The 55778-nt window shown below is 68.3% G+C and carries 56 protein-coding genes (2 of these 56 only partly in view); 29 read left to right on the forward strand and 27 right to left on the reverse strand.

The genetic code is table 11. From position 1 onward, the window contains the following. Nucleotides 1-260, reverse strand: partial view of a glycerophosphodiester phosphodiesterase family protein gene (locus tag E0H92_RS32295; protein ID WP_202873941.1) — the 5' end (the start) only. It extends 493 nt beyond the left edge of the window; the window shows 260 of its 753 coding nt (coding positions 1-260); its start codon is at nt 258-260; its stop codon lies beyond the left edge, outside the window. 25 nt (nt 261-285) lie between these two features. Between E0H92_RS32295 and E0H92_RS32300 the strand changes: the two genes are divergently transcribed. After that, complete coding sequence (locus E0H92_RS32300; RefSeq protein WP_238173690.1) at nt 286-1413, forward strand: aminotransferase class V-fold PLP-dependent enzyme; 1128 nt, start codon at nt 286-288, stop codon at nt 1411-1413. Continuing rightward, nucleotides 1410-2039, forward strand: coding sequence for a class I SAM-dependent methyltransferase (locus E0H92_RS32305; RefSeq protein ID WP_131498917.1), 630 nt, complete (start codon nt 1410-1412; stop codon nt 2037-2039). The genes E0H92_RS32300 and E0H92_RS32305 overlap by 4 nt, the downstream gene beginning before the upstream one ends. Here the strand turns inward: E0H92_RS32305 and E0H92_RS32310 are convergent. Genes E0H92_RS32310 through E0H92_RS32325 form a run of 4 tightly spaced genes read right to left on the reverse strand, consistent with a single transcriptional unit; the run spans nt 2029 to nt 7981 of the window. Continuing rightward, nucleotides 2029-2880, reverse strand: coding sequence for a carbohydrate ABC transporter permease (locus E0H92_RS32310; RefSeq protein ID WP_131461507.1), 852 nt, complete (start codon nt 2878-2880; stop codon nt 2029-2031). The two genes, E0H92_RS32305 and E0H92_RS32310, sit on opposite strands and share 11 nt — an antisense overlap. After that, nucleotides 2877-3803: a carbohydrate ABC transporter permease gene (locus E0H92_RS32315; RefSeq protein ID WP_131461508.1), complete on the reverse strand. Its 927-nt coding sequence runs from the start codon at nt 3801-3803 to the stop codon at nt 2877-2879. The genes E0H92_RS32310 and E0H92_RS32315 overlap by 4 nt, the downstream gene beginning before the upstream one ends. Before the next feature lie 4 nt (nt 3804-3807). Beyond that, nucleotides 3808-5139 (reverse strand): ABC transporter substrate-binding protein, encoded by a 1332-nt coding sequence (locus E0H92_RS32320; protein WP_131498918.1) that lies wholly within the window; start codon nt 5137-5139, stop codon nt 3808-3810. Nucleotides 5140-5191: 52 nt separating this feature from the next. Beyond that, the gene (locus E0H92_RS32325) at nt 5192-7981 is read right to left on the reverse strand and encodes a family 78 glycoside hydrolase catalytic domain (RefSeq protein WP_131498919.1); all 2790 of its coding nucleotides are present in this window, start codon (nt 7979-7981) and stop codon (nt 5192-5194) included. A gap of 216 nt (nt 7982-8197) precedes the next feature. Between E0H92_RS32325 and E0H92_RS32330 the strand changes: the two genes are divergently transcribed. Further along, the gene (locus E0H92_RS32330; RefSeq protein WP_238173691.1) at nt 8198-9058 is read left to right on the forward strand and encodes a helix-turn-helix transcriptional regulator; all 861 of its coding nucleotides are present in this window, start codon (nt 8198-8200) and stop codon (nt 9056-9058) included. Here the strand turns inward: E0H92_RS32330 and E0H92_RS32335 are convergent. Then, nucleotides 9039-9728 carry a TetR/AcrR family transcriptional regulator C-terminal domain-containing protein gene (locus tag E0H92_RS32335; RefSeq protein WP_131498921.1) on the reverse strand — a complete coding sequence of 230 codons (690 nt, stop codon included), beginning with the start codon at nt 9726-9728 and terminating at the stop codon, nt 9039-9041. The two genes, E0H92_RS32330 and E0H92_RS32335, sit on opposite strands and share 20 nt — an antisense overlap. A gap of 84 nt (nt 9729-9812) precedes the next feature. Here E0H92_RS32335 and E0H92_RS32340 point away from each other — a divergent pair, with 84 nt between their 5' ends. Then, entirely contained in the window at nt 9813-10994 is a 1182-nt protein-coding gene (locus E0H92_RS32340) for an FAD-dependent monooxygenase (RefSeq protein ID WP_131498922.1), read from the forward strand. Here E0H92_RS32340 and E0H92_RS32345 read toward each other — a convergent pair. Both E0H92_RS32345 and E0H92_RS32350 read right to left on the reverse strand, forming a co-directional pair. Then, nucleotides 10962-11420, reverse strand: a complete 459-nt coding sequence (locus tag E0H92_RS32345; RefSeq protein ID WP_238152638.1) for a PGPGW domain-containing protein — start codon at nt 11418-11420, stop codon at nt 10962-10964. The genes E0H92_RS32340 and E0H92_RS32345 overlap by 33 nt on opposite strands. Before the next feature lie 20 nt (nt 11421-11440). Next, nucleotides 11441-13573, reverse strand: coding sequence for a peptidoglycan DD-metalloendopeptidase family protein (locus E0H92_RS32350; protein WP_131498923.1), 2133 nt, complete (start codon nt 13571-13573; stop codon nt 11441-11443). A 97-nt stretch (nt 13574-13670) separates the two neighbouring features. On the opposite strand from E0H92_RS32350, the gene lpdA reads away from it, so the two are divergent. Further along, the gene (gene lpdA / locus E0H92_RS32355) at nt 13671-15068 is read left to right on the forward strand and encodes a dihydrolipoyl dehydrogenase (RefSeq protein ID WP_131296241.1); all 1398 of its coding nucleotides are present in this window, start codon (nt 13671-13673) and stop codon (nt 15066-15068) included. Between the two features lie 40 nt (nt 15069-15108). Here the strand turns inward: lpdA and E0H92_RS32360 are convergent, their stop codons facing one another. Continuing rightward, nucleotides 15109-15504 (reverse strand): RidA family protein, encoded by a 396-nt coding sequence (locus tag E0H92_RS32360; RefSeq protein ID WP_131499188.1) that lies wholly within the window; start codon nt 15502-15504, stop codon nt 15109-15111. 59 nt (nt 15505-15563) lie between these two features. Here E0H92_RS32360 and E0H92_RS32365 point away from each other — a divergent pair, with 59 nt between their 5' ends. Continuing rightward, nucleotides 15564-16547 (forward strand): helix-turn-helix transcriptional regulator, encoded by a 984-nt coding sequence (locus E0H92_RS32365; protein WP_131498924.1) that lies wholly within the window; start codon nt 15564-15566, stop codon nt 16545-16547. Here the strand turns inward: E0H92_RS32365 and tsaA are convergent. Beyond that, nucleotides 16524-16934: a tRNA (N6-threonylcarbamoyladenosine(37)-N6)-methyltransferase TrmO gene (tsaA, locus tag E0H92_RS32370; RefSeq protein ID WP_131461515.1), complete on the reverse strand. Its 411-nt coding sequence runs from the start codon at nt 16932-16934 to the stop codon at nt 16524-16526. The genes E0H92_RS32365 and tsaA overlap by 24 nt on opposite strands. A gap of 104 nt (nt 16935-17038) precedes the next feature. Here tsaA and E0H92_RS32375 point away from each other — a divergent pair, with 104 nt between their 5' ends. Both E0H92_RS32375 and E0H92_RS32380 read left to right on the forward strand, forming a co-directional pair. Continuing rightward, nucleotides 17039-18778, forward strand: a complete 1740-nt coding sequence (locus E0H92_RS32375; RefSeq protein ID WP_131498925.1) for an HNH endonuclease signature motif containing protein — start codon at nt 17039-17041, stop codon at nt 18776-18778. 310 nt (nt 18779-19088) lie between these two features. Further along, nucleotides 19089-19634, forward strand: coding sequence for a GrpB family protein (locus E0H92_RS32380; RefSeq protein ID WP_165550130.1), 546 nt, complete (start codon nt 19089-19091; stop codon nt 19632-19634). On the opposite strand, the gene E0H92_RS32385 is transcribed toward E0H92_RS32380, so the two are convergent. After that, on the reverse strand, nt 19616-20359 hold the full coding sequence (locus E0H92_RS32385) for a metallophosphoesterase (RefSeq protein ID WP_131498927.1): 744 nt from the start codon (nt 20357-20359) through the stop codon (nt 19616-19618). The genes E0H92_RS32380 and E0H92_RS32385 overlap by 19 nt on opposite strands. Before the next feature lie 10 nt (nt 20360-20369). Further along, the gene (locus tag E0H92_RS32390; RefSeq protein WP_131498928.1) at nt 20370-21875 is read right to left on the reverse strand and encodes a PstS family phosphate ABC transporter substrate-binding protein; all 1506 of its coding nucleotides are present in this window, start codon (nt 21873-21875) and stop codon (nt 20370-20372) included. A 121-nt stretch (nt 21876-21996) separates the two neighbouring features. Here E0H92_RS32390 and E0H92_RS32395 point away from each other — a divergent pair, with 121 nt between their 5' ends. The 7 genes from E0H92_RS32395 to E0H92_RS32425 all read left to right on the forward strand — a co-directional run bounded on the left by E0H92_RS32395 (nt 21997) and on the right by E0H92_RS32425 (nt 29048). Beyond that, on the forward strand, nt 21997-23355 hold the full coding sequence (locus tag E0H92_RS32395; RefSeq protein ID WP_131498929.1) for a dihydrolipoyl dehydrogenase family protein: 1359 nt from the start codon (nt 21997-21999) through the stop codon (nt 23353-23355). Nucleotides 23356-23400: 45 nt separating this feature from the next. Then, nucleotides 23401-24420, forward strand: a complete 1020-nt coding sequence (locus E0H92_RS32400) for an energy-coupling factor ABC transporter permease (RefSeq protein ID WP_131498930.1) — start codon at nt 23401-23403, stop codon at nt 24418-24420. Continuing rightward, entirely contained in the window at nt 24417-25175 is a 759-nt protein-coding gene (gene cbiQ, locus E0H92_RS32405) for a cobalt ECF transporter T component CbiQ (protein WP_131498931.1), read from the forward strand. Before E0H92_RS32400 ends, cbiQ begins: the two co-directional genes overlap by 4 nt. Continuing rightward, on the forward strand, nt 25172-25945 hold the full coding sequence (locus E0H92_RS32410; RefSeq protein WP_131498932.1) for an energy-coupling factor ABC transporter ATP-binding protein: 774 nt from the start codon (nt 25172-25174) through the stop codon (nt 25943-25945). The genes cbiQ and E0H92_RS32410 overlap by 4 nt, the downstream gene beginning before the upstream one ends. Then, a complete protein-coding gene (locus E0H92_RS32415; RefSeq protein WP_131498933.1) occupies nt 25942-26976 on the forward strand; it encodes a mandelate racemase/muconate lactonizing enzyme family protein in 1035 nt (344 codons plus the stop codon). The genes E0H92_RS32410 and E0H92_RS32415 overlap by 4 nt, the downstream gene beginning before the upstream one ends. Nucleotides 26977-27098: 122 nt before the next feature. Then, nucleotides 27099-27884 (forward strand): SGNH/GDSL hydrolase family protein, encoded by a 786-nt coding sequence (locus E0H92_RS32420; protein ID WP_131498934.1) that lies wholly within the window; start codon nt 27099-27101, stop codon nt 27882-27884. A gap of 174 nt (nt 27885-28058) precedes the next feature. After that, complete coding sequence (locus tag E0H92_RS32425) at nt 28059-29048, forward strand: winged helix DNA-binding domain-containing protein (protein WP_131498935.1); 990 nt, start codon at nt 28059-28061, stop codon at nt 29046-29048. Here E0H92_RS32425 and E0H92_RS32430 read toward each other — a convergent pair. Next, a complete protein-coding gene (locus E0H92_RS32430) occupies nt 29037-31298 on the reverse strand; it encodes an ATP-binding cassette domain-containing protein (protein WP_131461527.1) in 2262 nt (753 codons plus the stop codon). The genes E0H92_RS32425 and E0H92_RS32430 overlap by 12 nt on opposite strands. Nucleotides 31299-31371: 73 nt before the next feature. Then, nucleotides 31372-31872, reverse strand: a complete 501-nt coding sequence (locus E0H92_RS32435) for a MarR family winged helix-turn-helix transcriptional regulator (protein WP_238173692.1) — start codon at nt 31870-31872, stop codon at nt 31372-31374. A 47-nt stretch (nt 31873-31919) separates the two neighbouring features. Between E0H92_RS32435 and E0H92_RS32440 the strand changes: the two genes are divergently transcribed. From E0H92_RS32440 to E0H92_RS32460, 5 genes are all read left to right on the forward strand, one after another. Then, nucleotides 31920-32627, forward strand: a complete 708-nt coding sequence (locus E0H92_RS32440; protein WP_202873942.1) for an SDR family NAD(P)-dependent oxidoreductase — start codon at nt 31920-31922, stop codon at nt 32625-32627. A 44-nt stretch (nt 32628-32671) separates the two neighbouring features. Further along, the gene (locus E0H92_RS32445) at nt 32672-33721 is read left to right on the forward strand and encodes a LacI family DNA-binding transcriptional regulator (protein ID WP_131461529.1); all 1050 of its coding nucleotides are present in this window, start codon (nt 32672-32674) and stop codon (nt 33719-33721) included. Nucleotides 33722-33810: 89 nt separating this feature from the next. Further along, nucleotides 33811-35097: an extracellular solute-binding protein gene (locus E0H92_RS32450; protein ID WP_202873943.1), complete on the forward strand. Its 1287-nt coding sequence runs from the start codon at nt 33811-33813 to the stop codon at nt 35095-35097. Nucleotides 35098-35111: 14 nt separating this feature from the next. After that, on the forward strand, nt 35112-36047 hold the full coding sequence (locus E0H92_RS32455) for a carbohydrate ABC transporter permease (RefSeq protein ID WP_131461530.1): 936 nt from the start codon (nt 35112-35114) through the stop codon (nt 36045-36047). 74 nt (nt 36048-36121) lie between these two features. Further along, nucleotides 36122-36937 (forward strand): carbohydrate ABC transporter permease, encoded by an 816-nt coding sequence (locus E0H92_RS32460; protein ID WP_238151498.1) that lies wholly within the window; start codon nt 36122-36124, stop codon nt 36935-36937. A 514-nt stretch (nt 36938-37451) separates the two neighbouring features. Here the strand turns inward: E0H92_RS32460 and E0H92_RS32465 are convergent. The 8 genes from E0H92_RS32465 to E0H92_RS32500 all read right to left on the reverse strand — a co-directional run bounded on the left by E0H92_RS32465 (nt 37452) and on the right by E0H92_RS32500 (nt 44450). Then, complete coding sequence (locus E0H92_RS32465) at nt 37452-37802, reverse strand: YciI family protein (RefSeq protein ID WP_131461531.1); 351 nt, start codon at nt 37800-37802, stop codon at nt 37452-37454. Nucleotides 37803-37909: 107 nt separating this feature from the next. After that, the gene (locus tag E0H92_RS32470) at nt 37910-38365 is read right to left on the reverse strand and encodes a carboxymuconolactone decarboxylase family protein (RefSeq protein WP_131498938.1); all 456 of its coding nucleotides are present in this window, start codon (nt 38363-38365) and stop codon (nt 37910-37912) included. Between the two features lie 30 nt (nt 38366-38395). Continuing rightward, nucleotides 38396-39169 carry a sugar phosphate isomerase/epimerase family protein gene (locus E0H92_RS32475; protein ID WP_202873944.1) on the reverse strand — a complete coding sequence of 258 codons (774 nt, stop codon included), beginning with the start codon at nt 39167-39169 and terminating at the stop codon, nt 38396-38398. Further along, nucleotides 39169-39993: a carbohydrate ABC transporter permease gene (locus E0H92_RS32480; protein ID WP_131461534.1), complete on the reverse strand. Its 825-nt coding sequence runs from the start codon at nt 39991-39993 to the stop codon at nt 39169-39171. The genes E0H92_RS32475 and E0H92_RS32480 overlap by 1 nt, the downstream gene beginning before the upstream one ends. Further along, entirely contained in the window at nt 39983-40930 is a 948-nt protein-coding gene (locus E0H92_RS32485; RefSeq protein WP_131461535.1) for a carbohydrate ABC transporter permease, read from the reverse strand. The genes E0H92_RS32480 and E0H92_RS32485 overlap by 11 nt, the downstream gene beginning before the upstream one ends. Nucleotides 40931-40935: 5 nt before the next feature. Beyond that, complete coding sequence (locus E0H92_RS32490) at nt 40936-42246, reverse strand: ABC transporter substrate-binding protein (protein ID WP_131498939.1); 1311 nt, start codon at nt 42244-42246, stop codon at nt 40936-40938. 8 nt (nt 42247-42254) lie between these two features. Next, nucleotides 42255-43397 (reverse strand): mandelate racemase/muconate lactonizing enzyme family protein, encoded by a 1143-nt coding sequence (locus E0H92_RS32495; protein ID WP_131498940.1) that lies wholly within the window; start codon nt 43395-43397, stop codon nt 42255-42257. A gap of 15 nt (nt 43398-43412) precedes the next feature. Continuing rightward, the gene (locus E0H92_RS32500) at nt 43413-44450 is read right to left on the reverse strand and encodes a hydroxyacid dehydrogenase (protein WP_131498941.1); all 1038 of its coding nucleotides are present in this window, start codon (nt 44448-44450) and stop codon (nt 43413-43415) included. Nucleotides 44451-44546: 96 nt separating this feature from the next. On the opposite strand from E0H92_RS32500, the gene E0H92_RS32505 reads away from it, so the two are divergent. The 3 genes from E0H92_RS32505 to E0H92_RS32515 are packed head-to-tail and all read left to right on the forward strand — an operon-like array spanning nt 44547 to nt 47229. Beyond that, the gene (locus tag E0H92_RS32505) at nt 44547-45446 is read left to right on the forward strand and encodes a LysR family transcriptional regulator (RefSeq protein WP_238173693.1); all 900 of its coding nucleotides are present in this window, start codon (nt 44547-44549) and stop codon (nt 45444-45446) included. Between the two features lie 34 nt (nt 45447-45480). After that, nucleotides 45481-46425 carry an SDR family NAD(P)-dependent oxidoreductase gene (locus E0H92_RS32510; RefSeq protein ID WP_131498942.1) on the forward strand — a complete coding sequence of 315 codons (945 nt, stop codon included), beginning with the start codon at nt 45481-45483 and terminating at the stop codon, nt 46423-46425. Nucleotides 46426-46437: 12 nt separating this feature from the next. After that, complete coding sequence (locus E0H92_RS32515) at nt 46438-47229, forward strand: putative protein N(5)-glutamine methyltransferase (protein ID WP_131498943.1); 792 nt, start codon at nt 46438-46440, stop codon at nt 47227-47229. Here E0H92_RS32515 and E0H92_RS32520 read toward each other — a convergent pair. Then, nucleotides 47194-47850, reverse strand: a complete 657-nt coding sequence (locus E0H92_RS32520) for a TetR/AcrR family transcriptional regulator (RefSeq protein ID WP_131498944.1) — start codon at nt 47848-47850, stop codon at nt 47194-47196. The genes E0H92_RS32515 and E0H92_RS32520 overlap by 36 nt on opposite strands. A gap of 100 nt (nt 47851-47950) precedes the next feature. On the opposite strand from E0H92_RS32520, the gene E0H92_RS44395 reads away from it, so the two are divergent. Beyond that, nucleotides 47951-48088: a hypothetical protein gene (locus E0H92_RS44395; protein WP_165550131.1), complete on the forward strand. Its 138-nt coding sequence runs from the start codon at nt 47951-47953 to the stop codon at nt 48086-48088. Nucleotides 48089-48129: 41 nt separating this feature from the next. Continuing rightward, nucleotides 48130-48513, forward strand: a complete 384-nt coding sequence (locus E0H92_RS32525; RefSeq protein WP_131498945.1) for a VOC family protein — start codon at nt 48130-48132, stop codon at nt 48511-48513. Here E0H92_RS32525 and E0H92_RS32530 read toward each other — a convergent pair. Next, the gene (locus E0H92_RS32530; protein WP_131461543.1) at nt 48510-50474 is read right to left on the reverse strand and encodes an elongation factor G; all 1965 of its coding nucleotides are present in this window, start codon (nt 50472-50474) and stop codon (nt 48510-48512) included. The two genes, E0H92_RS32525 and E0H92_RS32530, sit on opposite strands and share 4 nt — an antisense overlap. A gap of 173 nt (nt 50475-50647) precedes the next feature. Here E0H92_RS32530 and E0H92_RS32535 point away from each other — a divergent pair, with 173 nt between their 5' ends. Then, complete coding sequence (locus E0H92_RS32535) at nt 50648-51412, forward strand: phosphotransferase family protein (RefSeq protein ID WP_165550132.1); 765 nt, start codon at nt 50648-50650, stop codon at nt 51410-51412. On the opposite strand, the gene pyrH is transcribed toward E0H92_RS32535, so the two are convergent. After that, nucleotides 51405-52112, reverse strand: a complete 708-nt coding sequence (gene pyrH, locus E0H92_RS32540; protein ID WP_131461545.1) for a UMP kinase — start codon at nt 52110-52112, stop codon at nt 51405-51407. The two genes, E0H92_RS32535 and pyrH, sit on opposite strands and share 8 nt — an antisense overlap. 105 nt (nt 52113-52217) lie before the next feature. Here pyrH and E0H92_RS32545 point away from each other — a divergent pair, with 105 nt between their 5' ends. From E0H92_RS32545 to E0H92_RS32555, 3 genes are all read left to right on the forward strand, one after another. Beyond that, nucleotides 52218-53006, forward strand: coding sequence for a DinB family protein (locus E0H92_RS32545; protein ID WP_131461546.1), 789 nt, complete (start codon nt 52218-52220; stop codon nt 53004-53006). Nucleotides 53007-53015: 9 nt separating this feature from the next. After that, complete coding sequence (locus E0H92_RS32550) at nt 53016-53597, forward strand: VOC family protein (protein WP_131498947.1); 582 nt, start codon at nt 53016-53018, stop codon at nt 53595-53597. A 218-nt stretch (nt 53598-53815) separates the two neighbouring features. Next, the gene (locus E0H92_RS32555; RefSeq protein WP_131498948.1) at nt 53816-54760 is read left to right on the forward strand and encodes a small ribosomal subunit Rsm22 family protein; all 945 of its coding nucleotides are present in this window, start codon (nt 53816-53818) and stop codon (nt 54758-54760) included. On the opposite strand, the gene E0H92_RS32560 is transcribed toward E0H92_RS32555, so the two are convergent. Continuing rightward, complete coding sequence (locus E0H92_RS32560; protein WP_131498949.1) at nt 54748-55509, reverse strand: SDR family NAD(P)-dependent oxidoreductase; 762 nt, start codon at nt 55507-55509, stop codon at nt 54748-54750. The two genes, E0H92_RS32555 and E0H92_RS32560, sit on opposite strands and share 13 nt — an antisense overlap. Before the next feature lie 70 nt (nt 55510-55579). Next, nucleotides 55580-55778, reverse strand: partial view of an AraC family transcriptional regulator gene (locus tag E0H92_RS32565; protein WP_131498950.1) — the 3' portion only. The gene runs 668 nt beyond the window's last position; only the last 199 of its 867 coding nucleotides appear in the window; the start codon falls outside the window, past its right edge — the gene reads right to left on this strand; its stop codon occupies nt 55580-55582.

Genomic DNA, 55778 nt, shown 5'->3' on the forward strand with positions numbered 1-55778 from the left:
TTCGCCTGGCTGACCTCCGACCACGGCAGCTCCGCGATCACCCCGGTCCGGTCGGTGACCCGGTCGAGCTTGTCGTCGTGGAACGCGATCACGACACCGTCGCTGGTCGCGTGCAGGTCGGTCTCCAGGTACCGGTACCCAAGGTCGACCGCGTGCTGGAACGCGTGCAGCGAGTTCTCGTAGCCGATCAGGTCAGGGTGCTTCGCGCCGCCCCGATGGGCCATCGCGATCGGTCCGTCGTGGTCGAGGTAGGGGTACACACCCTGAAGTATGTACCGTTGCCTGGTGCTTAGCTCCCGCCCCGATCTCTGGACCCTCGATCCCGATGTCCTGCACCTCAACCATGGTTCGTACGGCGCCGTACCGCGCCGCACCCAGGAGGTGATGGCCGGTCTCCGCGCCGAGATGGACGCCAACCCGATGGTGTGGTTCCGGACCGTAGCCGGCCGCCTCACCGCGAGCCGCCTGGCGCTGGCGGCGTACCTGGAGACCGATCCGGACGGGTTCGCGCTGGTCCCGAACGCGAGCGCCGGCGTGACCGTCGCGCTCCAGACGCTGCCGATCCCGGCGGGCAGCCGGATCGTGCTGACCGACCACGCGTACGGCGCGGTGCGGTTCGCGGCCGAGCGGTTCGCGAAGGCACGCGGCGCCGAGGTGGTGATCGCCGAGATCCCTATCGAGGCGGACGACGAGACCGTGGTCGCGCTGATCGCGGACCGCCTGGACGGCGCGTCCGTCCTGATCGTGGACCAGATCACCTCCGGTACGGCGAAGGTGTTCCCGATCGATGCGCTGGTGGCGGCCGCCCACGACCGCGGTGTACCGATCGTCGTCGACGGCGCGCACGCCCCGGCCCTGATCGACGCTCCCGCGTCCGCGGGCGCCGACTTCTGGACCGGAAACTTCCACAAGTGGCCGGCCGCGCCGCGGGCGACCGCCGGGCTGGTCGTCGCCGAGCAGTGGCGGACGGCGTCGATGCCGCTGATCGTGTCCTGGTCGGAGTACGACGAGCGGATGCCTGAGCGGTTCGACATGCTCGGCACGTACGACTATGTGCCGTGGATCGCGGCGCCGGAGTCGCTGCGGGTCCTGGCGGAGCTGGACTGGCCGACCCGTCGCCCGCAGCTGACCACGCTGGTCGAGGAGGGCGCGAAGGTCCTGGCGAAGGCGCTCGGGACCGGCGTGGCCGAGGTGGCGCACCCGCCGGCGACGATGCGCCTGGTCGAGCTGCCGTCCTCGGTCGACCTCAGCGGCGGCGATGCGCTGAAGCTGCGGGTGTCCCGCGAACTGAAGGCCGAGATCACCTTCACCGGGTTCGACGAGCGCAAGTTCATCCGGCTGTCGGCGCACGCGTACAACTCGCTCGCGGACTACGAGAAACTGTCGGCGGGACTTCCTAAGCTCCTGGCGTGAACGATATCCAAGGGTCCTACACCGTTGCCGCCGCCGACTATCACGCGATTCTGAAGGACTACCACCGCGCGGATCCGTTCGAGACCGGTGCCCTCGACTACTTCGCGCAGACAGTGGCGGAGGGGCCGGTGGGGGATCTCGGATGCGGCACCGGGCGGATCACGTCGTACCTGGCCGGCCGGGGGATGGACGTGTTCGGCGTCGACCTGACGCCGGGGATGATCGAGGTCGCCCGCCGGGAGTACCCGGAGCTCCGATTCGAGGTCGGGTCGCTGTACGACCTGGACCTGAAGGACGGTGAACTGGCCGGGGCCCTCGCGTGGTACTCGCTCGTTCACACTCCACGCGAGGACCTTCCGGCCGTCTTCGCGGAACTCTTCCGCGTGCTGCGGCCCGGCGGCCACCTCGTGCACGGCTTCAAGGTCGGCTCCGGCAGCCGGGAGCTGCGGAACGCCTACGGCCACGACATCGACCTCGAGGTCTACATGTACGACGTCGCGGACGTCGCCGGGCTGCTCGCGAAGGCCGGGTTCACCGAGGTGGCGACCCTGACCCGCGCGGCGCTGCCCGGCGAGAAGGACGCGGGCCAGGCGGCCCACCTCGTCCGCAAACCCGCTACCCCTTGACCGCTCCGGACGTCATACCGGCCACGATCTGCCGGTTGAAGAACAGGAACATGATCAGCGGCGGGATCGTGATCAGCAGGATGTCCATGAACAGCAGGTTGTACTGGGTGCTGAACTGCCCGGAAAAGTTGTAGAGCGTCAGCTGGACGGTGGCGTTCTTGTCGCCGGGCAGGAAGTACAGCGGGTTCACGAAGTCGTTGAACACGTTGACCGACTGCACCACGACGACGGTGATGATGACGGATCTGAGCAGCGGGAAGATGACCCGGAAGAACAACCGCAACGGCCCGGCCCCGTCGATGATGGCCGCCTCGTCCAGCTCCCGGGGAATGGTCGCCACGAAGGCCCGGAACAACAGGATGCAGAACGACAGCCCGAACGCGATCTCGATCAGGATCAGCCCCGGCATCGTCTTGAACAGCCCGAGCTTCTGCAGCACCCAGATCGTCGGGACGACAGCTGGCGGGATGATCAGCCCGGACAGCACCAGGAAGTTGATGAAGCCGTTCCACTTGCTCTTCCGCCGCTGCAGCACGAACCCGGCCATCGCCGCCAGCACGACCATCCCGGCGACGCTGGCCACGGTCAGGATCGTGCTGTTGATGAAGGCGATCACCAGCATGTAGTCGCGGGCCTTGACCACGTCGACGAAGTTCTGCACGAAATGGAACTGATGCGGCCAGGAGAAGTCGAGGTCCGCGGACTGCTGCCGATCCTTCACGGCGGTCAGCACGATGAACGCGAACGGGATGATGAAGACCACGATCGAGGACACGATCGCGACCGCGCTGAGCAGGTAGCTCCGGCCAGGCCGGTGGTTGACGAGTTCGGCGGTACTCACATGTCCACCTCCTTCCGGTTCAGGAACCACGACAGCGGCAGGATGATCGCGGTGACGACCACGAACAGGATCACGTTGCCGGCCGTCGACAGGCCGTAGAACCCGGCCTGGTACTGCTTGTAGATCACCGACGAGATCACGTCCGAGGTGAACCCGGGTCCGCCGCGCGTCATCGCCCAGATCAGCTCGAACGACCGCAGGCCGCCGATCAGGGACAGGATGATCACGGTGACGGTGGCCGGCTTGCACAGCGGCAGCACGATCCGCCGGAACGACTCCCACGACCCGGCGCCGTCCACCCGGGCGGCCTCCATGTACTCCCGTGGGATCGACACGATGCCCGCGATGTAGATCAGGGTCGCCAGCCCGACGCCCTTCCACACGTCGACGGCCGCGATCGACATCAGCGCCCACTTCGGGTCCGTCAGCCACCCGGGCCCGTCGATGCCGAGGACGCCCAGGGCGCCGTTGATGATGCCGCGCTCGGGATTCATCAGTACCTGGAACAGCAGGCCGACGCCGACGGTGCTGACCAGCACCGGGAAGAACACGACCGACCGGAGATACCCGCGGCCGATGATCCGCGAGGTCAGCAGGACGGCGAGCAACAGGCCGAGCACGACCTTCGAGCCCGACGTCACCACGGCGTAGACCAGCGTGTTGGTGAAGCCCTTGACCAGCGCCGGTTCCTGGAAGAACGTGACGAAGTTGTCGAGGCCGATGAACTTCGACTCGAACAGGCTCCACCGGGTCAGGCTGTAGTAGAACGACGCGAACGTCGGGACCAGGAACAGCACGGTGTAGATCACCGCGGTCGGCAGGTAGAACCAGAACGAGTACGGCGTGTAGACCTTCCCCCCGGCCGCCTTCGCGGCCGGGGTCGAGTCAACGCGGTCCTGAGGACGGGCCGAGGTAACGGTCATAACCTCACCAGCCCGCCAGCCCGAGCTGCTGGGCCTGCTTCTTGACGTCCTCGTCGTACCGGGCCGCGCCGTCCTTCGCCTTCCGGATGCCGGACCCGACCTCGACGGTGATCTGCTCCAGCGACGGGCCCTTCACCGGGGACAGGAACTCCAGGGCCAGGCTGGACGAGCCCTCCTTGTCGAGGTACGGCTGCATGTCCTTGATCGACCGCGGTACGTCGTCCCCGAGCGTGCAGCCCTTGACCGCGTACGGGCCGGTCGGCGCGCCGGCCGTGTTCTGCGACTTGCAGCCGTCCGGGCTGGCGACGAACGCCTGGAACTTCTTGGCCGCGTCCAGCTTGGCGCCCTCGGTGGTCTTCGGGATGTACAGGCCGCCCGGCGTCCACAGCGTCAGGCCGTTCTTGCTCGCGTCGTCACCAGGCAGCGCGAACAGGCCGACGGTCTTGGCCGCGTCCGGGTAGGTGGCGACCATGTTCGCGACCACGCCGGACAGGATCGGGTAGTGCGCGCCCTTGCCGGTGGCAAGCATCTTCAGGCCGTCGGGCAGTTTGGCGGACGCGAAGTCCTTGTTCTCGTAGCCGGCGTCGTGGACGGCCTGGGTGTGCTCGAAACCCTTCAGCGCGGCCGGCGACGTCGCGTACTTCGCCTCGTTCTTGGTGTACTTGTCGGCGAAGTCCGGCTCGGCCGCGGAGACGTTGTGGAAGTCACCGAGCACGAACAGCTGGGAGGTCCAGGTCTCGCCGTACGTCTGGATGACGGGGGCGACACCGGGGTCGCCGGCCTTGATCTTGGCGTTGTTGGCCATGAACTCGGCCCAGGTCTTCGGGATCTGCAGCCCGAGCTTCTCGTAGACCGGGATGCTGTAGAGGACCGCACCGCCCTGGAAACCGCCGACGGGTGCGCCGTACACCTGTCCGTCGGCGGTCACGGTCTTCTTGAAGTTCTCGTCCAGGTCCTTGACCCAGGGCTCGTCGTTGACCGAGAGGAGGTTCTTCTGCGGCGCGATCGCGTTGAACAGCGACCCGGTGTTGTAGTTGAAGATGTCGACCATGTCGCCGGTGGACAGCCGGGTCTTGATGATGTTGTCGCCCTCGGTGCCACCCGGACGGGTCTCCACCTTCACGGTGATGTTCGAGTTCTTGGCGTGGAAGTCCTTGGCGAGCTGCTCGGCCTCCTTCACGTCCTGGTCCTGGTTCGTGGTCAGGTACGTGATCTCGACCGCGCCGCTGCCACCGGCGTCGTCGCTGGATCCGAGACTGCCCGCGCTGCACGCGGCAAGAGTTAGGGAACAGACAGCCAGCAGTGCGAGTCCGCTGGCTCCTGGGCGGAACCTCATCATGACCTCCAAGGGATGTACGTCACGGCAGCGGGGCGGTCGGTGAGTTGGGTTAGTGGGTGAGTCGCGCGTCGAGCTCGGCCTGCAGGGCCGGCGCGGTCGGGTTCTTCCGGAAGCGGCCGAGCACCGCGAGCAGTTCGGCGGCCGGCTTGTCGAGGTAGCGCTCCAGGCGGGTGGCGAGATCGGTGTCGGCGGCAACGACCTGGTCCTCGACGGCGGCCGCGACGATCGCGGTCCACGCCGGTGCGTTGTCGACGAGCTGGCGGATCGTGGCGTCGGCGGGCACGCCCGGCGTCTCGGCGTACGGGTCGGCGGCGGTCCACTCGTGGGTTCCATGACCGACCTCGACCGGCTCGTCCTGTCCAGGTACGGCGACGCTGGCCGTGGATCCGACCGGTACCGTCACCGAGAGGGTGACCTGACCGTTGTCGCGGGCCCACGCGACGGCTGCTTCGCCGTACGGCGTGAGATGTCTGGCAGAGGCCTTCGTCAGATGGTCGGTGACGAGTGGGCGCACCTCGAAGGTCCGGTAGCCGGGATCGACCGGGGCCAGTCCGGCCACCCGGCGGTGCATCCAGTCCGCGACCGCGCCGAGGGCGTAGTGGTTGAACGACGTCATCTCGCCGGGATTGATGCTGCCGTCGGGCAGCATGCTGTCGTAGCGTTCCCAGACCGTCGTGGCTCCCATCGTCACTGCGTACAGCCAAGACGGGCAACCTGTCTGTAGCAGGAGGCGGTATGCCAGGTCAGGATGTCCGGAATCGGCCAGCGCGTCCGAGATCAGCGGCGTTCCGACGAATCCGGTACTGATCCGGAAACTCGACGTCCGGACGAGATCGGCGAGCCGGTCGCCGGCGCCGCGCCGCTGGTCGTCGGTCGGCAGCAGCGCCCACTGCAGCGCGAGGGCGTAGGTCGTTGCCGCGTCGCTCAGTACCCGGCCGCCGGCGGTGACGTACTCGGAGGCGAACGCCTTCCGGACGCCGTCGGCCAGCGTGGCGTACTGCCGGGCGACGTCGGGCTGACCGACGATCTCGGCGGCCTGTGCGACGACCTCGGCCGACCGGGCCAGGTGCGCGGTCGCGACCACGTCCGCGTCGGCCTTGGCCTTGAACGCGTTCTCCGGAGGAGCCGTCGGGTCGAGCCAGTCGCCGAACTGGAAGCCGCCGGACCACAGCAGGTTGCTGCCGGCCAGGTCGGCCATCTTGTCGACCCAGGCGCGCATGCTCGGCAGCTGCCGAGCGAGCAGGCCGGCGTCGCCCGTGCGCTGGTAGATCACCCAGGGCACGATCGTTGCCGCGTCACCCCATGCAGCCGTCGCCGGGTGCTGGTCCCGCAGGACGTCCGGGATGACGTACGGCACGGAGCCGTCCTTCTGCTGCTCGGCGGACAGATCGGCGAGCCAGTTGGTGAGGAAGCCGGCGGTGTCGAACAGGAAGGTCGCGGTCGGCGAGAAGACCTGGATGTCGCCGGTCCAGCCGAGGCGCTCGTCACGCTGCGGGCAGTCGGTCGGTACGTCGACGAAGTTGCCGCGCATACCCCAGACCACGTTGTCGTGGAACTTGTTCAGCAGCTCGTCGGACGATTCGAACCAGCCGGTGCGGCGCAGGTCGGTACCGACGACGACCGCGACGAGGTCGTCCTTCGACAGCTCGTTCACGCCGGTGACCTCGGCGTACCGGAAGCCGTGGAAGGTGAGCGGCGAGTCGAGGGTCACCTCGTCGGGTCCGGCCAGGATGTAGGTGTCGGTCGCCTTCGCGGTGCGGAGCGGGCGGACGCCGAGTTCGCCGTTCTCCAGGACCTCCGCGTGCCGCAGGACGATCTCGTCGCCCGCGGCCTGACCGCGGACCGTGAGTTGGACCCGGCCGACGAGGTTCTGCCCGAAGTCGATGAGCGTCTTGCCGGTGGGCGACGTGGTGATCTCGAGCGCGGGCAGGACCTCGGTGATCCGGACCGGCGGGCCGTCGGGAGCGACGAGCAGGTTCAGGTCGGCGTCGAGAACGTCCACCGAAGAGCTCTCTCCGGGTTCTCTGCGCAGGTCCGTGGTCTGGCCGTCGTACAGGTCGTCGGCGACGACGTTGCTCTCCCGGGAGGTCCAGGTGCCGTCGCTCGCGAACGTGTGGATCTGCCCGTCCTCGGTGGTGACCTCGAGTTGCGCGAGGACGGCCAGACGCTCGCCGTACAGCTGCTTCTGGTCCTGGAAGCCGATCCGGCCGCGATACCAGGCGTTGCCGAGCAGGAACTCGAGTGTGTTCTCACCAGGTCGAACAAGCTCGGTCACGTCGTACGTCTGGTAGCGGAGCCGGAACTGGTACGACGTCCAGCCGGGCGCCAGCTCCTCGTCCCCGACCCGCTGCCCGTTGAGCTCGGGGATGTAGATGCCGTACGACGTCGCGTACAGGCGAGCCTTCACGACGCCGTCGGGGAGGTCCGCGGTGCCGCCGACGAGCGGAGCGGGGGAGCCGTGCGGGTTGTTCTGCGGACTGACGAACCGGGCGGTCCAGTCGTCCGGGCTCAGCAGACCGGTCTCGACCGACGCGGGCTCGCTCCACTCGCTCCAGTCGTCGTCACCGCGGACGCGGACCCGGACCTGCGCGGACTCACGCGACGTGAGCGCCGCGCCCGGCCAGGGCACCAGGACCTGGTCGGGGGACTGGACGGTGAAGACTTCGGTCGTTCCGGTGGTGATCTCGACCTCGTACGCCGTCTGCGCGTAGCCGGCGTCCGCGGCCGGGACCTGCCAGGAGATCCGCGGGCTCGCGGTGCCGAGGCCCACGACGGTGCCGGATTCTGGTGCCGGCTGATGCTCGAAGCGGAGGGCGGTGGGTGCGGCGAGTTGCGACATGAGACTCCAACCGAGAGTGAAACGATTCATTGGGTGCTCTGACAAAACGCTCGATCTTTGGCTGATGGACCGGCGAGGACGTTTCGCCTGTTCCCCGATCCTGCGACCGGCAGTCGCGAGTCACTAGCCCGATGTGCACTCGATCTAGCACGATCTGCACTTCGGCCCATATCGTGACCTATGGCCGACGAGCCGGTGAGGACCCGTGGAACCGTCTTGCACTTCGTCGAAGGGACGGTGGTGCACGCGGGTACACACCTGCACGAAAAGTCGCATCCGCTGCACACGCACAGCTTCTTCGAGCTCTTGCTCGTCACAGGCGGTGAAGGCGTCCACCACAGCCTCGCCGGGCGTCAGCGGCTCCGGGCCGGCGATGCGATCCTGCTCCGGCCGGGGGTCTGGCACGAGTACGTCGACTGCGATGGGCTCGAGGTCTACAACTGCTGTTTCTCCGCCGACCTGGTCCGGCGCGAGCTCGCGTGGGCGCGCGAGGATCCCTTGCTGGGTTACCTGTTGTGGACCGGACCGTTCTCGGCGCAGCGCCGCGGCATGATCGCCACCCATCTCGATCCGGCGACCGTGCACGAGGCCGTCGGTCACCTCGACGGATTGCGCCGGCTACGGAACCAGCCGCTGAGCCGGCATCGCGGCGAGCTGATCGGGTGGCTGTCGTTGTACCTGAGTTGCGTCGCGCGCACCGTGGCGGATACCGAGGAACGCGGCGAATACACCCACCCGGCCGTCGTCGACGCGATGCGAATGATGGAGGCCGACCCGGCCCGGCGCTGGACGCTGACCGATCTCGCGGGCGAACTGCACCTCGCGCCCGGGTACCTCGTCCGCCTGTTCAAGTCGGTGACCGGGATGCCGCCGATGGCGTACCTGTCGCGGCACCGCGTCGAACTCGCGGCCGACCGGCTGCTGCACACCGACCTGCCGATCAACCGGATCGGAGAGTCGGTCGGCTGGCCCGACCAGAACTACTTCGCCCGCCGATTCAAGTCCCACTACGGGCTGTCCGCTTCGGTCTATCGGCAACGTTTCAATGGAAGCCGGCTCAGCCCGTCCGGTCACTGATCAGCAGCTCCAGGCCGTCCAGGATCCGCGCCAGGCCGAACTCCAGACCCTGGTTCTCGCTGCCTGCCGAGGTGCGCATCGCGGTGGTCAGGTGCGGGAACCGGCCGGCCTCGGTGGCGAGGATTTCGCCGAGCGACCGCTGCCAGTCCTCCTCGGTCAGGCCGGTCGTGTGCCCGGGGAAGGTCGTGGACTGCTGCGCGATGCTCCGGACGTGGCTCGTGATCACCAGGATCGAGTCCAGTTGCTCGCCGCCGCTCAGTCCGGCGCCGGTCAGTGCCGCGACGCCGCGCTCCATCCAAGCCAGCTCGTTCGGGCCGAGAAGGCGGCGGCCGATGGTGGACTGCAGGAGCCACGGGTGCCGCGTGAATCCGTCGTACAGGTCGATCGCCCAGGTGTGTAGCGCCTCGCGCCACGGCAGGTCGGGACGGTCCGCTGGGCCGCCCATTGCCAGATCGCTCATCACCGCGACCAGTTCGGTCTTGCCGGGGACGTACCGGTAGAGCGCCATCTTCGTGACCGGCAGCTCGCCGGCGATGCGTTGCATCGAGACCGCGTCCAGGCCCTCGGCGTCCGCGATCGCGATCGCGGCCTCGGCGATGGCGGTCAGCGTGATCGCCGGCTTCGGGCCGCGCGTCCGCGCCGGTTCCTTGCCCCAGAGCAGTTCGGTCATCGCGGTCCTTCCCTCTCGACTTGAACTGTGTCTACCATACACATTACTGTGTCCGGCAGACACAGTTACTCGACGGAGGCGATGATGAAGGTTCTGGTTTCGGGTGCGAGCGTGGCGGGCCCCTCGGTGGCGCTCTGGCTGGGCCGTGCGGGACACGACGTGACAGTGGTCGAGATCGCGCCCGCGCTCAGGAAGGGCGGGTACGCGGTGGACTTCCGCGGGGAGGTGTTCAAGACCGTCCTGCGGCGGATGGGCGTGCTCGACGACCTGCGGTCGCTCCAGACCGGTGGGAGTGCGATGCGGTTCGTCGACGAGTCCGGGCGCCGGCTGATGCGGCTGCCCGCCGAGTTCGCCGGCGGGGAGCTGGAGGTACTGCGGGCAGACCTGTCGCGGGTGTTGTACGAGCACAGCCGAGAGCAGGCGACGTACCGCTTCGGCGACTCGATCGCGGCTCTGCGGGAGCACGCGGACGGCGTGGACGTGCGGTTCGAGAGCGGTGTCGAGGAGACGTACGACCTCGTGATCGGCGCGGACGGGATGCATTCCGTCGTACGGCGGCTGGCGTGGCCGGCGGACCAGGTCGTCGAGCGGCACCTCGACTACTACGTGGGCGGCTGGGAGGTGCCGAACACGCTGGGGATCACCGGCGACGCGCTGATGTACAACGTGCCCGGCAAGCTCGCGAGCGTCGGCGCGGACCGTCGCGATCCGGCGCTGGCGGGGACGCTGTTCGTGTTCAAGTCGCCGAAGCTGGAGTACAACCGGCGGGACCTGGACCAGCAGAAGGCGATCCTGCGGGAGCAGTTCAGCGGCCTCGGCTGGCACGTCCCGGAGCTGCTGGCCGGGTTGCCCGCGGCAACGGAGCTGTACTTCGACTCGATCAGCCGCGTCCACGTGAAGCGCTGGTCGACCGACCGGATCGTGCTGCTCGGCGACGCGGGGTACGGCGCGACGTTCGGTGCACTAGGCACCGGTACGGCGGTGGTCGGCGCCTACGTACTGGCGGGGGAGTTGGCGCAGGGCGACCTGCGGACCGCGTTCGACCGGTACGAGGAGCGGATGCGCAAGGCCGTGTCGAAGACCCAGGACGGCAGCCGCTCGGGTCAGTTCATGGCGCCGGCGACCCGGTTCGGGATCACGGCACGGAACAAGATCCTCGACCGGCCGTTCTTCCTCAAGCAGATGCTCAAGCTGGCGCAGAACATGAGCGAACTCGTCGAACTCCCCGACTACTCAGGGCAGCAGGGGCAGCTTGTAGAGGAATGACTCCCAGGAGTCGGGCAGCCAGCCCGGCACGCCCAGCACGGCCATGTACAGCCAGATCGCGACGAGTACGCAGAGGAACAGCGCGAGTGTCCCGAGCGCCTTCAGCCAGGCGGGCTGCTTACCGGTCCAGGCGGTGAGTGCCTTCACCCAGTCCTTGACCCGGTACAGCAGCCGCTGGGCCCACTCGAACTCGCTCGCCAGCACGGCCAGACCCGCGATGAACAACGGGATCCCGCCCGGCCCCGGCAGCCAGCCGGTGAGCGGCGCGGCGATGATCAGGATTCCACCGAGAACGCCCACGCCGATCCGGTAGAACAGCAACTTCTTGGGATTCTCGCGAATCCGCCTCCGCCATTCCCACCGGTCGTCCGCCGCGTCGAGCGTGATGTTGTGATCGGTGCGGTCGGGACTCTGTTTCTCGGCCACGGACCCAGCGTACCGGGCGACTAGGCAGCAGCCGGGTTGCCGAACTCCCAATGCCACGGCTCTTCCCGGTTACCGCCCTGGTCCGCCCAGGCCGGGTGCAGCCAGCCGTACGCCGATGCGTGCGACTTCATCCACTGGTACTGCGTGGTGCCGTACTTGTCGACGCCGCCGCAGAGGTCCACCGCGACGCCCCAGCCGTGGTTGGACGTGCCCGGCAGCGCGGCCAGGGACGGCTTGCGCTGGTACAGGCTGACCTGGGACGCGTACGAACGATAGGAGTCGGTGATGCACAGTGACTTACCGAACTGGCCGCGGTACGCGGCGGCCAGCTTCAGGTACGCCGCGGCGGCGTCGCACCTGAGCATGTGGCCGGACCCGATCGCGCACAGCTTGCCGGACGGGATCATGCCGTTGCTGTAGCCGCCCCACCCGGTGCTCGCGGACCCGGTGGCGAGGAACGGCATCGGGTTGACCGGGTCGCCGCCGAGGCGGACCTCGAAGTGCAGGTGTGGTCCGGTCGAGTTGCCTTCGGTGCCGACAGCACCGATCTGCTGCCCCGCGGTCACCTGCTGTCCGTCGGTGACGTCGACCCGGCTCAGGTGGGCGTAGAGCGTCTCCAGGCCGTTTCCGTGGTCGATCCGGACCAGGTTGCCGGCCCAAGCGGGGTGCTCGACGCGGACGACGCCCGAGGTCACCGCGCGGACCGTCGTACCGATCGCGGCCGGGAAGTCCTGGCCGGTGTGGGATCCGGTCGCCCACATGGATCCCGACTGACCGAACGGCGTACCGATCTCGTAGGTCCCGTCCGGCAGCGGCCAGGTCCAGGAGCCCGAGCCGACGTCGTACGACGTGGCCGTGTTACCGCACCGGAAGGCGACCGCCTCGGACGTGGACACCGGCGCGACCTGGGGCTTGACCGGGGCGCCGAGCGTCGGGCGGAGCGCGGTGTACAGGTTGTCGGGGACCGTCGTGACGACCACCGAGCCCTTCGACTCGTCGGCGGCGATCATCTCGCCGTTGTCGAGCGCGATACCGATGTGGACGAGGCCGAGGGACTTGCTGCCCATGACGAGCAGATCGCCGGGCTGGATCTGCGCGTTCGGGACGGCCTGGTAGCCCGGGTAGACCTTGCCGACCAGGTTCGGGAGGGTGGTGTACGGCTGCCAGGCGACGCGGGCCGCTCCGAGACAGCCGTACGTGTCGGGGCCGGTCGCGGCGACGCCGTACGGCTTGCCGACCATGCTGAAGGCCCGATTGACTGCCCGGATCGTCTCGGCCGACATGACCCGCACGGTGCGACCCGCGACGGAGACCGACGCCACACCGGGGACCGCCGCACCACGGCGGGTCAGAGGCGTCAGGCCGGTCGGCAGCGCAGCCGGGTTCTTGAGTACGGCGGCTGCCGGGGGAGTGACCTTCGTGGCCGCGAGCTCGGTCAGGTACGTCTGCCAGCGTGCGAGGGCCTGCTGGTTGCGCGCCAGTTGGAGCTGCTTCGAGAGTGCGGAGGCGACGTCGAGATCGGCGGTCTGGTCAGCCATCGCCGCGGCTGCGCTGGCGGCCTTGTGCTGGACCTGATTGCTGAGCTCCTGGGCCTTGGCAGCTGCATCGTTCGCGGCGGCGCGCTTGGTGGTCGCGTCGGCCTTGAGCCGGTTGGACTCGGCCTCGGCGGCCATGGCCTTGTTGTACTGCGAGACCTGGGTGCTGCCGAGCTGCGTGATCGCGGTCTGCCGGTCGGCGATCTCCTGGAGGTTCTCCGCGATCGGGGCGAGCGACCACAGCATCGACTCGGTGCCCATGACGGTCGGGATGCCCAGCTGGTAGGCCTGCGCGGTGATCACGCCGAGCCGGCGGCGCTCCTCGTCGGACAGACCCTTCGAGGCGGTCGCGCTGGCTTCCGCCTTCTTCGCGGCTGACTCGGCGGCCTGGGCCTCCTTCAGCGCCTTCGTGTAGGCGATGGTCGCCTTGGCGAAGTCGGCCTGAACGGCGGCGGCCTCGGCCTGGAGCTGCTCGAGCGAGCGGTTCACGTCGGTGACGGAGGCCGGCGGCGGCTCGGTCGCGGACGGCGAGGGATCGGCGTACGCAGGCACGGCAACCGCCGCCAGCAGCGTGCCGATTGCCGCCAGCCGCAGCCCACGGCGTCTGCCCAGATCCATCCGTCCCCCATGCCGCATTCGTCCGTACGGCGCCTCACGCGCCAGCCCAGCGTAGGCGGCGTACGGTCCTTACGGAACCCCGGCTAAAGTTCACACCATGGCCTCGCACTTTGACGTTGTTGTCCTCGGCGCTGGTCCGGGTGGGTACGTCGCGGCGATCCGCGCCGCCCAGCTCGGGCTCAAGACCGCCATCATCGAGAAGAAGTACTGGGGCGGTGTCTGCCTGAACGTGGGCTGTATCCCGTCCAAGGCGCTGCTGCGGAACGCCGAGCTGTCGCACATCTTCCGGACGGAGGCGAAGACCTTCGGTATCAGCGGCGAGGTGACCTTCGACTTCCCGACCGCTGTGCAGCGCAGCCGGAAGGTCGCGGACGGCCGGGTCAAGGGCGTCCACTTCCTGATGAAGAAGAACAACATCACCGAGTTCGACGGCTGGGGCTCGTTCACCGACGCCAACACCCTGGACGTGACGCTGAACGACGGCTCGTCGGAGACCGTCACGTTCGGCTCCTGCATCGTGGCGACCGGCGCGACCACCAAGCTGCTGCCGGGGACGCAGCTCAGCGAGCGCGTCGTGACCTACGAGGAGCAGATCCTCACCGAGGACCTGCCCGGGTCGATCGTGATCGCCGGCGCCGGTGCGATCGGCGTCGAGTTCGCGTACGTGCTGGCGAACTACGGCGTCAAGGTGACGATCGTCGAGTTCCTCGACCGGATGGTCCCGCTGGAGGACCCGGAGGTCTCCAAGGAGCTGGCGCGGGCGTACAAGAAGCTCGGCGTCGACGTCCTGACGTCCACCCGCGTCGACTCGATCGACGACTCCGGCGCCTCGGTCAAGGTGACCGTGACCGGCAAGGACGGCGTACAGAAGACCATCGAGGCCGACAAGGTCATGCAGGCGATCGGCTTCCAGCCGCGCGTCGACGGCTACGGCCTGGACAAGATCGGCGTCCAGCTCACCGAGCGCGGCGCGATCGGCGTCGACGGGTTCTGCCGGACGAACGTGCCGAACATCTTCGCGATCGGCGACGTGACCGCGAAGCTGATGCTCGCGCACGCGGCCGAGGCGATGGGCGTGATCGCGGCCGAGACGATCGCGGGTCACGAGACGATGGAGCTCGACTACGCGATGATCCCGCGGGCGACGTTCTGCCAGCCGCAGATCGCCAGCTTCGGGTACACCGAGGAAGAGGCCAAGAAGCTCGGCCACGACGTGAAGGTCGCCAAGTTCCCGTTCACCGCGAACGGCAAGGCGCACGGCCTCGGCGACCCGACCGGTTTCGTCAAGGTGATCAGCGACAGCAAGTACGGCGAACTTCTCGGCGCGCATCTGATCGGCCCCGAGGTCACCGAGCTGCTGCCCGAGCTGACCCTGGCCCAGAAGTGGGACCTGACCACCAAGGAACTGGCCCGCAACGTCCACGCCCACCCCACCCTGAGCGAAGCCCTCCAGGAAGCCTTCCACGGCCTCGAAGGCCACATGATCAACTTCTAGCCGGATGGGGAGGGGTTCCTGCAAACCCTCCCCAACTCGGTCAGGCGACGGCGGTTGCCTCTAGTTCTACGAGTTGGCCGGGGATGGCCAGGCGGGTGACGCCGAGCATCGTGGTCGTGGGTGCTGCTCCTGCGGTGGCGAGGCGGCCTGCCAGTACGCCGTAGTGCGGGAAGAGCTGGTCGACGTCTGTCGTGTAGACGTTGAGGCGGACGAGGTTCGTGAGCGACATACCGGCCTCGGTGAGTACTGCTTCCAGGTTGGCGAGGCTTAGCTCGAGTTGTGCGGGCAGGTCGCCGTCGTGCTGGGGTTTGCCGTCGGCGTCCATCGCGGTCTGGCCGGAGCAGTAGAGGGTTCGGGTCTGTCCGGTGACCAGCTCGCCCTGGTTGAAGCCGAGTGCTTGTGACCAGGGGACCGGGTTGACTGCGGTTCGTTCGATCGTCATGGCGGCGAGCTTTCCAAGAAATCACGACACCCTTCGTCACGTATTCTTTTCGGGTGCGTGCGGACCGGTTGGTGTCGCTGGTGTTGCTGCTGCGTCAGCGGGGACAGCTCACGGCGGATGTGCTGGCCGCGGAGCTGGAGGTGTCGACGCGGACCGTTCTGCGCGACATCGAGGCGCTGTCGGCGGCCGGCGTACCGGTTTATGCCGAGCGTGGGCGGCATGGCGGGTTCGCGTTGCTGCCTGGGTTCCGGACCGAGCTCACCGGGCTGAATCACGACGAGGCGCTGGCGTTGCTGACTGCCGGCTCGGCGCGCGGTGAGCAGGTTTTCGGCCTCAGTTCGGCGCTCGCCTCGGCCATGCGCAAGGTGGTCGACGCGCTCCCGGAGACCCATCGGACCACGGCGAGCGCAGCGGCCCAGCGAATCCTCGTCGACCCCGAGACCGACCTGCTGTCCCGCCGGCTCATCACCAAGGAAGTCTCGGACGCCACGATGCTCGAGGTCCGCCGCGCGGTACTCGCCGGCCACAAACTCCGCGTCCTGTACGCCGCCACTGGCCAGAAACCGCAGTGGCGAACGGTCGACCCGATCGGCCTGGTGACCGTCCGCGACCGCGGCTACTTGCTGGCTCGACGGTCCGGCGAGGACCGCACCTACCGCCTCTCGCGAATGCAGGCCGCTGAGGAACTCCCTGAACCGGCCGAGCGCCCGAACCAGGTCGACCTCGACCGCATCTGGCGCGACCGTTCCGCCCAGTTCCTCTCCGACGGCCACCTCACCGTGCACGTCCGCGTCAGCCCAGCGCGCCGCGAAGACCTCCTGAACGCAGCCGTCGCCGTACGTGCCGAAACCCCCGACCCCGACGGCTGGCTCCGCCTGGAGCTCACCTTCCAAGACGCCTGGCACGCCGAATGGTCCCTCTGGCAACTCGGCCCCAACGCCGAAGCCCTCGACCCCCAGTCCCTACGCACCGCCCTCCACAAACGCGCGACAGCGATGGCCGCCCGGTACGAGTCAACGGTCGGCGACGTCACCTAGTACCGGCTTGACGTCGACGATCGGCGTCCCGTCGAGAGCTTCCAGATTGCTGACCCGAACCCGGAGACCATCCACCGCGAGCACCGTCACCCGATGCAGCCCGAGCGGATTGGGCCGGTCGGGGGACCGCGTGCTGAACACCCCTGTCGGCGGGCGCGCCTGGTCTCCGCGCGGATGCACCTTCTGCACGTCCCGATCCGCCCGATCGAACCAGCTGACGAGAATCACCTCATCACCGGCCGCAACGTCAGCGAGCGCATCCCGCACGGACCCGTCGAAAACCACCCAAGCATCCGGCGCCCCTTCATCCCCCTGCCGCGGCGCGTCCGCCCGCTCCCGCAACTCCGACTCCACCCACCCAACCACCCGCAGTGCCAGCTCATCCATGCACCGGACAGTACGCTCCACGGAGACTGAAACCCTTTACAGGTAGGGATTTCCGGGCAAGCCTCGACTTGATCGAGATCAGCTCGCGATATACAATCAAACACATGTTCGAAGAAGATCTGGAAGCGCTCGGCACCGCGGACCTGCTGGCCGCGGCGTCGGAGTACGACCAGATCCAGACCCGTGCCGCGGTCCGCGTCCTGGAGATCGCGCTGGCCTACGCCGACCGGCATGCGGTCGTCGAGGGCTATCAGTGGCTGCCGGGTTACGAACAGCTCCGGGTGTACGGCGGTGACGGCTGTCCCGGTGTGGCGGAGTTCGCGCCGATCGAGTTCGGTGCGGTGCTGGGTATGTCCTCGGGTGCCGCCGCGGCGCTGATGGGCGAGGCGCTCGCGTTGCGGCACCGGCTGCCCAGGATCTGGGCCGCGGTGCTGGCCGGGAACGCGGTGCCGTGGCGGGCCCGCAAGGTCGCGCACGCCTGTTTGGGGTTGTCGCAGGAGGCGGCCGCGATCGTGGACCGGCGGGTGGTCGGGATCGTGAACACCGTGACGGCTGGCGCGCTGGAGCGGATCGTCAAGGCGGCGGTCTGGGAGGCCGACCCCGAGGCCGCGAAAGCCCAGGCCGAAGCGGCAGCCCGCACCCGCGGCGTGTTCGTCGCCCCGTCGGACGACCATGGCACCAAGCAGATCTGGGTCCGCGCCGCCGCCGGTGACGTGATCCGTTTCGACGCCAGCATCGACGGCCTCGCCCGCGCGCTGAAAACCCTCGGTGACCCCGACGACCTCAACCAGCGCCGCGCCAAAGCCCTCGGCTGGATCGCCGACCCCACCGCCGCCCACCACCTCCTCGAAGTAGCCCGCCACCTCGCCCGCACCCAACCCACCCACCCCGAGCAGGCCAGCCCTCAACCGTCGACCTCCGAGCCGCCCACCTCCGAGCCGCCCACCTCCGAGCCGCCCACCTCCGAGCCGCCCACCTCCGAGCCGCCCGCCACCGAGCCCGCCACCGAGCCGGTCGCCGAGCCGGTCCCCGCCCAGTCGCGCAGCGCTCGGTCGGACGGCTCGGGGGCCTCCGACGCCGAGCCGAGTGGCCCTCAGCGGCCGCGTGCCCAATGGATGTCTGTGCCCTCGGACGGTGCGGATTGCGGGCCCTCTGATGGTGGAGGTGCCGGGGATGCGTTCACGCGGTTGGCTTTGGCGGGGTCGTTGGCGGGTCGGCTTGCCGCGATTCGGCGGGATGCCTACATCAACGGGCTGGGGGCGGGGAGTGGGCGGGGGGAGCGGCATACGTTGTATGTGCATCTGACTGATCGGACGCTGGCGACCGGGGACGGTGTGCTGCGGGTTGAAGAGCTGGGGCCGTTGTTGGCTAGTCAGTTGGGTGAGTTGCTGGGGCATGGCCAGGTGGTCGTGAAGCCGGTGATTGATCTGCAGGATCAGGTCAGCGTGCATGGTTACGAGATCCCGGAGCGGATTCGTGAGCGGGTGCGGCTGAGGCATCCGGTCGACATGTTCCCGTACGGCGGGGCCGAGGCCACCAGGCGGATGGATCAGGACCACATCACGCCGTACGACCGCACCGGGCCACCCAGACAGGCAGGCCAAGCCGGGCAGACCGGCACGGACAACCTCATACCGTTGACCCGGATCCATCACCGTGCCAAGACGTTCGGTGGGTGGCGGAGCCGGCGTCTGCCCTCTGGAGCAGTCGACTGGGTCAGCCCGCACGGGTTCCGGTTCGTGGTCGACCACACCGGCACGCATCCGGTGTCGGCGCAAGCCGCCGCTCAGTGGCTCCGATGCGAATGGTCGCCGGCTGACCGAGGTACCGCTGCGGGCCTGTGATGAGCCAATTTGCAAGCCACCTCCCGGTGCGCCGGCTGCTCGGTCGAGTGCATGCGCTCCTTCCGGCGCGTCATGGTGCAGATCGTGCTGTACGACGTGCGGGCTGTTCGTGCGGATGCGTGGCCTCAGGCCGGCCTGGACTTGCTGCCGGCAAAGTCCTTGGCTTGAGTGATCGCCTCCGTCGCCCCTGATCCGCCCCGGGAGCCGGCGACGTTCGAGGCGGTGCATGCCCGGCTCGTGCCCGGCCGGAGGCGTCGAACATCCGGCACGTGCGCGACTCTTGCTCACGCGGCCAACTACGGTTCTTGCTGTGGAAGATGCCCTCGCTGGTTCGGGACTCGGCCTGGCGCGCGGCGAAGTGCGTCTGGTCCCGAGTACTTCTTCCTGGCAGGCGGCGTACGAGCGGCTGGCACCGACGCTCCGGGCTGCGCTCGGCGACCTGGCGATTGCGGTGGAGCACATCGGCTCGACCGCCGTACCCGGCCTGCCCGCGAAACCAATCCTCGACATCGCGGTCGGCCTTGCACCGAACGCGGCTGAGGCCGCCGTCGTCGAAGCGCTGGAGGGGCTCGGCTTCATCTATCGAGGTGCTGCCGAGGATGACGACGGGCTCAATCTGATGTTCGGGTGGGAGGATGCGCCGCGGCGGCGGGTGGCCAATCTTCACGTGGTGGCTCACGGTGGGCGGCGGTGGCGGGAGTGGGTGGGGTTCCGCGATCGGCTGCGGGCGGATGATCAGGTGCGGGACGAGTACGCCGCGCTGAAGGCTGACCTGGCCCGCAGGTTTCCCGACGATCGCCAGGCGTACATCGCGGGTAAGGACGCCTTCGTTAACGGTCAGCGGGGGTATCTGTAGATGGTTTGGAGGGGTTCGTTGGGGGCGTGGGCGTGGAAGGCGAGGCCGGGGTGGGCCTGGGGGTCTACTACCGAGTCGGTGGTGGGTTCGAAGGGGAGGGGGACGGTGGAGCGGATGCCGGGGGCTCCTAGGACGGGGTGGCCGGCGAAGTTCGTGACGATGGCGTTGTGGACGTGGCCGGTGAGGATGGCCGTGATGGGTTTGCCGGTGAGGACCTGGGCCAGCGGTTCGCGGTCCTCGAGTTTCCACTGGTCCATGACGGGGTGGTGCAGGTCGAGTGGCGGGTGATGCATCGCGACGAACACCGGCCCGTCGAACGGCTCCCGCAGTACGCCGTCGAGCCAGGCCAGCGACTCCGCCGACAGCAGACCGTGGTCCGCGCCGGGAACGGTGGTGTCGACGAGCACGAAGCGCGCGGCGCCGACCTCATGCACCTGGTGCACCGGGTGCGCATCACCGTCCGACGTCACGAAGGAGTCGAGCCCGGCCCGCAGCGGCGTACTGACGTCGTGGTTGCCGGGAAGCACGAGCACCGGTACGTCGAAGGACAGTTCGCCGGCGAGCTCGTCGTACTCGGCCGGCAGCCCGTGGTCGGCGAGATCGCCGCTGACCAGGACGACGTCGACCGACGACTCACGCACGTACGACGTGATCTTCCGGAGCCGCGACCGCGCCTCCTCGGAGCCGTCGAGATGCGGGTCACTGAGGTGCGCGATCACGTACATGTTCAGCACATTAGCCGCAGAACCCCGGTGGCAGCTCACCGCACGGCACGAGCCCGCCGCGCTCCAGCACGGGCCGCGCCTGCGTCGAGCGCATGTAGTCGAGAAATGCAGCGGTCAGCGACTTCGCGTCCGGCGCCTGGTACGTGTACGCGTGCTCGACCTCCCAGAACTTGTACGACCGGTCCGCCACCTTCGACGTGTCCGGTACGACGTTGTCGATCGTGACCGCGGCGAGTTCCGGGAACTTCCGTGCCGTACCGAGTTCGGCGTACCCGATCGCACCGTCGATGTCGTTCACCCGGGCGAGCAGCTCGTCCGTCGTACCGACCTCGCACCGGTGGTACTTCGCCGCGGCCGCGTCGTCGTCGCGACGGCAGTCGTCGGAGGTGATCCCCAGCTCCTGGACGCCACCGAGCACCTTCTCCCGGAACACCCGCCGCGAGCCGGAGTCGGGGCCGACCCGGCTGACCATCCGGATCGGCAGGTTCTCACCACCGAGCTGGTTCCAGTTGGTGACCTTGCCGGTGTAGATGTCGCGGAGTTCGGCCGCGGTCAGTCCGGTGACGCCGGCCGAGCGGTTGACGACGACGGCGAACACGACGACCGCGACCGCCTCGCCGTTGAGGCTCGGCGAATCCTGCGCGGGCCCGTCCGACATCGCGATCACCTTGCTCGCCGCGACCGGGTCCTTCGCCCCGAGGTTGGCGAGGTCCTGGACGCCGCGGAGGCTGCCGTTGGACGCGATCACGATGTCTGCCTGTGAGCACTCGCTCGCGTACGCGCTGCGCAGCTCGGTCATCGTCGGCTCCACCGCCGTCGACCCGCTGACCCGGAGCTGCCCCGACGAGCAGTTGTCCGGCGGCTGCAGGACATCGACGAGGAAGAACGCGACGAACGCGCCGACGAGCACCAGCGTCGTCGCGCCGAAGATGAGGGTCCGGCGACCCGGTCCGCGCGGCCGCGGCTCGTGGTAGACACCGCCGTTCGCCCCGCCGGCCAGGTAGCCGGAGTGCGTGACGTCCTTGCCCTTCCCGGACAGCACGAGCAGGAACTTGAAGTGGTCGCCGCGGTTGATCGCGAGTTTCGGCACCGTGATCGTGTCGGTGTCGACGTACTCGGCCGGCTTCAGGTCCTTCTCGATCAGGTCGCCGAGTTTGGGCGGATGCGACTCGACCACCTTCATCCGGACGATCTTGCGGCCCGGGAAGCTGAACTCGACCTCGCCCTGCATGTCGCGGGCGTCGATGTCGGTGCCGGCGTTGTCCACGCGGAGCAGCACGATGCTCGGCTCCTGGACCGCCTGGCCCTGGTGTACCACCTCGATGTCGACCATCTCGCGGGCGCGCTTCTGGCTCGGGTGGACGCCGATCTGCGCGTCCACCTGGACCCGGTACACGAGCCGTTTGCGGCGCCACAGGTACCGGTCGAGCAGCCACACGATCGACGTACCGAGGAGCGAGACGAGGGCGATGACGGTGCCGAGATCGATGGTGCCGAGCTCAGAGAAATCGAACAACTTTGTCCTCACTTCTACGAGAACGGAACGCTAGTGGCCGGTGGTGAACGGCTGCTTACGGTGCGATGACGCGCCGGGTGGAGACTTGGCCGGTCCGTGCTGCTCTGGGAGATTGGGCGGCATGGCTGAACAGGTGGATGTCGTCGTGGTGGGGCTCGGGGTCGGCGGGGAGGAGACGGCTGGGAGGCTGGCGCAGGCCGGGCTGCGCGTGGTCGGGATCGAATCCCGCCTGGTCGGCGGTGAGTGCCCGTACTACGGGTGCATCCCGAGCAAGATGATGATTCGCGCCGCGAACCTGATCGCGGAGACCCGTCGCGTCGACGGCATCGCCGGTACGGCGACCGTGCAGCCGGACTGGGCGCCGGTCGCGAAGCGGATCCGCGAGGAGGCGACCGACACCTGGAACGACCAGGTCGCCGTCGACCGCCTGGTGAACAAGGGCGCCACCGTCATCAAGGACGTCGCCACCATCACCGGCCCGAACACAGTCCGCGCCGGTGATACCGAGTACGAGGCGGCCCGCGGCATCGTGATCGCCACCGGGACGGTCCCGTCGGTGCCGCCGATCGACGGGCTGGCCGGTACGCCGTATTGGACGAACCGTGAGGCGATCGAGGCCGAGACGCTGCCCGCGTCCCTGGTGGTGCTGGGCGGCGGCGCGATCGGTATGGAGCTGGCGCAGGTGTTCGCGCGCTTCGGCGTCCAGGTCACCGTGGTCGAGGGTGCTCCTGAGGTGCTGTCGATGGAGGAGCCGGAGTCGGGCGAGCTCGCCCGTGAGGCGCTGGCGCGCGACGGCGTGACCTTCCGCCTCGGCGCGCACGCCCAGCAGGTCGGGTACGCCGACGGCACGTTCACCGTCACGCTCGCGGACGGGGCGACGGCGAGCGGCGAGAAGTTGCTGGTGGCAACCGGTCGGCGGGTCGCGACGGCGGAGCTCGGACTGGACAAGCTCGGTCTGGACCCGTCGGCGCGGCGGGTCGAGGTCGACGAGCACGTCCGCGCCGGCGACAAGGTCTGGGCGGTCGGCGACGTCACCGGGGTCGGTGCGTTCACCCACAACGCGATGTACCAGGCCGACATCGCGGTGCGCGACATCCTGCAGGAGGCGGATGCGCCGACCGCGAGCTACCACGCGATGCCGCGGGTCACGTTCACCGACCCGGAGATCGGGGCGGTCGGGCTGACCGAGAAGCAGGCCCGGGACGCGGGGCTGAACGTACGGACGGGGTCGACCCCGATTCCGGCCTCGACCCGCGGCTGGATCCACAAGGCCGGCAACGAGGGGTTCATCAAGGTCGTCATGGACGCCGACCGGGGCGTGCTGGTCGGGGCGACGAGCGCGGGCCCGACCGGCGGCGAGGTGCTCAGTGCGCTGGCGGTCGCGGTACACGCAGCGGTACCGGTGAGCACTCTGCGTCAGATGATCTACGCGTATCCGACGTTCCACCGCGCGATCGGTGAGGCTCTCCGGCCGTTGTAGGAGTTCCTTGTTGCGATCGGGTCGCAAGAAGATCAAGATATTCGCGTGCATGTTCCTGACGGCTTCTTCAACGCGCCCACCTCAGTCGCCACCGGCCTGATCGCGGCCGGGGCGGTCGGCTTCAGCCTGCAGCGGGCGAACCGTGAGCTCCGCGAGACCGGTCCGGCGCTGGCCGGGCTGACCGCGGCATTCGTGTTCGCGGTGCAGATGGTGAACTTCCCGGTCGGCGCGGGGACCAGCGGTCACCTGCTCGGAGGTGCGCTCGCGGCGGCACTGGTGGGGCCGTGGACCGCGGTCCTGGTGATGTCGACGGTGCTGCTGGTGCAAGGGCTGTTGTTCGCCGACGGCGGGTTGACGGCGCTGGGTACGAACATCACGTTGATGGGCCTCATCACCGTGCTCGTCGGGTACTTCCTGACGCGGGCGCTGCTGAAGGTCCTGCCGCGCCGGGTGGGCAGCGTGGTCCCTGCGGCGACTGTCGGCGCGCTGGTGTCGGTGCCGGTCGCGGCCCTGGCCTTCACCGGGCTGTACTCGATCGGCGGCGCGGTCGACATCCCGCTCGGGAAACTCGCGACCGCGATGGTCGGCTGGCACATCCTGGTCGGCATCGGCGAGGCCGTGATCACCGCGGCGGTGCTGAGCGCGGTCGTCGCGACCCGGCCGGATCTCGTGTACGCCGCTCGGCACCTGCAGCAGGACCTGGTCCTGGTCGATGCCGACGGCAACACTTCGACGGTGTCCCCGGACCGGCCGATTGCCGCCAAGCCGGCCGGCCGCTCGCTCGGTGTCGGGATCGCAGTGACGCTGCTCGTCGCGGGCGGGCTGAGTCTGTTCGCGAGCGCGCACCCCGACGGGCTGGAGTTCGTCGGCGCCAAGCTCGGGTTCGAGGGCGCCGCGAAGAGCTCGGCCGTCGCGGGCAGTCCGCTGGCCGATTACGGCGTACACGGCATCGGCAACGCCCAGGTGTCCGGCGCGCTGGCCGGGATCATCGGCGTCCTGGTGACGATCGTCGTCGGCCTCGCGATCGCCAAACTCGCCTCGCTCCGGACCAACAAAGCATCATGAGCGGGGACGGGCTGCTCGTTGCGGTCGACAGTCCGGTGCATCGCGTCCCGGCGCAGGTGAAGCTTGTCGCGCTGTTCGTGTTCGTGCTCGCCGTCGTCTCCACCCCGGCCGCGATCTTCTGGGCGTTCGGGGTGTACGCCGTGATGCTCGTCGCGGCTGTTGCCGTGGCGAAGTTGCCGGCGACCGTGGTGTCGCGACGGCTCGCGGTCGAGACCCCGTTCATCGTGTTCGCGTTGCTGCTGCCGTTCGTCGCGACCGGCCCGCAGGTCGACGTACTCGGGCTGCAGCTGTCCCAGTCGGGCGTGCTCGGCGCCTGGAACGTGCTGGCGAAGGGCACGCTCGGGGTGATCGCCGCGATCCTGCTGTCGGCGACGACCGCGCCGCGCGACCTGCTGGCCGGGCTCGAACGGCTGCGACTGCCGTCGACCCTGGTGGCGATCCTCTCGTTCATGGTTCGGTACCTGAGCGTGGTGTCGGACGACCTGCACCGGATGCGGGTCGCTCGGGAGTCCCGTGGGTACACCGGCGGGAAGGTCGGTCATCTGAAGGCGGTCGCCGGGGGAGTCGGCGCCCTGTTCGTCCGCAGCTTCGAGCGTGGTGAGCGCGTCCATCTGGCGATGCGCTCGCGCGGCTACACCGGACGGATGCCGCTGCTGAGCGTCTCGGGCGCGACCCGCGCGCAGTGGCTGGAGGGTCTGGCGATCTCCCTGGCCGCGGTGGCGATCGCGGTCGCGGCTAGGGTGGTGAGCTTGTGAGCGGTCCTGCGATTCAGGTCGAGCGGTTGGTGTTCGCCTACCCCGATGGGCGGCAGGCGTTGTTCGGCGTCGACTTCACCGTCGAGCGCGGCGAGCGGGTCGCGCTGCTCGGTCCGAACGGCGCCGGCAAGACCACACTCGTGCTGCATCTCAACGGCATTCTCGGCTCGGTCGCCGGTGGCACCGGCAGCGGCCGGATCCAGATCGGCGGCACCGCCGTCCATCGCGAACACCTCACGGCGATCCGGCGCAAGGTCGGTCTGGTGTTCCAGGACCCCGACGACCAGCTGTTCATGCCGACGGTTCGCGACGACGTGGCGTTCGGGCCCGCGAACCTCGGGTTGCGCGGCGCGGAGCTCGACGACCGCGTCCACGCGGCGCTGGTCCAGGTCGGCATGCAGGACCACGCCGACCTCGCCCCGCACCACCTGTCGTTCGGTCAGCGCCGCCGGGTCGCGGTCGCCACGGTCCTCGCGATGCGTCCCGAAGTACTGGTCCTCGACGAGCCGTCGAGCAACCTCGATCCCGCGGCCCGCCGCGAGCTCGCCGACATCCTGGCCGGGCTCGACGTCACGCTGCTGATGATCACCCACGACCTGCCGTACGCGCTGCAGCTGTGCGAGCGGAGCCTGCTGATGGACGGCGGCCGGATCGTCGCCGACGGCAAGACCCGTGACCTGCTCGGCGACGCCGACCTGATGGCCGGGCACCGTCTCGAGCTGCCGTACGGTTTCGATCCACTGTCCGTCCCCGGTCCGGAGCGTGCATGAAGATCACCGCGGTCACCGTCGAGGTCACGTCGGAACCCAAGGCCCATCCGGTGCGCGACGCGATCCAGTTGCTCGACCGCAACGGCGTCACCACGGTCCGGATCGACACCGACGAAGGCGTGAGCGGCGAGAGTACGACGTACTTCGGTCGCGTCGAGAGCTCACCGGCCGTGCTCGCGAAGATCGTCACCGACCAGCTGGCGCCCGCGATCATCGGCGAGGACCCGACCGTCATCCGCGGGATCCGGCAGCAGTTGCAGACGCTCACCGACTACCAGGGGACGGCGGGACTGTCGTCGTACGGGATCTCGGCGATCGACCAGGCGCTGTGGGATCTGCTCGGCAAGTCGCTGGGCGTGCCGGTGTGGAAGCTGCTCGGTGCGCAGCGGACCGCGATCCCGTCGTACGCGATGGTCGGCTGGCTCGAGCTCGACGTCGCGGGTCTGGAGCGGGTGTCGGCGCAGGCGATGGAGCAGGGCTTCCGGGGCGTGAAGATGAAGGTCGGCGGCGGGCCGCTGACCGTGGACGTGCAGCGGATCACGGCGGTCCGGAACGTGATCGGGCCGGATGCGCCGCTGATGGTCGACGCGAACCAGGCGTTCGGGTATGCCGAGGCGTTGCGGCGTGGCCGGGTGTATGAGGAGCTGGACTGCCGGTGGTTCGAGGAGCCGTTGCCGGCCGGGGACACCGAGGGTCATGTGCGGCTGGCGGAGAAGCTGGATATCCCGATCGCGACGGGGGAGAACCGGTACGGGCAGGCGGCGTTCCGGGATCTGATCGCGCGCGGCGGTGTCGGCGTCGTACAGCCTGATCTGCGACGGGCCGGCGGGGTGACGGACTGCCTGGAGATCGGGCTGATGGCGGCCGGGTTCGGGGTGCCGTACGCGTCGCATGGCGGCGGTGCGCACATTCATGTGCTGGCGGCGCTGCCGAACACGATCTATGTGGAGAGCGGGCTGCTACCCGCGGGCGTGCAACTGGTGGACGGTTGCTATCCGCTACCGACGGGACCGGGTTTGTCCAGTTGGTGACGGTCACCTGGAATCCACGGTGAATTTGTTACCAGGATCTTGTTTGTTACTCGCTGGTCGGGGAAGGTGACGTTGAGTACTTCAGTCGCTACCTCCCGCTCAGGCAAAGGCGGTCCGCCCCCATGAAGTCATTCGCCAGTTTGCTCTCCGCCGCGGCCCTCGGCGCCGCGATGCTCCTCAGCCCGGGTGTCGCGCACGCAGCGGCGCCCAACTACGTCGCCCTCGGCGACTCGTACGCCTCCGGTGTCGGGACCCGCACCTACATCGAGAGCAGCGGGTCCTGCCAGCGCTCGACGAAGGCGTACGCCTACATCGACGCCGGCCGGATCGGCGCGAACCTCACGTTCGTGGCCTGCTCCGGCGCCCGGGTCGCCGACGTCACCGCGAACCAGCTGTCGTCGGTGACGAGCTCGACCAACATCGTCTCCGTCCAGGTCGGCGGCAACGACGCCGGGTTCTCGTCGGTGATCACCGAGTGCGCGAAGCCCTCGTGGCTCGGCGACTGCTCGAGTGCCGTCGCGAACGCCAACGCGATCATCAACAACGCCCTGCCCGGCCGGCTGAACAGCCTGTACTCGTCGATCCGCAGCCGCGCGTCGTCGGCGAAGGTCGTCGTGGTCGGGTACCCGCGGCTGTTCAACGGCACCGACTGCAACGCCGGCACGTTCTTCAGCCCGGACGAGATGACCAAGCTGAACGCGACCGCCAACCTGCTGAACTCGAAGCTCTCGGCATCGGCGAGCGCGGCCGGCTTCACGTTCGTGGACCCGACGTCGAAGTTCATCGGCCACGCGGTCTGCGGCAGCCCGGAATGGATCAACGGCCTGTCCAACCCGGTCAGCGAGTCCTACCACCCCAACGTCACCGGCCAAGCGGCATACGCCGACCTGGTCCAACCCACCCTCTGACCGAACCCCATTTCCCTGGCTGACCCACCAAATGGGGGGTTCCTGACCCGCGTTCCGGGTGAGGAACCCCCCCATTTCGTGGGTGGGCCAGGCAAATTGGTGGGTCAGCCAGGCAAATTTGGAGATGCGGACGGGGCTGGTTCGTGGTGTCATGCTGGGGTGGCGCGGAGGTCTGTGGACTGGTTACTGGCGGCCAGGATGCAGGCCAACTGCCTTGCGCGTCCGGTGAACGAGGCCGGCCCCGGAGGGGTGGCCGACGTCGTGCGCCGGACGGGGGGACTCCAGGCGCAGACGTGGCGAGGAGCGGCGTACGCCGTTCGCGCCCGATCGACCGCGACCACGCTCGCCGACGTCGCGACCGCCCAGGAAACCGACCGCTCCGTGATCCGCGGCTGGTTCATGCGCGGCACCCTCCAACTCGTCGCGGCCGAGGACGCCGGTCCGCTGCTCGGCCTGCTCGGCCCGAAACTGATCAAGGACACCGAACGCCGGTACGGCGAACTCGGCCTGCCGGACCGCGTCCGCGCCGAGGCCGCCGACGTACTCGAGAATCACCTGCTCGCGCACGGACAGAGCAATCGCGCCGAGCTGGCCGACGTACTGGTCCGCGCCGGGCTGATCGCGGAGCCGAAAGGCCAGGCGGTGTACGCGCTCATCCGGCACACCGGGCTGCTCGGACGCCTCTGTTACGGACCCGGGGAAACCTGGGTCGCCGTCCGCGACTGGTTGGGCAAGCCGCTGGTCCTCGAAGGCGATCCCGAGGACCTGGCTCGCCGCTATCTCACCGCGTACGGCCCGGCCACCGCACGCGACTTCGCCACCTGGTCGGGCCTGCCAGTCCCAGTCGCCCGCCGGGCCGTGGAGGCGGTGGCCACGACCTCCTTCGAGATCGAGACCACCGACTTCCATGCCGTCGACGATCTACCCGGTTGCCCCGACGTACGACTGCTCGGCGAATTCGACACCTACCTCCTCGGCTACCAGAACCGGCGCTTCGATCTGCCGGCTTCGATCTTCCCGGGCGGTGGCATGATGCGGCCCGCCGTCGTGCGAGCGGGCCGGCCTGTCGGCAGCTGGACGCATGCGACGCTCGAAGTAGAGCTGTTCGAGGCAGCTGAGGTGGCCGGCGAAGTCGCCGACATCAACCGTTTCTCAGGCCACTGACACGTACTCGCGGAGATGTTCGGCGGTGATCGTCGGGCTGCTCTCGACCAGGTCGGCGGGCGTCCCGGTGAAGACGACCTGACCACCGTCGTGGCCGGCTCCCGGGCCGATGTCGATGAGCCAGTCGGCGTGCGCCATCACCGCCTGGTGATGTTCGATGACGATGACCGTGTTGCCCTGGTCGACGAGGGTGTCGAGCATGCCGAGCAACTTGTCGACGTCGGCCAGATGCAGCCCGGTCGTCGGCTCGTCGAGGATGTAGATCGACCCGGTCCGGCCCATGTTGATGGCCAGCTTGAGCCGCTGACGTTCACCGCCGGACAGGGTCGTCAGCGGTTGCCCGAGCCCGATGTACCCGAGCCCGACCGTCGCCAGCCGGTCCAGGATCGTCCGCGACGTACCGGTCGTGAAGAACTCCCGCGCCTCGGCCACCGTCATCCGCAGTACTTCGCTGATGTTCTTGCCGCGCAACCGGTACCCGAGCACCTCGGCCGTGAACCGGGCGCCGTTGCAGTCCTCGCACACCGACGCGACCTCGGCCATCATCGCGAGGTCGGTGTACACCAGCCCGATGCCCTTGCAGGTCGGACACGCACCGACCGAGTTTGCGCTGAACAACCCCGGCTTCACCTTGTTCGCCTTGGCGAACGCCGCGCGAATGGGATCCAGCACCCCGGTGTACGTCGCCGGATTGCTCCGCTTCGACCCGCGGATCGGCTCCTGACCGGCGATGATCACGCCGTCCCGTCCCGCCAGCGAGCCGTGGATCAGCGAACTCTTCCCGGATCCCGCGACCCCGGTGACGACTGTGAGTACGCCGAGCGGAACGTCGACACTCACATCCCGCAGGTTGTGCAGCGTCGCATGCTCGATCGAGATCTTCCCGGTCGGCCGCCGTACGTCGTCCCGGACGGTCACCCGGTGATCGAGGTACTGCCCGGTGAGTGTCCCGGACGTCTTCAGACCGGCCACGTCGCCGGCGTAGCAGAGCCGCCCGCCGGACAGCCCCGCGCCGGGACCGAGGTCGACGACGTGGTCGGCGATACGGATCGTCTCCGGCTTGTGCTCGACGACCAGGACCGTGTTGCCCTTGTCCCGCAGTTGCAGGAGCAGGTCGTTCATCTGCTGGATGTCGTGCGGATGCAGTCCGACCGTCGGCTCGTCGAAGACGTAGGTGACATCGCTCAGGCTGGACCCGAGGTGCCGCACCAGCTTCACCCGCTGCGCCTCGCCGCCGGACAGCGTCGACGATTCGCGATCCAGGCTCAGGTACCCGAGGCCGATGGTCACGAACGACTCGAGCAGCTGCCGGAGCCCGTCCAGCATCGGCCCGACGCCCGAATGCTTGACCCCGGCAACGAACTCGGCGAGATCGCTGATCTGCATCGCCGAACACTCACCGATCGTCCGCCCGTCCACCGTCACACTCCGGGCCTCGGCGTTGAGTCGTACGCCGCCGCACTCGGGGCACGTCTCCTGGCGGATCGCGCGCTCGGCGAACGCCCGTGCCTGGCTCTGCATGGACTGCGGATCCTTGCTCAGGTACTGCCGTTTCAGCTTGGTGACGAGGCCCTCGAAGGTCAGATTGCTCTTCCCGACCCGGATCTTGATCGGCTCCTGGTACAGGAACTGCTGCCAGGTCTCGGCCGGGTAGTCCTTCAGCGGCAGGTCCGGGTCGAACAGACCTGACTGCGCCATGAGTTGCCAGTGCCAGGTGTCGACCGAGTACCCGGGCGCCTTGATCGGCCCCTGGTTGAGGGTCTTCTCCCGATCCACGAGCTCGTCGAGGTTGAACTCGGTGGTGCGCCCGAGGCCTTCGCACACCGGGCACATGCCTTCGGCCCGGTTGAAGCTGAACACCGACGGCGGTCCGGCGTACGGCGTACCGGCGCGGCTGAAGAGCACGCGGAGCATGGTGTGGGCGTCCGTCGCCGTACCGACGGTGGAGCGGGCGTTGGCGCCGATCCGTTCCTGGTCGACGATGATCGCGGCGGACAGGTTGCGCAGCGCGTCCACGTCCGGCCGGCCGAGGCTCGGCATGAAGTTCTGCACGAACGCGGTGTAGGTCTCGTTGATGAGCCGCTGGGACTCGGCGGCGATGGTGTCGAAGACGAGGGAGGACTTGCCGGAGCCGGAGACTCCGGTGAAGACGGTGAGCCGGCGTTTGGGGATGTCGAGCGAGACGCCGCTGAGGTTGTTCTCGCGGGCGCCGCGCACCTGGATGACGTCGTGACTGTCAGCAGGAAGCATCCTTCAATGGTCTCATTGAACCGCTCATGGGAACTTTGCTCCGCGGGCGCCTCCTGGCCATGGGCGAAAACCTTCAACGTCCTGGGGAAGGTTGGCGGGCCACCCGCGCGACCTCGTCGAGCAGATCCTGGAGCTGTCCCGCGAGCTGGGTGCGCGCGGTGGGGGACAGGGATGCGACCAGTTCGGACTCCCGTGTGAGGACCTGGTCGACGGTCCGCTCGATCAGGTCGTGGCCGGCCTCGGTGAGCGTGACGACGACCGCGCGGCTCCCGTCGCCGGCGGAGCGCCGGGTGACCAGGCCGCTGTCCTCGGCGCGGGCGACCCGCTGCGAGATCGCCCCGGCGGTGACGAGCGTACGGCGGGACAGTTCGCGCGTACTGAGCTCGTACGGCGTGCCCGCGCGGCGCAGCACGCTGAGCAGATCGAGGGTCGCGGGGTCGACGCCGGCGTCCGCCAGCACCCGGCGCCGGTCGTCGGCGAACAGCTTCGCCAGCCGCCAGAGGGGAGTGACGATCTCGGCGGCGGGGTATGGACTCGGGGCATCGAGCGGGTAGTTGTCGGCCACGGGACCCATGGTACGTTTAGACCTAAACATTTAGAGCTAAACGTGAGGTGTGGCCAGTGAGGACGATCGTTGTGACCGGAGGGGCGACGGGGATCGGGCGGGCGACCGCGGAGCGGTTCCGTGCCGACGGAGACGAGGTGGTGATCACCGGGCGGCGCGCCGACGTACTCGCGAAGACCGCCGCGGATCTCGGAGCCAGGGGAGTGGTGTGCGACGCGACCGACCCGGCCCAGGTCGAGCGGCTGCTGGACGAACTGCCCGAGTGCGTCGATGTCCTGGTCAACAATGCCGGCGGCAACACCGACTTCGGCCGGCCGGACGGCGATCTCGCGCAACTGAAGGCGAACTGGCTGGCGAACCTCGACGCCAACCTGATCAGCGCGGTCCTCACGACGACAGCCCTGGCGCCACGTCTCACCACCGCTGTCGTGCATCTCGGCTCGATCGCGGGCGCCCGCGGAGCCGGTTCGTACGGCGCCTCGAAGGCCGCGCTGGCGATGTGGAACGTCGACGCGGCGGCCGAGCTCGGGAGGCAGGGTGTGACCTCGAACGTCGTCGCACCGGGCTTCACCGCCGACACCGAGTTCTTCCAGGGCCGTCTGACCGGCGAGCGTCGCGAGACTTTGCTCCAGGCGACGCTGACCAAGCGCGAAGGGCACGTCGACGACATCGCCGGCACCATCCACTTCCTGGCCTCACCCGCCGGCCGCCACCTGACCGGTCAGGTCCTGCACGTGAACGGCGGCGCGCTCGTCACGCGGTAGTCCACGCTGCGTGACAACGTGTGCCAGGTGTGACAATGGGCGGCATGCGTCCGACCGTCAAAGATGTCGCCAAGCTCGCCGGGGTGTCGCCGAAGACGGTGTCGAACGTGATCAACGGCGTCGTCTTCGTACGGCCCGAGACCCGCGCCCGGGTGGAGAGCGCGCTCGCCGAGCTCGACTACGTGCCGAACATGAGCGCCCGCGGCCTGCGCAACGGCCGCTCCGGCATGATCGCACTGGCCCTGCCCGACCTGCTCCGGCCGTACTCCGCGGAGATCGTCCACCTGGTCGTCGAGCTCGCCCACGAGCGCGGCTGGGGTGTGCAGATCGAGCAGACCGCGGCCGAGCCCAAGCGCGAGTTCGAGCTGCTCTCGAAGGCCCGCGCGTACCTCGTGGACGGCCTGATCCTGAACCCGGTGAACCTCGACGACAGCGCCGTGATGACGGCCGGGCCGCTGCCGCCGCTCGTGCTGATCGGTGACGTCGACCAGGACGTGGTGAGCCAGGTCGCGATCGACAACGTCGCGGCCGCCCGGGACCTGACGAAGCACCTGCTGGCACAGGGCTGCCGCCGGATCGCGGCCGTCGGTACGCCGGAGATCCCGCGCGGCTCGAGCGGCGCGGGAGTCCTCGGCGGATCGGCCGAATCCCCGGGTACGGCGGCGTCGCGGCTGCGCACCGCGGGATATCGCCAGGCGCTCGAGGAGGCCGGCGTACCGAACGATCCGAGCCTCGAGATCAGCCTCGACCGGTGGCGGCCCGAGGGCGCCGCGACCGTGGTGGGGAAGTACCTGGCCGAGCACGAGTTGCCGGACGCGTTCTTCTGCTTCACCGACACGTTGGCCTCCGGCGCCTTGTCCGCGCTGTGGAGCGCAGGCATCGACGTCCCGAAGCAGACGCTGGTGGCCGGGTTCGACAACATCCTCGACAGTCAGTTCATGATCCCGCCGCTGACCACGATCGCCTTCGACCGGCGCGAGTTCGTCGCCGCGGCCCTCGACCTGCTGGCCGAGCGGATGGCGGACAAGGACGCGCCGCCACGCAGGGTGATGATCCCGCACCGCGTCGTGATGCGCGCCAGCACCACACGTTAACAAGCGGTTTCCCACAAAACTCAACATCAAAGTCTTGTGTGCGCTGTTCCAACGATGTAATCATTCGGTCGATCCGCGAAGGAGACCGTATGACTGAACATTTCTCCCGGCGCACGCTGCTGAAATCCGCAGCAGCGCTCGCCGGTGGTGGGTTGCTCGCCGGGTGCGCGCCCGGTGGGTCGGCAGCGAACCTGAACTACTGGCATCTCTTGACCGGTGGCGACGGGACGGTGATGGCAGGCCTGGTGGACGCCGTCAACGCCGCGAACCTCGGCTTTCGCACGACCCAGACGGTGCTCGCCTGGGGCCCGCCGTACTACACGAAGCTCGCGATGGCGTCGGCCGGCGGCCGCGCTCCGGATGTGGCGATCATGCACGCCTCCCGGATCGCCGGCTACGCGCCGGGCGGCCTGCTCGAGCCGTGGGATCTCGACCTGCTCGCCGAGGCCGGCCTGCGCAAGGAGGACTTCCCGGCCCGCGTCTGGGAGAAGTGCCAGTACGACGGGAAGCTGTACGCGATCGCGCTCGACACGCACCCGTTCGTGCTCTACTACAACACCGATCACGCCGAGAAGGCCGGTGTCACGGAGGCTCTGCACTCGCTGAAGAGCCCGGAGGAGTTCACCGAGGTCGCGACCAAGCTGCAGAAGGTCACCGGGAAGCACGGCCTGTCGTACGGGTACCTCGGCGACGGCGCGCAGATGTGGCGACTCTGGTACACGCTCTACAAGCAGACCGGCGCCGAGATGACGCTGGTGCCCGGGCAGAAGGCCCAGGTGGACAAGGACGTCGCGGTGAAGACGCTGACCTTCGTCCAGTCGTTGCTCAACGACACGATCGCCTCGCGCAGCGGCGACGGCGGTACGGCGACCAGCGAGTTCCTGCACGGCGAGAGCGGCATGTTCTTCGGCGGCGTGTGGGAGCTCCCGGTGCTGAAGGAAGCGAAGCTGCCCGTCGACGCGGTGCCGATCCCGACCATGTTCGGGACCCAGGCGGCGTACGCCGACTCGCACACGTTCGTGCTGCCGCGGCAGTCGAAGGTGTCGCCGGAGCGCCGCAAGCACGTGTACACGATGGTGGCCGAGTTGCTGAAGCGGTCGGTGAAGTGGGCCGGCGGCGGCCACATCCCGGCGTACCAGCCGGTCGCGACGAGCGCGGAGTACCAGGCGCTGAAGCCGCAGTCGAACTACGCGGGGATCCCGGCGTACGTGAACTACGACCCGGACGTGTGGTTCAGCGGCGCGGGCAGCGACTTCCAGAACTACTTCGCCGAGAACGTGCAGAACGTGTTCCTCGGCAGTGGTGATCCAGCGGCCGGGTTCGACGGGTTCGTCGACCGGCTGAACAAGCTGCTCGACCGTCCGCAGCCGGTGTGAGAGAGGAGGCACAGATGTCTACTGCAATCGACACTCCGCCCGCGACGGCGGAGGAGGTCACCGCTCGGGGCAAGGTTCGCGCGAAACGTGGCGAGACCCTGGCGGGTTGGGCGTTCGCGGCGCCGTTCGCCGTACTGTTCGTGCTCTTTCTCGTGGTGCCGGCGATCTACGGCCTGTACCTCAGCTTCACCGGCGAGACGCTGACCGGCGCGGGGAGCGGACTGGTCGGTTTCTCGAACTACGTGGACGCGTTGCGCGACCCGGACATGTGGAAGTCGCTCGGGAACACGGTGTGGTTCACGGTGCTGAGCACGATCCCGCTCATCGTCTTGTCGCTCGCGTTCGCACTGCTCGTGAACCTCGGCCTGCCGGGGCGCTGGCTGTGGCGGCTGTCGTTCTTCCTGCCGTACCTGCTCGCGTCCACCGTCGTGGTGATGTTCTGGAGCTGGATGTACAACCCGAAGCTCGGGCTCATCAACGGCGTCCTCGCGGAGTTCGGGATCGCGCCCGTCGCCTGGCTGCAGGATCCGAACGTGGCGATGATCTCGGTCGTGGTCACCACGCTGTGGTGGACGATCGGGTTCAACTTCCTGCTCTACCTCGCGGCGCTGCAGAACATCCCCGAGCAGCAGTTCGAGGCCGCGGCGCTCGACGGTGCGGGCAAGTGGCGGCAGCTGTTCTCGATCGTGATCCCGCAGCTGGCGCCGACCACGGCGCTGCTGGTCACGTTGCAGATCCTCGCGTCGCTGAAGGTGTTCGACCAGATCTACATGCTGACCAACGGCGGTCCGGCAGGGACGACGCGGTCGATCGTGCAGTACATCTACGAGTCCGGCTTCACCGGTTACCGGTTCGGCTACTCGTCGGCCATCTCGTACCTGTTCTTCGCGCTCATCGTCCTGGTGTCGCTGGCGCAGTACAAGCTGATCAACCGCAGGAGCGCCGCATGAGCACGTACACCTTGAGCCGTGGAATCAGCCGGGGTATCAAACAAACGCACAAGCCAGGCGAAAACCCTTGGAGTGTGTCCAGAATTGCCGCGCTGCTCGTGCTTGCGGTCCTGGCCGTGACGTGGCTGGTTCCGTTCGCCTGGGCGGTGCTGACGTCCCTGAAGAGCGAGGCGGACGCCGGTGCATCGCAGATCACACTGAGCCCGCCGGACGGTCTGAGCTTCGAGGCTTACCGCAAGGTGCTGTCGGCGGGCGACATCCCGTCGTGGGCGTGGAACAGCCTGATCACGTCGGTGGCGATCACGTTCGTCACGGTGGCCACGTCGGCGCTGGCCGGGTACGCGTTCTCGCGGGTGAACTTCAAGGGCAAGCGGCTGCTGTACGCCGCGATCATCGCGGCGATCATCATCCCGCCGCAGTTGCTGATCGTGCCGTTGTTCCGGCAGATGCTGGCGTTCAACCTGGTCGACACGTACTGGGGCATCATCCTGCCGCAGGCGTTCGCGCCCGCGATGGTGCTGATTCTCAAGCGTTTCTTCGACCAGATCCCGGTCGAGCTGGAGGACGCGGCGCGGGTCGACGGCGCCGGGCGGCTGCGGGTGTTCTGGTCCGTCGTGCTCCCGTTGTCGCGGCCGATCCTCGCCGCGGTGGCGATCTTCGTGTTCATCGGGGCGTGGAACAACTTCCTGTGGCCGTTCATCGTGACCACGGATGCGGACCTGATGACGTTGCCGGTCGGCCTGCAGACGGTGAAGAGCGCCTACGGGCTGCAGTACGCGCAGAACATGGCGTCCGCGATCCTGGCCGCGCTGCCGCTGGTCGTGGTGTTCCTGTTCTTCCAGCGCCAGATCATCAAGGGCATTGCTACCACTGGCTTCGGTGGTCAGTAAGAAGGCGCGGTAACAAGTGCTGGACAGGGATTCCGGCACTCGGGATTCCGGTCACCATCCCTTGAAAACGTCGTCACTCTCAGCGAGGGTTGCCTGATCTATCACTCGGGGAGAGTAACGATGAGAAGGGGGAAGTGTGTCAGCGATGAGTAGGCTCGCCGAGCAGTGCCGTGATGTGAGGAGTCACGGCAACGCGGGACTCGGGCGGGCTTCGATCCAACCGGCGGTGTGTACCGGCATCCACGAGGTGAACTCGTCGATTCCGTCGGTGCGGCCGCGACGCGTGGCGTTGCTCAGACTGAGCAACGGACTGACCACCACGCTACGACTCGGCGACGGTGAAACCGCGCCGGCGCCCGGCACTACCGTCTACGTCCGAGGTGGCCGGGGCATGGGTGATGAACCCGCCTCAGGTGGGGTCACCCTCGCGTCAGCGGTCTGAGTCAGTGACTCGCCGGTCTCAGGTGTCCAACGCCCAGCTGAGGCCGGCAAGTCCCTGGACAGTTCCTTCCGGTCAGCTCTCCTCCGGATCCGTGAACTCCCGGATCTCGATGGGGGAGTACGGCGCCTCGGGCAGTCGCCCGGCGATCTCGGTCGCGCGCTCCAGACTGCAGTCGACGACGTAGTAACCGGCGAGCACTTCCTTCGCCTCGGTGAACGGTCCGTCCGTCACCGTCGGTACGCCGTCCCGCACCCGGACCACGCGCGAGTTCGCGACGGTCAGCGGCCTGTCGTCGACATGCTCACCGCGTGTCTTCAGTTCGTCGATGAGCTTGCCGTGCTGTTCCATCACCTGGTCGATGCCCGCGGCGTGCAGGGTGTCCCAGGTCTCTTGATTCCCGTAGATCAGCAGCATGTATTTCATGGGCTTGCCTCCATTCACCGGGGACGTCGGAGCCCCGGACGCCTTCTCGACATCTGTGTCGAAATCGGCCCCACCCCACCGCCCCGGTCAGGGGCTCACGATAGTTGTCACCAGGTGGCGCCGGCCGGAGCGCGCACCGTCGTGTTGAGGCGGTTGAACAGGTTGGTGAGGCCGATCATCAGGATGATCGCCGACAGTTCCTTCTCGTCGAAGTGGTCGGCGGCGGCGTTCCAGATCTCGTCGGTGACCGAGGTCGGGTTGTCGGCCAGCCGGGTCGCGGCCTCGGTCATCTCGAGGGCCGCGCGCTCGGCGTCGGTGAACAGGTCGGAGTCCCGCCACGCGGCGACCTGGTGCAGCCGCTCGTCGGTCTCGCCGTTCTTCAGCGCCGACTTGACGCCGCCGAACACACACGGCGAGCAGCCGTTGATCTGGCTGGCCCGCAGATGCACGAGTTCGAGCGTCGGACCGTCGGTGCCGGACTGCCCGATCGCCTTGTAGATGTTCTGGATGCCCTTCGTGGCGTCGGGCAGAACCATTGCGGGGTTGGTCATCCGTGCTTGCATGATCGCTTCTCCATCAGGGTTTGGTTGCTTTCACTCCCTTGACGGATGCTGCGCGGCGGATGTGACAGCGAACCGCAGATCTCTTTCCAGCCGTTCCTCGACAGGCCCCGTGGAGTACTGCGCGGTGAGACAGATCGGGCCGCTCCACTGCAGTTGCCGCAACGCGGCGAACACGGCGGACCAATCGGACAGCCCTTCCTCGGCCTCGACGAAGTTCGTCTTCCAGGCGCCGTCCGTCCGGAGGTAGTGCACGTTCTTCAGGTTCACGATGCCCAGCCGGTCCGCGCCGAGTTCCAACGTCACGGCGGGATGGTCCCCGGCAAGCGCGTCGTGCGCGGCGTCCCACACGAGCTTGAACCGATCGGGCAGCCCGTCGAGCAACTGCAGTACGCCGAGCGTCGACGACACGTACCGCCCGTGATGCGGTTGCACCCCGACCTGTACGTCGTACCGCTCGCTGAGTACTGCGGCGCTCTCGAGCAGCTCACGGTTGCGCCGTACGGAGGCGGCGTACCCGTCGGGACCGAGGTCGGCCATGATCCGGATCATCGGGACGCCGGACTCCGCGCAGGCGGCGAAGACCTGCTCGGACAGGTCGCTCGCGACGCTGATCGGTTCGATGCCCTCGGCCCGTAACTGGGCGGTGAACTTCGGCAGCTCGGCCTCGGCGCTCGCCGGTGTCACGTACGCCGTGTCGCGCACCGGGACCTCGGCGCCGGCGAACCCGAGTCCGGAGATCAGCCGGCCGAGTTCGTCGCCGGGCAACCCGAGCCAGGGTTTGGTGAAGACGGACCACAAATACATCAACGACCTCCCAGGCCACTCATGGTGATGCCACGGACGAACCAGCGTTGGGTGAGGAAGAACAGGACGATCAGGGGCACGGTCGTGACGGTGGCGGCCATCAGCAGCAGGTTCCACTGGGTGCCGTTGGTGTCCTGGAACACCTGCAGGCCGACCGATGCGGTCCGGGTGGCGTCGCTGTTGGAGATCACCAACGGCCACAGCAGGTTGTTCCACTGCCCGATGAACTTGAACACCGCGAGCGTCGCGATGGCCGGCACCGCGAGCGGCACGATGACGCGGACGAACGCCTGCCACCGGTTGGCGCCGTCCAGCCGGGCGGCCTCCTCGTAGTCGCGCGGGATGCCGAGGAAGAACTGCCGGAGCAGGAACACGCCGATCGCGGTGAACGCGTGCGGCAGGATCATGCCTGGCCAGGTGTCGATCCCGTGCAGCTTCGCGACCAGCACGAACTGCGGGATCAGCGTCACCTGCGACGGGATCATCAGGGTCGCGAGGTAGATACCGAACAGCCAGCTCCGGCCGGGGAAGTTCAGCCGCGCGAACGCGTACGCCGCGAGCGCCGCGGTGACCGTTTCGAGCAGCGTCGTACCGGCGGCGAAGTAGATCGTGTTCAGCAGGTACTTGCCGAGCGGGACGAGCTCGAACGCGCGGGTCAGGTTCTCGGGATGCCAGCTGCTCGGCCAGAACGACGGCTTCGCGGCCATCGACTCGCCGTCGGACTGGAACGCGACAAGCACCATCATGACGACCGGTATCAGCGTCACGCCGGTGACGAGGAAGCAGGTGAAGAGCACGAGCTTCCGGCGGATTTCAGTTGTCATAGTGCACCAGCCTCCGCTGGAAGAGGAACTGGCCCGCGGTGATGATCACGATGAACGCGAACAGGACCAGCGACTGCGCGGCGGCGTACCCCTGGTCGTAGTTCTCGAAGCCGGTCCGGTAGATGTACATGACCAGCGTGGTGGTGCGGGTGCCCGGGCCGCCGTTCGTCATGATCAGCGCCTGGTCGAAGACCTGGAACGATCCGATCACCGACGTGACGATCACGAAGAACAGCGCGGGGGACAGCATCGGCAGCGTGATGTGCCGGAAGCTCTTCCACGGCGACGTCCCGTCCACCCGGCCCGCTTCGTACAGCTGCTGCGGGATCGCCTGGAGACCGGCGAGGAAGACGACCATACCGAAGCCGAAGCTCTTCCAGACGCTCATCAGGATCAGCGCGGGCATCGCCCAGGTGTCGGAAATGAGCCAGGCCGGGCCAGTGATGCCGAACCATCCGAGCACGGCGTTCACCAGGCCGTCGTGCGGGATGTAGAGCCAGATCCAGACGAACGCGACCGCGACCGTGATGGTTGCGTACGGCAACAGCAGCAGGCTGCGGAAGACGGCGATCCGCTTCAGGCCGGAGTTGAGCAGGAGCGCGAGCAGCAGGCTGACGAGGATGGTCAGCGGGACGCTCACGAGCGTGAAGTACGCCGTACTGCCGAGCGCCGACCAGAATGTCGGGTCGGGGCCGAGGCGGGCGAAGTTGTGCAGCCCGGCCCACGTGGGCGCGCTGAACAGGTTCCAGTTGAGCAGCGAGATGACGCCGGCGGCGAGGACCGGTCCGGCGGTGAAGATCAGGAAGCCGATCAGGCTGGGCAGGATGAAGAGCCAGGCGGTGAGCGCCTCCCGGCTGCGCCAGCGGGGTGGTGGGGCCTGTTTGGTCGGTGCCGGTGTGGTGATGGCGGGTGCGGTATCTGCCGTCGAAATGGCCATGGTGCTCACCCCTTCCTGGCTGTGGCTTGGCGGACGGTGTCGAGATGCTGCCGCATCAGTACGTCGAGACGCGGCGTCAGGCCGGTGATGGCCTCCGCGACGCCGACCTGGCCGAGGAACGTGCGCGGAAGATCCTGACCGAGCAGCTGCTTGACCTGGTTCCAGTTCGTGGTGACGTCGAAGGCGTGGCCGCCGGCGACCTTGCCGGCCAGGATGTCCTGGACGATCCCGAGGTTGTCGGGCGGCGGCTGGAACGCGCTGCCGGCGCTCAGCCGGGCCGGGTTGTTGCGACCGGCCTTGGCGTAGATGTCGAGCGCGCCGGTGCTGGTCAGGGTCTTGAGCAGCTTCCACGCGAGGTCGAGCTCGGCGCCCTCGCGTACCCCCGATGGAATCGCGAAGCTGGATCCCGAGACCCGCGGCGTACTCCCGTTCGCGCCGGCCGGGAACGGGATGATGTCCCAGTCGAACTTGGCCTTCCGGGCGTTCACGACCTGCCACGGCCCGTTCTGCATGAAGGCCACGTTGCCCTGCAGGAAGTTGGACAGGGAGCTCTCGGTGACCAGGTTCTTGATCGGCGGCGTGACCTTGTCCTTCACGAACAGGTCGATGACGAACTGCAGCGCCTCCATCGCCTCGGGGTCCTTGAGCGCGCTGCGGCTGGCGTCGGCGCTCATCACGTTCCCGCCGGCGCAGTAGATCCACGACACCAGGTCGTCGATGGCCGGTGCGCAGGTGAAACCGTACTGCTCGCCGGGTTTCGTGAGCTGCTTGGCGAGGTCGCGGAACGTTGCCCACGACATCGGTTCGGTCCGGGACGGCAGCGGGACGCCCTGCTTCTTCAGCAGGTCCTTGTTGTAGTACATGACGGTCGGTGCGACGTCGAAGCCGATCGCGTACGTCTTGTTGTTGAACCCCGAGATCTTCCGGCTCGTTTCGTAGAAGTCGTCGAGTGCGAAGTCGGGGTCGGCGGCGATCAGGTCGTCGAGCGGGCGGTGCGCGCCGCGGGCGGCGTACGTCAGGATCAGGGTGCCGTTGAGCGCGGTGACCAGGCTCGCGGTACCGCTGACGAGTTGCAGGTCGAGTTTCGTCGGGTAGCCGCTGGACGGGGTCAAGGTGGCCACGGACTTCACGCCGAGCTGCTGCTCGACGTACTTGCCGAAGTCCTCCCAGACCTTCTTCTCGGCGGCACTGCTCGACCACATCGCCCAGGTGGCGGTGCCGTCCGGCGGCCCCGACGAACATCCGGCCGCGACGGCCCCGACACCGGCCAGGCCGGTCAGCTCGAGAAACCTGCGGCGGGTCAGGTTGGTGCTCATTGTTCTCCTCACCGGTAGAGCAGGTCGATCGACTCGGCGCGGATGCGCTCCTCGTCGACCTCGACGCCCAGTCCAGGGGCGGTGGGGACCGTTGCGACGGCCTTGGTGATGCTCAGCCCGTCCACGTACAGATCGGTCAGCAGCTCCGGCCCGTTGAGCTCGGCGGGCAGAGCGAGCTCGAGCTGACTGAACACGTGCAGCGCGGCGGCGAACGCGACTCCGCAGTCGGTCAGGCCGCTGGCGAGCAGTTCGACGCCGCCCGCAAGTCCTGTCTGGGCGGTCTTCAGGGCATTCCGCAGCCCGCCCGACTTGCAGACCTTGACCACGACCAGGTCGGCGGCATTCAGCCGGATCGCGCGGGCGAGGTCCTGGGCGGAGAAGCTGCCTTCGTCGATCGCGACCGGGAGGTCGATGAGCTCGCGCACCCGCTGCATCGCGAGGGTGTCGGTGCTCGGGACGGGTTGCTCGACGCAATGCACTGTCCGGATGTGTTTGATGCGATCTTGCAGCTGCTTGAGGGCGCTCGGGCGGTAGGACTGGTTGGCGTCCAGCCACAGCGGTTTGCCGTCGGCAACTTCCGCGACGGTCTCGATCGCGGCGGTATCCGCGTCCAGGTCGCCGCCGATCTTGACCTTGTACGCCGCATAGTCCGACGACTGGAGTGCGTGTTCGCGGACCGTCTCCTGGTCCCCGACCCCGATGGCCGAGCAGAGCTGGATCTCGTCGTGGATCTTGCCGCCGAGCAGCGCGTGCACGGGGACACCGGCGAGCTTGCCGGCCGCGTCGTGCATCGCGACATCGACGGCCGCGCGGGCGAACGGGAAACCGTTCGAGACCGCGGGGCTGAGCCGTTTGGCGGCCCGCTGGTGGAACAGCTCGACGTCGAACGGGGTGAGTTCGAGAAGGATCGGGGCGAGGTGGCGGCGGATGACGACGGCCATCGTCTCGGCGGTCTCGTAGCTCCAGCTGGGGAGCGCTCGCTGCTCGCCCCAGCCGACCACACCGTCCTCGGTGGTGAGCTTCACGAAGATCACCGCGCCGGCCTGGTCGGGCGCGGCGTCGGGCGAACCGACGGCGCCGCTGCCGAGGACGAACCGGCGCGCGAACGGCACCGCGACCGCGAAGACCTCGACCTGAGTGATGCGGGACATAATCGGTCCTCTCAGTCAGGCGGCGATGGACCAGAGGGTGGGGTCGACGAAGCTCGGACCGCGGGTGCCGTCTTCGAGCCACTGGAGGGCGTCCTTCAGCACGTAGCCCGCGAGCGCGAGATGACCCTCGGCGGTGTCGCCGGCGATGTGCGGTGTGAGCAACAGGTTCTCTGCGCGGAGCACGCTCTCGGCCAGTGTCGGCGGCTCCGGGTCGTAGACGTCGAGCGCCGCGTAGATCCGCCCGGAGACAGCGTGTTCCAGCAGTGCCTGCTGCTCGATCGCCGGACCGCGCGAGGAGTTGATCACGACCGCGCCGTCCGGAAGCCGCTCGATCAGCTCGCGCGTGATCATGCCCTTCGTCTCGGGCACGTTCGGCACGTGGATCGACAAGAAAACGCTTTCGGCCGTTTCCGGCAGGTCGGCCAGCCGGACCCCGAGTTCCGCGGCGCGCTCGGCGCTCAGGTATGGGTCGTACACGACCACGTCGCACCCGAACGGCTTGAGCAGTGTGATCAGCGCCCGCGCCGTACTGCTCGCGCCGATGATCCCCACCTTCGCGCCGGCCAGTTCATGCCCGCGGTACGCAGTCTGCTTCCACCCGCCGCCGCGGACCGCCCCGTCGAACCGGGGCAGCCGCCGGGCCAGTGTGAGCATCGACGCGAGGCAGTACTCGCCGACCGACCACGCGATCCGCGGACCGGCCGAGAACACCCCGACGCCCTGGTCGAGGATGACCGGGTCGATCAGGTTCTTCACGGTGCCTGCGGCGTGCGCGACGACCTTCGGGCCGTTGCCGTCGGCCCACAGTTCCTTGCCGAGGTTCGGCGTACCCCAGCTGGTCAGCAGCACGTCCGCGCCTGCCGCCAGCTCGGCGACGACTGCCGGGTCGAGCGCCGGCGGTTTCGCGAGCGAGCCCGCTCCGACGGTGTGTCGCGGCTCGGCCCACACGACCTCGAAGCGGTCCTCGAGCAACCGGCGAGTGTCCGCGTCGATCACGTCCGCGGCACGTTCGGGGGACAGCAGGGCGGCAAGTCTGGGCGCAGGATTCGACACCGTGGAAGCTCCTTCAGCTGGATGTGACTCCGACGGTAGGCGCTTTCCGTTATGCCGGTCCAAGCCTATTTACGTATGGACCGATACCGTGCTTGCATGGCCGCCATGGACCTGTCGCTCCAGCAACTCCGTGGATTCGTCGCCGTCGCCGAGGAACTGCACTACGGCCGGGCCGCCCAGCGCCTGAACCTGACCCAGCCGCCGTTGACCCGCCAGATCCAGGGCCTCGAACGCACGCTCGACGTCCGCCTCTTCGACCGCACCGGCCGCGGCGTCCGGCTGACCGCGGCCGGGGGAGTCTTCCTCGAGCACGCCCGCCGGGTGCTGGCGCTGCTGGAAGTCGCTCCGGAGGCGACCCGGCGCGCCGCGGACGGAACGACCGGGACGCTTCGGCTTGCGTTCACCGCGATCGGCGCGTACGCCGTACTCGCCGACTTCCTGATCATGGTCGGGAAGCGAACGCCCGGGGTGACGGCGGAGCTGACCGAGCTGGTGAGCCCGGCACAGTTCGAGGCATTGGCGAACCTGGAGATCGATCTCGGCCTGGTGCGCCCGCCGATCCCGGAACAGTTCGAGTCGCTGCTGGTGCATTCGGAGGACCTGGTCCTCGCCGTACCCGCGTCGCATCCACTGGCGGTGGGCGACCGGGCGGTGTCGCTGGTGGACGTGACCGACGACTACATCGGGTACAGCCCGGAGGGATCGCAGTATCTGCACGACATCTGCGCGGCGATGATCGGCATGGATCGCTACGCCGTCAGCCAGTTGGCGTCGCAGGTGCCCACGATGCTTGCGCTGGTCCGGGCCGGCCTCGGGTGTGCGTTGATCCCGCGCTCCATCATGGCGATGGGCGTCGAAGGCGTCCGCTACCGCGAACTCGAGGCGGCCGACGCGCACTCGGTCACTCTGCACGCGTGTTGGAGCCCGGACAATCCGAACCCGGCCCTGCAGCGTCTGGCCGAATCCTTGCGGCTGGACCCGCATCTCACGACTTGACCTAGAGTGAACTCTAATTCGTACGCTCGACGGTATGAGTGCACAACACAAGATCGGCTCGGGTTTCGGGCACGACAGCACCGCGGACGACGTACTCGCCGGGATCGACCTCACCGGCAAGCTCGCGATCGTGACCGGTGGATATTCCGGTCTCGGTCTGGAGACCACCAAGGCGCTGGCGAAGGCCGGCGCGCAGGTCGTCGTACCGGCGCGGCGGCCGGATGCGGCGCGGGAACTTCTGGGCGACCTCGCCGAGGTCGACGAACTGGATCTGGGCTCGCTGGAGAGTGTGCAGGCGTTCGCCGAGCGGTTCCTGGCCTCAGGTCGGTCGGTGGACATCGTGATCGACAACGCGGCGATCATGGCGTCGCCGGAGACGCGGGTCGGGCCCGGGTGGGAGGCGCAGTTCGCGACCAACCACCTCGGGCACTTCGCGCTGGTGAACCGGTTGTGGCCGGCCATCGCCGCGGACGGCGGCGCGCGGGTCGTGTCGGTGTCGTCGACCGGTCATCGGCGGTCGGACATCCGGTGGGACGACCTCGAGTTCCGGCTCGGGTACGACAAGTGGGAGGCCTACGGGCAGGCGAAGACGGCCAACGTGCTGTTCGCCGTCCAGCTCGATGCCCTCGGCAAGGACTCCGGCGTACGGGCGTTCGCGCTGCATCCCGGTGGGATCCTGACCCCGCTGCAGCGGCATCTGGAGAAGCAGGAAATGGTCGACTTCGGGTGGATCGACGAGGACGGCAACCCGCTGAACCCGGCGTTCAAGAGCGCGGAGCAGGGCGCGGCCACGCAGGTGTGGGCGGCGACGTCGCCGCAGCTCGACGGGCTCGGCGGCGTGTTCCTGGAGGACTGCGAGGTCGCCGAGGTGTCGAGCGACGACGCGCCAGGAGTGCGCCCGTACGCGATCGACCCCGCGTCGGCGGAGCGGCTGTGGACGGTATCGGCACAGCTCACCGGAGTGAACGCGTTCGGGTAGGCTGCCTCGGCTGTGGGGGTTTCATCGTCTGCTGTCGAGCTCGGCCCCGTTGTCGAGCGGTTGCGCGCGTCCGGTTGTGTGTTCGCCGAGGACGAGGCTGCGCTGATCGCCGAGACCGCGCGGGACGCGGCCGAGCTCACCGCGATGGTCGACCAGCGGGTCGGCGGGTTGCCGTTGGAGTACGTCGTCGGCTGGGCCTCGTTCCGCGGGTTGCGGATCGCGGTCGATCCCGGGGTGTTCATCCCGCGTCGGCGTACCGAGTTCCTGGTGGCCGAGGCGCTGCGGGTCACCGGCGCGGGTTCGGTCGTGGTCGACCTCGGCTGCGGCACCGGAGCCTTGGGCGCCGCGGTCGCGGCTGAGCGCGAGGTGGCGTTGTATGCCGCTGACATCGAGGCGGCCGCGGTGCGTTGTGCGCGCCGGAACCTGGAGCCTTTCGGCGGGACGGTGTTCGAGGGTGACTTGTTCGCGGCGTTGCCGGAGCGGTTGCGGGGCGAGGTCGACGTACTGCTGGCGAACGTTCCGTATGTGCCGACCGACGAGATCCGGCTCCTCCCGCCGGAGGCCCGGCTGTACGAGCCACGCGTCACGCTGGACGGCGGGCCGGACGGCCTCGCGACACTGCGCCGCGTGGTCGCCGGCGCCGCCGCATGGCTGAAGCCCGGCGGCCACCTGTTCGTCGAGATGAGCGATCACCAGGCGCCACTCGCACGGGCGGTGATGATCGAGCACGGATTGGATGCCGAGATCACCACGGATGACGACCTCGGCTCAAACGTTGTCCGTGGCGTTCGGGTAGTCAGCTAGGGACGGCGCGAGCAGGTCGAACGCGCGGTTGCCTTCCTCGGCGACGATGCCGGCGATGTCCGCGTTGGGCAGGCCCGCGAGCGTGAGGTCCTGGATGCGCTGGAACAGGATGCGGTGCACCGTGCCGAGCAGCCCGGCGGCCGTTCGTACGGCGATGTCCTCCGGCTCCGCGCCGGCTGCCTGCGCGAGGGCAGCGGCCAGGGCCTGCTCGCGCTGATCGTGGAGACTGCGCAGGCAGACGGTCAGCGTGGGACTGTCGGCGATCATCCGGGTGAACTCCGGTCCGGCGAATCCCGCCACCGGATTCTGCGCGGCGACCGCGGCCTCGAACGCGCGGCGCAGCGCCGTGTACGCCGATTCGCCCGCCTGGCGTGCGGTCACCGCGTCGGCCAGTGAGGCGACGAACGCGGCCTGATGATCGAGGGCCAGATCCTCCTTGCGGGCGAAGTAGTTCGTCACGGTCTTCTTCGCGACCCGGGCCGCCGCGGCGACCTCGGCGATGGTCGTCTCCTCGAAACCCTGCGCGATGAAGAGCCGTGTCGCCTGGTCGGAGATCAACTGCCGCGTCTCCTGCTTCTTGATCTCGCGCAGCCCGAGGGGAGCGGTCGTCGTGGTATCCATGGGAGAAATCATACCCCCGACGTAAAAGTATGTTGACACTAGCTACGATCCCTGGCTAAAGTTACTCCCGTCGTAAAAATACTCCGAAGGGAAGTAGTGGATGCCTACTCCGAAACACGGTGCGGCCGGCCCGGTGTTCGACCGCCGCGGCGACCGACGGCGGACGGCGCAGACCCGCGTCGTGCGCTACCAGCAGCCGGTGGCCCGCCGCCTCACCACGCGGCGCGGCAACCGCTGATCGCAGTTCGTCCGTTCACCGAGTTCTCCGGAAGGAACCCCATGAAGATCAACGCATCCACCCTCTCGCTGACCGTCGACGACGTCGCCGCCTCGCACACCTTCTTCACCAAGTACCTCGGGTACGCCGAGGAGGTCGCGGCCGAAGGGTTCGCGAAACTCACCCGCGACGACGACGCCGTCGATCTCGTCCTGCTGCAGCGCGGCATCGAGATCCTGCCGCCCGAGCAGCGTGACCAGCGCGCCTCGGGCCTGATCCTGGCGTTCACGATCAGCGGCATCGAGGCCGAGGAGCAGCGCCTGCGCTCCGAAGGCGTCACGATCTCGATGCCGCTGCGCGAGGAGCCCTGGGGCGAGAAGCTGTTCCAGGTCACCGACCCCAACGGTGTCGTCGTACAACTGGTCGAGTGGACGACCCCGGCTTAGACCCGGCGTTGTACATGGAGCAGGTACTCCCGGCGGTTGAGGGGGTCGTGGTCGGTGCGCGGGCGCTCCGGGACCGGGCCGGTCACCGGTTGGTAGCGCTCGAACGCCGACTCCAGGACGCCCTCGCCGCGGGTCAGGGCGGGGAGTTGCTGCTCGAGTTCGTACACGGCGGCCGCGGGGATTTCTCCTTCCAGGGTTGAGGTTTCCGCGGCCAGCGCCGGGACCTGCGGGATCGCCCGGAGCCGGGCGAGGGCCGCGAGCACGGCGCGGGTCGTGTCGGTCGGGATCTCCAGACGGAAACGGTGCATCGGCTCGTGGACCGACGTACCCGCTTCCTGAAGTGCGGTCATCAGGACCAGCGGGGTGAGGAACCGGAAGTCGCCGGCCGTGCTGGACATGCTCTTGTCGAACACGGCGTGGGCGTGACTCTGGCGCGCGGAGTACCCCGAGTGCGTCATCACCACCCGGGCGTCCGGGATCTGCCAGCCGTGGATGCCCTGGTGCAGGGTTTCGCGGACGGTTTCCTCGACGGCCTTGATGAACGCGTACGGCATCGAGCCGAGTTCGACCTCCAGTTCGAAGGTGACGCCGGCGTTGACCGGTGCCGCCTCGACGCGGAGCCCGACCGTGGCGAGGAACGGGTTGGCGTCCTTCTTGTTGAACTCGACCGCCTGCCCGGTGCCGGCGATCCGCTCGATGCAGATCGTGGTGGTCTCCCGGAAGTCGACCTCGATCCCGAAGTCGGTCGCGAGCGTGGACTCGATGACCTCCTTCTGCACCTCGCCGTACAGGGAAACGTAGGTTTCCTGGCGCAGATCGTCCTGGCGGAGGTTGATCAGCGGGTCCTGCTCCGCCAGCTGGGTGAGCGCGACACGGAGGTTGCCCTTGTCGGAACGCTTGCGCGGGGTGATGACCGTTTCGAGCGTCGGCGGGGAGAAGGCCGGCGCGGAAATACTGTGCTGCTCCGTGGCGGAAACGTTCCGGAAATCGGTCAGGGTGTCGCCGATACGGATTTCCGCGAGTCCCCAGAAACGGCCGATCTGGCCGGCGTGGATCGCGGCCGCGGGGCCTTCGCCGACGACCTCGAGCGCGGTGATCTTCCCGTCCGCGTCGCCGTACCGGACACGCTCGCGCACCTGGGTCGTGCCGGAGAACATCCGGACGTAGGCGATCTTCTCGCCGGCCGGTCCGCGTTCGACCTTGAACACGGTGCCGTCGAGCGGTACGCCGGTGGTCCGGGCGCGGGGGAGCAGTTCCCGGATGCCGTCGGCGAGCGCCTCGGTGCCCGCGCCGGTGATCGCGGAGCCGAAGTACACCGGGTGGACGATCGCCCGGTGCGTCTGCGCGACGAGTGCCTCGTGCAACGACAGCGGCTCGTTGTCGACGTACCGCTGGAGCAGTGCGTCGTCGTGCCGGGTGAGGACCTCCAGGAGGACGTCCTCCTGCACGATGGGCTTGAACGTCGCCTCGGGGGTTCCGAGGTACGCCGCTTCGCCCATCGGGACGATCTCCCGGGTGAGCTTCGCGGCGATCTCGCGCAGTACGCCGTCGTACCGCGCGCCGGGCCGGTCGAGTTTGTTGACGAAGATCAAGGTGGGGATGTGCAGGCGTTGCAGGGTGCGCATGAGGACGCGCGTCTGCGCCTGGACGCCTTCCACCGCCGAGATCACCAGGACCGCGCCGTCGAGCACGCTCAGCGCGCGCTCCACCTCGGCGATGAAGTCCGGGTGCCCCGGGGTGTCGATCAGGTTGATACCGACGTCGCCGATCGTGAACGCGGCGACCGCGGACTTGATCGTGATCCCACGCTGCCGTTCGAGCGCGAGCGAGTCGGTCTGGGTGCTTCCGTCGTCGACGCTGCCGACCTCGTCGATGACTCCGGCGGCGTACAGCAGCCGCTCGGTCAGGCTGGTCTTTCCGGCGTCAACATGCGCCAGGATCCCAAGATTCAGTACTTCCACGCCGCTTCATGTCCTTAGAACAGGTGTCAAAGGTCTCCGCAACAGCCATGAAGCGAGGTCGCATGACGGACTCCTTTGAATGACACCTGCTCGTTCGGTACGCCCCGAGTACACCAACCCTCCGCGCCCGCGAACAAACCATTTAGCCCCCGCCTACACCTAGGCTGACGCGGGTGCTCGACCCCACCGCGCTCGCAACACCCCACGTCGGTCCCGTCATCAGTGCCACACCGGTGAACGGGTTCGTCGGCAACCAGACCTTCCGCCTGGAAACCCGCGCTGCCGTCTACTACTTGAAGATCGGCGCAACGGTGGCCGAGGAAGCCGACGGGTGCCGGCGCGCGCGATCGGTCGGCGTACCCGCGCCCGAGGTGGTCGCGTCGTCTGCCCAGGGTCTGATCACGCGAGAGTTGCCCGGCCGCCCCCTCGCCGCAGACTCACCGAACCTCGGCGCGGTCCTGCGGGCAACCGGAGAGTGCATGCGGCGCGTGCACACGATCGTCGACCCATCGGTGTCCTGGGCCGACCGGCTGCTGGGTGTGCTGGACGGCCTCGACGTCCTCCCGGACCGGCTCGCGGCGCGCGTGTCGGAGGTGATGCCGAAGTTCATCGAGAGTGTCGCGGGCGTGACACCCGCCTTGCTGCACGGCGACCTGCATCTGCGCCACCTGCACGCAACCGGCGCCGAGCTGACCGGGATCCTCGACTGGGGCGACACGACGTACGGCGACCCGCTGTTCGACCTCGCTCGGTTGTCCATGGCCGGCCCCGCGGCAACGACGGCATTCCTGACCGGCTATGGCCCGATCGATGCACCGCCCCGAACTCTCTCGATGTACCGCGCGCTCTGGTCCCTCATCGCCTTACAGGCCGAGCACGCAGCGGGCGGTGACTGGTTCCAGCCCCACCTCGACACGATCGCGCGGGAGCTCAGTTGATCAGGGTGCCCAGTGGGGTGCCGTTGAGGATGGCGGAGGCGGCGCCGGGGCGGTCGATGTCGAAGACGTGGAGGGGGAGGTGGTGGTCGCGGGCGAGGATGAAGGCGGTTTGGTCCATCACACCGAGGCCGCGGTCGATGACCTCGGCGTAGGTAAGGTGGTCGAAACGGCGGGCGTCGGGGTGCTTGTTCGGGTCGGCGTCGTACACGCCGTCGGTGCCGTTCTTCGCGACCAGTAACGCGTCCGCCTCCAGCTCCACGGCGCGCTGCACCGACGGGTAGTCGGTGGTGGTGAACGGCTGTCCGTTGCCGCAGGCAAGCAGGACGATCGAGCCCTTCTCCAGGTGCCGGAGCGCGCGCAGCCGGATGTACGGTTCGGCCAGGTTGTCGATCGGGAGCGCGGTCATCAGCCGTACGCCGTGCGCACCGAGCGCCGCGAGCCGCCCGCGGAGCAGGACCGCGTTGATGACGGTACCGAGCATGCCGATGTTGTCCGCCTCGACCCGGTCGATACCCCAGTCGTCCGCGCGGTTGCCACGGAACACGTTCCCGCCGCCGACGACGACCGCGACCTGGACGCCGGTGGCACGCAGCGCGATCACCTCGGTCGCGAGATGGGTGAGCCGGTCGCTGGCGAAACCGAACTCGTTGGGGCCGGCGATCGCCTGGCCGGACAGCTTGAGGACAAGCCTGCGGTACATGCCGCTCCGTTCTGAAAGGCGGAGGCACACCCGATCCCGGCGTACCGACAGCAGATCTATCACGAGCCGGTTCCGCCGTGCGCCGCGGTCTGCGACGCTGACGGTGTGACCGAGTTCAAGGCGCAGGATCTGACCGGCGCGCGATTCGAGGGGTCGTCGCTCCGGAACGCGGTGTTCGAAGACGTCGACCTCAGCGGCGCCCGTTTCGACAACGTGAACCTGAGCGGTACGACGGTTCGCGGCGCGCGCCTCGTCGACGTGTCGCTCGACGGCGACATCCGGAACCTGACGGTTTGGGGCATCGACGTCGTACCGCTGGTCGACGCGGAACTGAACCGCCGGTACCCGGGCCGCGAGCGAATGCGCCCGACCGACGCCGACGGCTACCGCGAAGCGTGGGACCTGCTCGAACAGCTGTGGTCCGAGACCGTGACGAAGGCCCGCCGGTTGCCGCCGGAGCTGCTGCACGAGTCGGTGGACGGCGAGTGGTCGTTCATCGAGACGCTTCGCCATCTCGTGTTCGCGACCGATGCGTGGGTACGTCGTGCGGTCCTCGGCGTACCCGAGCCGTGGCATCCGCTCGACCTGCCCCACGACGAGATGCACGACACCCCGCCCGTGCCACGCGACCGCGCCGCACGCCCGTCGCTCGACGAGGTGCTCGAACTGCGGACCGATCGGATGACGACAGTACGGACGTTCCTCGCGGATCTCACCGACGATCAGCTGACTGAGCAGACGACGCCCGTCCCGGGGCCTGGCTACCCGGCGTCCGAGAGCTATGCGGTCGGCAGGTGCCTCGGCACAATTCTCGGCGAGGAGTTCGAGCACCGCCGGTACGCCGAGCGCGACCTCGCGACCCTGCAGGCCAGAACTGTCGGCGCGGGGTCCTAGCCTCGGGGGATGGATGAGTTGCAGGACTGGCGGAAGCTGGCGCAGCGGCTGCACGCGCGGTTCTTGATCGATGCGTACGCGGACGGCGTGCGTTTCGTCGCGGCGGTGGGCGAGGTGTGCCAGGACGCCGGGCCTGAGGTGCGGCTCGGGGCGTCGTTCGTGGACGTCGCGACTCGGGATGCGGAGCTTGCTGGACGGATCAGCACGGTCGCGGCGGAGCACGGTCTGACTGCCGACCCGACGGCTGTGGCGCAGCTCGAGATCGGGTTGGACACAGCGGATCTGGTCGAGGTCGGGCCGTTCTGGGCCGCGGTGCTCACCGGCAGCACGGAATCCTTCCAGGGCAACGACGTCATGGATCCCACGGGCCGCGTCGCCGCTCTGTGGTTTCAGGGCACGACGCCTCACGAGACGCCTCGCCAGCGGTTCCACCTCGACCTCTGGCTGCCGCCCGAGGTTGTGCCGGGGCGGATCGAGGCGGCGCTCGCTGCCGGTGGGAAGGTCGTGTACGACGAGGAGGCGCCGGCATTCATCGTGCTCGCGGATCCCCAGGGCAACAAGGTCTGTCTGTGTACGTCGGAGGGCCGCTAAAACGGGAGCGCAGTTCGTAGGTGCTCTGCTACGGTCGTGCTGAATCGAGGAGGTGCGTAATGGCTTGCAAGGTAATCCGGTTCCGCGCCATTCCCTCCTTAGCTGCTGCCTGCTGACAGCTCTCTCCGGACCGATTGGTGCGTCGCGGCGTCTGGCCGCGGATCACGTGCGCCCTCGAACAGGTGCGCATTCCGTGCCGATCGAACCGGAGATCCCTCATGTCCTCCGTGGACATTCAGCTGCACACTGCCCTCGCCCGCGCCGTCGCCGGCGTACCGCATCACGAACTCCGCGGCCGCCTGGCTCAGCTCTCACACCGCTACCGCACCGAACAGGTCGCCGACACCGCCCCTGGAATCCGAGACACCCTCGACGCCCTGGCGTACGCCGTCGTCCGCATGCCAGCCACCTTCCGCGCTCTGCACGCCGCGCTCTCGACCGTGGAGCACCAGCCGACCACCCAGGTGGATCTCGGCGGCGGGACAGGCGCCGCCGCCTGGGCCGCCGCCGCACTCTGGCCGTCCGTCACCACCGAGATCGTCGAACGCCAACCCGCGGCAATCCGCCTCGGCCGGCAACTTGCCGCAGGCAACTTCCCGCACAACTGGCGCTGGACGACTCGCGACGTCCGCGACTGGACCTCGCCGACCACGGTCGATCTCATCACGATCGGCTATGTGCTCAACGAGCTCACCGAACAGACCCGCCGCGACCTGATCCACACCGCGGCCGAGTCCGCGACCACGATCGTCATCGTCGAACCAGGCACCCCGAGCGGTCACCGTCGTACCCTCGCCGCCCGCGAACTCCTGATCGAGCACGGACTGACGATCGCGGCGCCCTGCCCGCACCAAGGACCCTGCCCGGTCGACTGGTGTCACTTCGCCGCACGTCTGCCGCGGACCGAACTCCATCGCGTCCTCAAGGACGGCACCCGCAACTACGAAGACGAGAAGTTCACGTATGTCGTCGCGACACGCTGCCCGGCCCGCCCCACCCCGGCGCGGGTGATCGCCCGGCCGGGCCGGCCGAAGAACCGGGTCGTGCTCGACGTGTGTACGTCGACGGGCGCCGCGCAGCAGGTCGTCGTACCGAAGTCGTCGGACGCGTATCGCGCCGCGCGCCGTACGAACTGGGGTGATGCCTGGCCTCAGAGCTCGTAACCGCCGGAGGCCTCCACGGTCTGGGCGGTGATCCAGCCGGCGTCGGGGGAGCCGAGGAACGCGATGACCTTGCCGAGGTCGTCGGACTCGCCGATCCGGCCGAGCGCGGTGCGTTCGGCGATCGGCGGGATCAGCTCCGGATACTGGGCGAACGCGTCGTCGCCGAGCCGGGTCCGGGTCACGCCGGGAGCGACGGCGTTGACCCGGATCCCGCGCGAGCTGAGTTCCTTCGCGAGGTAGCGGGTGAGGACGATCTGCGCGCCCTTCACGCTCGCGTAGACGGAGTACCCGGGCGAAGGGCGCGCCGACTCGAGCGCCGACGTACTCGTGGTGTAGACGATCGCGCCGTGGTCGGCGAGCAGTGGGAGGAGGGTCTGGGTGAGGAAGTACGGGCCTTTCAGGTGGACGTTGACCATCTGGTCGAACAGGTCCGCGGTCGTGTCTTCGAACATCACCGGCGGTTGCCCGACGCCGGCGTTGCTGACGAGGAAGTCGAACGACGTCCGGTCCCATCGCCGCAGTACGTCGGTCAGCGCGGTACTGAACTCGGTGAACGTCTCGGGTCGACTGACGTCCAGCGGCAGCGCGGCCGCCGTACCGCCGTCCTTCTCGATCCGCTCGACCGTCTCCAGGCCGCGTTCGCGACTGCCGCGATAGGTGACGACGACGGCCGTGCCGCGCTTCGCGAGCTCGAACGCCGCGGCCTGGCCGATGCCGGAACTTCCGCCGGTGATCACAGCTACATGCATGATCGTGCACAACTCCTACTGGGTCAGGAACAGGTACCTCACCAGTAGACGGTTGATTGCAAGGGAACTGTTAGACCAATGCTCCCGAGGACTTGCCTGATCCTGCTCGATCGCGGCTCGGCGGGGTCCCGAACTCGCGGCGGTACTCGCGGCTGAACTGGGACGGGCTGTCGTAGCCGACGGCGTACCCGGCACTCGTCACGTCCTCGCCGAGCCCGACCACGCGCAGCCGCGCCTCCTGCAGGCGGATCTTCTTCTGGTACTGGATC

It is taken from the genome of Kribbella speibonae (assembly GCF_004331375.1).
GTDB classification, from domain to species: domain Bacteria; phylum Actinomycetota; class Actinomycetes; order Propionibacteriales; family Kribbellaceae; genus Kribbella; species Kribbella sindirgiensis.

What these genes read in the sequence shown, in the direction of transcription:
- E0H92_RS32470 (WP_131498938.1), bottom strand. Translation starts at nt 38,365, where the DNA reads ATGCAAGCACGGATGACCAACCCCGCAATGGTTCTGCCCGACGCCACG.
- E0H92_RS32375 (WP_131498925.1), top strand. Translation starts at nt 17,039, where the DNA reads ATGTTCGAAGAAGATCTGGAAGCGCTCGGCACCGCGGACCTGCTGGCC.
- E0H92_RS32520 (WP_131498944.1), bottom strand. Translation starts at nt 47,850, where the DNA reads ATGGATACCACGACGACCGCTCCCCTCGGGCTGCGCGAGATCAAGAAG.
- E0H92_RS32490 (WP_131498939.1), bottom strand. Translation starts at nt 42,246, where the DNA reads ATGAGCACCAACCTGACCCGCCGCAGGTTTCTCGAGCTGACCGGCCTG.
- lpdA (WP_131296241.1), top strand. Translation starts at nt 13,671, where the DNA reads ATGGCCTCGCACTTTGACGTTGTTGTCCTCGGCGCTGGTCCGGGTGGG.
- E0H92_RS32340 (WP_131498922.1), top strand. Translation starts at nt 9,813, where the DNA reads ATGAAGGTTCTGGTTTCGGGTGCGAGCGTGGCGGGCCCCTCGGTGGCG.
- E0H92_RS32465 (WP_131461531.1), bottom strand. Translation starts at nt 37,802, where the DNA reads ATGAAATACATGCTGCTGATCTACGGGAATCAAGAGACCTGGGACACC.
- E0H92_RS32350 (WP_131498923.1), bottom strand. Translation starts at nt 13,573, where the DNA reads ATGGATCTGGGCAGACGCCGTGGGCTGCGGCTGGCGGCAATCGGCACG.
- E0H92_RS32475 (WP_202873944.1), bottom strand. Translation starts at nt 39,169, where the DNA reads ATGTATTTGTGGTCCGTCTTCACCAAACCCTGGCTCGGGTTGCCCGGC.
- E0H92_RS32445 (WP_131461529.1), top strand. Translation starts at nt 32,672, where the DNA reads ATGCGTCCGACCGTCAAAGATGTCGCCAAGCTCGCCGGGGTGTCGCCG.
- E0H92_RS32435 (WP_238173692.1), bottom strand. Translation starts at nt 31,872, where the DNA reads ATGGGTCCCGTGGCCGACAACTACCCGCTCGATGCCCCGAGTCCATAC.
- E0H92_RS32395 (WP_131498929.1), top strand. Translation starts at nt 21,997, where the DNA reads ATGGCTGAACAGGTGGATGTCGTCGTGGTGGGGCTCGGGGTCGGCGGG.
- E0H92_RS32550 (WP_131498947.1), top strand. Translation starts at nt 53,016, where the DNA reads ATGGATGAGTTGCAGGACTGGCGGAAGCTGGCGCAGCGGCTGCACGCG.
- E0H92_RS32510 (WP_131498942.1), top strand. Translation starts at nt 45,481, where the DNA reads ATGAGTGCACAACACAAGATCGGCTCGGGTTTCGGGCACGACAGCACC.
- E0H92_RS32455 (WP_131461530.1), top strand. Translation starts at nt 35,112, where the DNA reads ATGTCTACTGCAATCGACACTCCGCCCGCGACGGCGGAGGAGGTCACC.
- E0H92_RS32480 (WP_131461534.1), bottom strand. Translation starts at nt 39,993, where the DNA reads ATGACAACTGAAATCCGCCGGAAGCTCGTGCTCTTCACCTGCTTCCTC.
- E0H92_RS32325 (WP_131498919.1), bottom strand. Translation starts at nt 7,981, where the DNA reads ATGTCGCAACTCGCCGCACCCACCGCCCTCCGCTTCGAGCATCAGCCG.
- pyrH (WP_131461545.1), bottom strand. Translation starts at nt 52,112, where the DNA reads ATGTACCGCAGGCTTGTCCTCAAGCTGTCCGGCCAGGCGATCGCCGGC.
- E0H92_RS32555 (WP_131498948.1), top strand. Translation starts at nt 53,816, where the DNA reads ATGTCCTCCGTGGACATTCAGCTGCACACTGCCCTCGCCCGCGCCGTC.
- E0H92_RS32560 (WP_131498949.1), bottom strand. Translation starts at nt 55,509, where the DNA reads ATGCATGTAGCTGTGATCACCGGCGGAAGTTCCGGCATCGGCCAGGCC.
- E0H92_RS32335 (WP_131498921.1), bottom strand. Translation starts at nt 9,728, where the DNA reads ATGACCGAACTGCTCTGGGGCAAGGAACCGGCGCGGACGCGCGGCCCG.
- E0H92_RS32485 (WP_131461535.1), bottom strand. Translation starts at nt 40,930, where the DNA reads ATGGCCATTTCGACGGCAGATACCGCACCCGCCATCACCACACCGGCA.
- E0H92_RS32315 (WP_131461508.1), bottom strand. Translation starts at nt 3,803, where the DNA reads ATGACCGTTACCTCGGCCCGTCCTCAGGACCGCGTTGACTCGACCCCG.
- E0H92_RS32505 (WP_238173693.1), top strand. Translation starts at nt 44,547, where the DNA reads ATGGCCGCCATGGACCTGTCGCTCCAGCAACTCCGTGGATTCGTCGCC.
- E0H92_RS32430 (WP_131461527.1), bottom strand. Translation starts at nt 31,298, where the DNA reads ATGCTTCCTGCTGACAGTCACGACGTCATCCAGGTGCGCGGCGCCCGC.
- E0H92_RS44395 (WP_165550131.1), top strand. Translation starts at nt 47,951, where the DNA reads ATGCCTACTCCGAAACACGGTGCGGCCGGCCCGGTGTTCGACCGCCGC.
- E0H92_RS32525 (WP_131498945.1), top strand. Translation starts at nt 48,130, where the DNA reads ATGAAGATCAACGCATCCACCCTCTCGCTGACCGTCGACGACGTCGCC.
- E0H92_RS32495 (WP_131498940.1), bottom strand. Translation starts at nt 43,397, where the DNA reads ATGTCCCGCATCACTCAGGTCGAGGTCTTCGCGGTCGCGGTGCCGTTC.
- E0H92_RS32450 (WP_202873943.1), top strand. Translation starts at nt 33,811, where the DNA reads ATGACTGAACATTTCTCCCGGCGCACGCTGCTGAAATCCGCAGCAGCG.
- cbiQ (WP_131498931.1), top strand. Translation starts at nt 24,417, where the DNA reads ATGAGCGGGGACGGGCTGCTCGTTGCGGTCGACAGTCCGGTGCATCGC.
- E0H92_RS32420 (WP_131498934.1), top strand. Translation starts at nt 27,099, where the DNA reads ATGAAGTCATTCGCCAGTTTGCTCTCCGCCGCGGCCCTCGGCGCCGCG.
- E0H92_RS32320 (WP_131498918.1), bottom strand. Translation starts at nt 5,139, where the DNA reads ATGAGGTTCCGCCCAGGAGCCAGCGGACTCGCACTGCTGGCTGTCTGT.
- tsaA (WP_131461515.1), bottom strand. Translation starts at nt 16,934, where the DNA reads ATGGATGAGCTGGCACTGCGGGTGGTTGGGTGGGTGGAGTCGGAGTTG.
- E0H92_RS32415 (WP_131498933.1), top strand. Translation starts at nt 25,942, where the DNA reads ATGAAGATCACCGCGGTCACCGTCGAGGTCACGTCGGAACCCAAGGCC.
- E0H92_RS32385 (WP_131498927.1), bottom strand. Translation starts at nt 20,359, where the DNA reads ATGTACGTGATCGCGCACCTCAGTGACCCGCATCTCGACGGCTCCGAG.